Below are 57,671 nucleotides of genomic sequence, written 5' to 3'. Positions count from 1 at the left end.
CAAGTGGCGTGCCCTCGTGGTCATCGACGACGTCCGTCTCGCCGAACCGAGCGCCGTCGACGCCGTCACCACCACCTTCGGCTGAGCCGAACCGAACAGGAGCCCCGCATGACGCTCGAGACCCCTCCCTCCACGCCGCACGCGCTCGACGCTCTGTACGCCGACCGCGCCATCGCCGTCGTCCGCGTGCCCGTCATCCCCGACCCGGTCGAACTCTGCCGGGCGCTCGCCGCGGGCGGGATCCGCAGTGTGGAGTTCACCTTCACCACGCCGGGCGTCGAAGCGCTCATCCGCGCCGCGGCCGACGCGATCGGCGACCACGGGGCCGTGATCGGCGCGGGGACGGTCGTGGACCGCGACACCGCGCAGCGCGCCGTCGACAGCGGTGCGCAGTTCCTGGTCACGCCCGGTCTGAGCGAGGAGGTGGCCGAGGTCGCCACCAGCGCCGGCATCCCGTTCCTGCTCGGTGCGATGACGCCGAGCGAGGTCATGCGCGCCGCGTCGCTCGGTTCCCACGCGGTGAAGATCTTCCCGGCCGCCGCCATGGGGCCCGGCTTCCTCAAGGACCTCAAGGGCCCGTTCCCGGGTCTCCGGCTCGTGCCCTCGGGCGGACTGCACGCCGGCAACGCCCGGGAGTACATCCAGGCCGGCGCAGCCGCCGTGACCGCGGGGTCGAGTGTGGTCGGTGCGGCCGACGTCGCCGCGGCCGACTGGGCCGGGGTCACCGAGCGTGCGACCGCCTTCACCTCGGCGGCCCTCCTGCCGTGACGTCGCGACCGGCGGACGATGCGCGCACGGTGGTCATCCGCGGCGCTCGCATCGTCGACGGCACCGGCGGACCGAGCGTGCACGGGTCGCTGCTCATCGGCCGGGGCCGCATCATCGCGATCGGAGCGTCCGCCGAGGCGGACGCGCCCGCCGACGCCCTGATCGTCGACGCCGAGGGTCTCGTCGCCTCACCTGGCTTCATCGACATGCACGCCCACTCCGACCTCGCCGTCCTCCGCGACCACGAGCACCTCGCCAAGGTCTCGCAGGGCGTCACCACGGAGGTCCTCGGACAGGACGGGCTCTCCTACGCCCCGACGGACGACCGCACCATGGCCATCGTCCGGCAGCAGATCGCCGGCTGGAACGGGCAACCCGGCGACGTCGACTTCGCGTGGCGGACCGTCGGCGAGTACCTCGACCGGGTCGACCGCGGAGCCGCGCTGAACGTCGCCTACCTCGTGCCGCAGGGCTCCATCCGGATGCTCGTGGTCGGTACCGAGAACCGCCGGGCGACCGCTGACGAGATCGCTCGCATGCAGGAGCTCGTCGCGGCGGGTCTGCGGGAGGGGGCCGTCGGCATGTCCTCCGGGCTCACCTACGTGCCCGGCATGTTCGCCGACACCGAGGAGCTCGTCGCGCTGTGCCGCACCGTCGCGGAGCACGGCGGCTTCTACGCACCGCACCAGCGCTCGTACGGCAAGGGCGCACTCGAGGCGTACGCGGAGATGATCGACGTCAGCCGCCGGTCCGGGTGCGCGCTGCACCTCACGCACGCGACGATGAACTTCGGCGTCAACGCCGGCCGGGCCGCCGAACTCGTGGCGCTCATCGACGCCGCCATCGCCGACGGCGTCGACATCACGCTCGACACCTATCCCTACCTCCCCGGTTCGACGACCCTGTCGGCATTGCTGCCGAGCTGGGCGGCGGTCGGCGGGCCGGACGCGACGATCGAGCGCCTGGGCGACGACGACGTCCGTGCGCGGATCCGATACGAGCTCGAGGTGCTCGGCACCGACGGCTGTCACGGTGTCGTCACCGACTGGGCCACCGTCGAGATCTCCGGCGTCGCGAACCCCGAGCTCGCCGGCTTCGTCGGCCGGACCGTCGCCGACATCGCCGCCGAGGATGCGGGACGCGCGTGGTCGGGCGACCCGACGGCCCTGTTCTTCGCGCTGCTGGAAGCCGACCGGCTCGCGACCGGCATCCTCCAGCACGTCGGCGACGAGGCCAACGTGCGCACGATGATGGTGCACCCGGCCCACACGGGCGGGAGCGACGGGATCCTCATCGGCGCGAAGCCACACCCACGCGCCTGGGGCACGTTCCCGCGCTACCTCGGCCACTACGTCCGCGAAGAAGGGGTGCTCGGGCTGGAGGACGCCGTCGCGCACCTCACCTCGCGACCGGCCGCGCGACTCGGACTCAGCGACCGCGGCGTGCTCCGCGTCGGAGCCGTCGCCGACCTCGTCCTCTTCGACCCCGCGACCATCGCCGACCGCGCGACCTTCGCCGAGCCCCGGCAGCAGGCCGCGGGCATCCCGTGGGTCTTCGTGAACGGTGCCGCCGTCATCGCCGACGGTCGACGCACCGACGCCGTCCCCGGTCGTTCGCTCCGCCGCCGCCCGGCCTGATCGCTTCCCCTTCCTCACCGCCGACACAGAAGGTCCTCCCATGTCCATCACCGCCCTCGCGCGCAGCGTCGCCGCCGCCGCACCAGCCCCGAGCGATCCCATCGGGTGGCTGCAGCAGACCACCCCCGGCCTGCTCATCCTCTGCGCCGTCGCCATCGCGGTGCTGCTGTTCCTCATCATCCGGGTGAAGCTCGAACCGTTCATCTCGCTCTTCATCGTCGGCATCGGCCTGGCGCTCGCGACGGGGACGAGCATCTACCAGATCGTCGGCGTGGCCGTGCCGGACCCCTTCGACGACGAGCAGATCAAGCCGGGAGCGTCGCTCCTCGAGACCGGCTTCGGCGGGATCCTCGGGCACATCACGATCATCATCGGTCTCGGCACCGTGCTCGGCGCGATCCTGGAGCGCTCCGGTGGTGCTGACGTGCTCATCCGGAAACTGCTCGGCCGCTTCGGAGAGCGCGGCGCTCCGATTGCGATGGGACTGACCGGGCTCATCTTCGGCATCCCCGTGTTCTTCGACGTCGGCATCTTCGTCCTCGCGCCCCTCGTCTACATCACCGCGCGTCGCGGCGGGAAGTCGCTCGTGCTCTACGCGCTCCCGATGCTCGCCGGCCTCTCGATGACGCACGCATTCCTGCCGCCGCACCCGGGCCCGACGGCGCTCGCCGGCACCTTCGAGGTCGGGCTCGGCTGGCTCATCCTGATGGGCTTCCTCTGCGGCATCCCCGCCTTCATCGCGTCGGGCATCGCCTGGCCGCTCTGGATCGGGAAGCGCGTCATGGTCTCGGTTCCTGAGGAGTACGTGCTGGAGCCCGAGGACGACGCTCCCGAGCGCAAGGACGTCTCGCTCTGGAGCGTCGGTCTCATCATCATCACGCCGATCCTGCTGATCCTCGCCGCCACCTTCGGTGCCCTCGCCCTGCCGAACGGCCCGGTCCTCGAAGCGTTGACGCTCATCGGCAACCCGGCGGTCGCGCTCACGATCGCCGTCTGCCTCGCGTACTACGTGCTGGGGGTGCGGCGCGGCATGACGCTCGCCGAGCTGGGCGAGCTTTCCGGTCAGTCGCTCCGGCCGATCGGCATGATCCTGCTCGTCGTCGGTGCGGGTGCGTTCTTCGGCGCGGTCATCTCAGCGACGGGTGTGGGTGCGGCACTGGCCGAGGTGCTCGGTTCGCTCGGCCTGCCGATCATCGTGTCGGCGTACCTCATCAGCTCCGGCCTCCGCATCGCGCAGGGCTCGGCGACCGCGGCGATCGTCATCACGGCGGGGATCCTCCAGCCGGTCGTGCTTGCGGGTGACTACTCGCAGCCGCAGCTGGCGCTCATCGGCATCGCGATCGCGGCGGGTTCGATCACGCTCTCGCACGTCAACGACGGTGGGTTCTGGATCATCGCGAAGTACTTCAACATGTCGGTGAAGCAGACGCTCGCGACCTGGACCGTGCTCGAGACGATCCTCTCGGTCGTCGGCTTCGGGATGGTCGCCCTCATCTGGCTGTTCGTCTAGTCCGAGTCGTGACCGTCGGTCCAGTGCCTTTCTCAGGAGTGTCCGGGCGTGTCTGTGCCTGGTGAAGCCGGCGCGCCGGAGGACTCCTGAGAAAGGTCACTGAGCGGTAGGTGGTGCCTTTCTCAGGAGTGTCCGGGCGTGTCGGTGCTTGGCGAAGCCGACGCGCCGGAGGACTCCTGAGAAAGGGACCCAGTCGACGTCAGAAGAGGCGGGAGTCGCTGTCGTCGAGGCCGCGCATCGCGTCATAGTCGAGGACGACGCAGCGGATCCCGCGGTCCTGGGCGAGGGTGCGCGCCTGCGGCTTGATCTCCTGAGCGGCGAACACGCCCTGCACGGGGGCGAGGAGCGGGTCGCGGTTCATGAGTTCGAGGTAGCGGGTGAGCTGCTCGACGCCGTCGATGTCGCCGCGGCGCTTCAGCTCGACCGCGACGGACGCCCCGGTGGCGTCGGTGGCAAGGATGTCGACCGGGCCGATCGCGGTCATGTACTCGCGGCGGATGAGTCGGTAGCCGTCGCCGAGGAGCTCGATCTGCTCGGCGAGGAGCTTCTGCAGGTGCGCCTCGACCCCGTCCTTCTGGAGGCCCGGGTCGACGCCGAGCTCGTGCGCGCTGTCGTGGTGGACCTCGTGGATCGACACGATGAGGGCGTCGCCGGTCTTCTTGTGCGTGACCTTCCACAGCTCGGTGATCCCGGCCGCGGCCTGCGTCTCGTCGGGCTCGACCGTCGTGAGCACGCAGGGCGGGCTCATCCAGTTCAGCGGCTTGTAGGAGCCGCCGTCGGAGTGGACGAGCAGGCTGCCGTCGTTCTTCACCATGAGCAGCCGCTTGGCGAGCGGCAAGTGAGCCGACAACCGTCCGGCATAGTCGACCGAGCACTCCGCAATCACCAAACGCACGACGACGAGCCTACCCTCCGGACGTGGGCGCCCGACGCAGCCGGCGTCCGACGGCTGCGCACATCTCCTGCTGCCGTCAGCACGACTCCGCTCACAACTCCTGCTGGTGCCTCTTCCGGCGAGTCATGAGCCCGGAGTTCTCGGGTCGTCGGATCGCGGGAGATGCGAGGAGCAGGAGTTGCGAACCGGGCGCGGGCGACGGGCAGACCGTCGGCAGGAGCTGTGCACCCTCGCCAGGTGGGGCGAACGAACTGCGCTCAGCGCTTGCGGCGGCTGCTCTCGCGGGCGGCCGGCGACGCCAGGCCGGCGAACACGATGAGTACGAGCACGACGAACAGGGCGTTCAGCAGGCCGATGGCGTCGCCGAGGATGCCGATGAGCGGCGGACCGACGAGGAACGCGCAGTAGCCGATCATCGCGACGGCACTCACCCGTGCCGCAGCGCGCTTGGAGTCATCGGCCGCGGCGGACATGCCCACCGGGAACCCGAGCGAGGCCCCGAGGCCCCACAGCACGGTTCCGAGGACCATGAGGCCGGTGACCGGCGTGAGGATGAACAGGACGAGTCCGGCGATCGCCGCGGCGGCCGACACCTGCAGCACCGGCACCCGGCCGAAGCGGTCGATGAGCGGCCCGCCGACGATGCGACCGACGGTCATCGCGGTGACGAACACGCCGTAGACGAGCGCGCCGGTCGTGTTGCTCTGCTCATGGCCGTCGACCACGGCGAGTGCGAGCCAGTCGTTGGCGCTGCCCTCGGCGAACGCCATGCCGAGCATGATGACGCCGATGAGGATGAGGCGGCCGTCCGCCCAGACCGAGAGGCTCTCGCGGAGACGGTCCTGCCACGGCGCCTTCGGTGCGTCGTCGAGTTCGTCGGCGACGACCTGCTCGGCGGGGACGAAGCGCACGGCGACGACGGCGACGATCGCGATGACGACCGCCATGACGAGCGCGTGCCAGAAGACCTCGAGGCCGGCTGCGGACGCGAGTGCGCCGAGCCCTGCTCCGGCGACCGTGCCGAAGCTGAAGCACGCGTGCATCAGCGGCATCACCGTCTTGCCGAGCTCCTGCTCGGCCGCGGCGCCCTCGACGTTCATCATGACGTCGAGCGCTCCGTTCCCGAAGCCGAAGATGATGAGCCCGACGAGGACGATGCCCTCGAGTGGCACGAGGCTCGCGCCGACCCCGATGAGGAGCAAGCCGGTCGCGACGAGCCCGAGCGTGAGCTGCATGCCGTGTCGCGGGCCGAGACGCGCGAGGAGGTGCTGGGAGGCGACGAGGCCGAGGATCGATCCGATCGACATGCCGAGGATGAGCAGCCCGACGGCGCCGGTGGTCAGCTCGAGGTTGTCGCGGATGGCAGGGATGCGCGCCACCCACGTCGCGATGCTGAGGCCGCTCAGGGCGAAGATCACGAAGATCGCGTTGCGCCAGGCGAGGAGCTCGCGGCGTGGGCGCAGGGCGACGGGTGCGGTCGGCGGGTTGGTCGGCTCTGACACAGGGTCCTCGGGATCGGTGCTGGTGCGCCTGGGCGCTCGGTGGAGCGGGGTGGTGAGGCCCGTGCATCTGGGTGGATCTGACGAGAATCGAATCGATTCGATTCCGTCGACTAAGCTAGCAGATCGTGGACCAGGAATCACGCCCCTCGCGACCGACGCTCGCCGATGTCGCCGAGCGCGCGGGGGTGTCGCCGTCGACCGCCTCGCTCGCGTTCAGCGGCGCCGGACCCGTCTCCGAAGCGACCAAGCAGCGGGTGCTGCAGGCTGCGGCCGACCTCGACTACGCCGGCCCCGACCCGCGGGCCCGCTCCCTCCGCCAGGGACGCAGTGGCATCGTCGGAGCCGTCGTCGCCGGCCGCATAGGGCACTCCTTCCGCGACCCGGTGATGGTCCAGACCCTCGACGGACTCGCCGACGAACTCGGCGCGGTCGGCGCGGGACTGCTGCTCCTGAACGATGCGCAGGAGGGCACGCTGCAGTTGAGCAACGCACCGATGGACGGCGTCGTCCTCATCGGCTGCAGCCCGAACCTCGACAGCTCGGTCGCGATCCTCAGCCGACGGGGGATGCCGATCGTGTCGATCGAAGGACTCGCAGCCCTCGGCGTCCCCGACATCGCCGTCGACAACCGCGGTGGCGTGCGTGAGGAGGCGCGACACCTCGCCGACCGCGGCCACGAGCGGGTCGCCGTCGTCACCCTCAACCTCGACTCGACCGAACGCCGCGGCCCGCTCACGCCCGAGTGGGAGCGATCCGCCACGACGGTCCCGGCGATCGAACGCTTGCAGGGCCTCCGCGACGTCTTCCCCGACGCGCAGGGGTTCGTCACCACGGGGTCATCGCTCGAGGAGGGGCGGGTCGCCGGACACGCCATCCTCGACGTTCCGGCGGATGAGCGCCCGACGGCGATCGCCGCACAGAGCGACCTCCTGGCCGCCGGCGTCATCCGCGCAGCCGAGGAGCTCGGCATCTCCGTTCCCGCGGAGCTCAGCGTCGTCGGGTTCGACGGCATCCGCGTCGAAGGGCTCGACTACGACCTCACGACGGTCTGGCAGCCCTCCCGGGAGAAGGGGTCTGCCGCCGGCCGGGCGATCGTCGCCATGCTCGACGGCCGCGATCCGGAGTGCGAGCAGTTCGCGGTCCGGTTCCACCCTGGCGCGACCACGGCACCGGCGCGCCGGGCCCGGTGATGCGACCGACCACCCTCTCGTCCATCGCCGACCTGGGGGAGCTGGCCGAGGCGCTCACGGGGTTGCGCGCGGCGGCCGGTGCGCCGTCGTTCGCCGAGCTGGCCCGGCGGGTCGGTGCCCTCCGGCTCAGACGAGGTTCCCGCGACGCCCCCGGCAAGGTGACGGTCTACGACTGCTTCCGCACCGACCGGCATCGGGTCGACGCCGAGCTCATCCACGACCTCGTCCTCGCCCTCGGAGCCTCAGTGTCAGCGGCCGCCGAGTGGCGCACCACTGCTACGCGCCTGAACGGTGCGACGCTCGGGGGCCCGGTGTCCGCCTCCGTCCTGCCGGCAGCCGAGGGATCGACGTCCACCGGTGTGGAGCCCGCTGCCGCACCCGTCGTCGTCCTCACCGGGCTCCCCGGGGTCGGCAAGGCCGAGGTCGCGAGGCGGCTCGCCGAGGTCGAACGCCGCCGTACCCCCGGTGCGGTGGTGCTCCTCGTCCGGTTGCACGGATTCGAAGACGGGCAGCGTCCGGCGGAAGCGGACGAGGTGCTGCGTGAACTGGTGCGCGCCGTCGGAGGTCGGTCCGATCGTCGCCTCGACACCGCAGCGCTGCGCGAGACCCTCCGAACGGCGGCGCGCGACCGCCGGATCGTCGTCCTGCTCGAGGACGCGTTCTCCGCAGCGCAGCTCGCTCCACTCCTGATCGCCGACCACGCCCGGGGTCCCGCCGGGTGCGGTCTCCAGCTGATCGTGACCTCGCGAGCCCGGCTCGACGGCCTCGAGGCACTGGCGGCTGCGGAGGGACTCGCGGTGGACCGTCGGACCGTCCTGCCGCTCGAGACCGAGGAGACGGTCCGGCGGCTCTCGGCCGCGACCGCCTCGCGGCGTCCGACGTCCTCCTCGGCCGACGACGCGGCGGTCCGCCGGCTCGCGAAGGCGATCAGCGGGATCCGCCTCGACCTCGACCTCGTGCTGCGCTTCATCGAAGACCACCCGGACTGGTCGCTCGCCGATGTGGCCGAGCGCTTCGGCGACCGCCCGCGGCGCGACCACGCGGTGCCGCTCCTGGAACCCTCGGTCGCCGCCGTCGGACCGGCCGCCGCAGCCCTGTTCCGGCGGCTCGGCCTGCTCCGCGGCCCAGTACGGCTGGACGTCGTCGGGACACTGCTGGACGACGCCGGCGCGGATGCGCCGACCTCGGTGAGCCTGCTCCGTCGCCTGGCGGACATGCACCTGGCCACCGTCTCGGAGCGGACCGTCGAACTGCACCCGCTCGTCCACACCGCGGCCCACCGGCTCGCGGTCGAGCAGGAGCGCCCGTCGGTCCTCGTGGTGCTGGCCGAGCGTGTGTTGGACCGGTTCCGCGAGTTGGTCGGCTCCGTCCGCGTAGACGCGTCCCTCGCCGACGGGCTGGTGGCCGCCGCAGCGCTCGCGGTCGACCAGCGGGCGGGCGACGCACTCGCCGCGCTCGTCTTCGACGTGGTGGAGCCGGTGGGTGATGCCGGCTACTGGAGCCATGCGGCCGAACTCCTCCAGCTCGCCGCGCCGTTCGTGCCGCGGGACCGACGAGGCACGACCGCGGAGCTCCTCGCCCGCGCCTTCGAGAAGCTCGGTCGGTACGACGACGCCCTCGACCACCTGCATCGGGCGAGTCGTCTCCTCACCGAGGAGCAGCCGGGTCGCACGATGAACGTGATCGCCAATGTGGAACGCCAACTGGGACGGATGGCGGAAGCCGAGCAGTCGTATCTCCGCGCCGCTCGGATCGCGGCCGCGGCCGGCAATCCGATCACGCGAGGGCGCGCGCTCGGCAATCTCGGCAATCTGGCGCGCATCACGAGCCGGTATCGCCGGTCGGAGCGGTTGTTCGATCTGGCCGAGGCGGTGAGCACTCGAGCCGGGGACGACGTCAATCGGACGATCGTCGAGTCGAACCGTGTGCTCCTGCTCCAGGCGCAGGGCAGGTTCGACGAGGCGCTCCGGCGCTGCGCGACCCTGCTCGAGCACGGCGGTGCCGGCGTCAACCGCGGATACCTCCTCACCCAGCGCGCCATGATCCTGCTGGACCTCGACCGTGTGGCCGAGGCGGAGGCGGCCCTGCTCGCGGCAGGGGCGGACGACGGCGGTCCGACGACGTTCGACGAGGACGCCGAGATCGCCATCCAGCTCGCCCAGGTCGCTCGTCGACGCGGAGACCTTGTCGAGGCCGCGCGTCTGGCGGACACCGCCCTGGCCTCGGCCGAGCGTGTCGGCTACCCACTCCTCCGCTCCGACGCTTGCAGCACCCTCGGCGAGATCGCCGCCGATGCCGACGACGCCGGGACCGCCGAGCGCTGGGCGCGATGCTCGCTCGAGCTCGCCGAACTGCTCGGTGACCGGGTCGAGCAGGCGCGGGCGTTCGAGACGATGGGGAGGGTGGCGGTGATCCGCGGCGACCGGGCGGCGGCCGACGCCGCGTTCACCGCCGCCGCCGACCTCCTCAGCGCGGTCGGCCACTGGCGAGCCACGGCCGTCCAGACGATGCGCGCGGCTTCCCTCCGACCCTGACGGCGGAATCCAGTGGACACGCGGCAATCGGCGGTCCTCGGCGCCCGGACGTTCGGGCTCGTTCGGGTGACTGGTCCGCGGTCGCCTCGATCCGCCACGATCATGCCGGAGCGAGCCGTGCGGCGAGCCCGAGACAGACCGACATCCGGCCGGACGACGCAGCTCGTCGGCCCATGCCAGCAGAAGGACGAACACCCCATGACGCGACACCGACCATCGACGAACCGGCTCAGACGACTTGCCGCTGGAGGCGGGCTGTTCGTGCTCGCCGCCACCCTCGCAGGGTGCTCCGGAGGTGACGTCTCGGTCGGAGACACGGCGACGGTCACCCTGCCGGCGAAGACCGCGGGGAACGGTGATCAGGACTTCGCCGTCACGGTCGCCTCGGTCGACGAGGCTCCGGCCGAGGTGGCCGATCAGATCGAGGGTGACGACGACGTCTACTTCGCGTCCATCGAGTTCGCCTACACGGGCGATGCTGCCGCCGAGGTGCTCGCCGTGCCGTGGAACAACGTCTTCGCACGGCTGTCGGACGGGAGCCTCCTCGAGGCCTCGTTCATCGGGCTCACCGAGTGCAGCGGCACACCGGAGGATCCGGTCGCCGCCGCCGACGACCTGGTCGCCGGTGAGACGGTCACCGTCTGCGTGCCACTGTCGTCGACCGACGGTCTGGAGGTGACCGGCGTCTACGTCGGCACCTCCGACGGTGGCTCGGGCGGGACGGTGTGGAAGCGATGACCGGCGTGCACGAGCCCGGGCGGGAACCTGTGCGCGAACCGGATCGATCCGGCCAGGAGGAGACGCCATCCCAGTGGTCCGTGGAGGAGTGGGGGAGTTCGCCGTTCGGGTGGTTCGCCGGCGCGGGGATCGGCGTGCTCGTCGCCGTGCTCTGCTTCACTCCGATCTGGGACGAGGTCGCCGGGCGGAGCACTGGACGACGAGCCGGTTTCGGTGCGCTGCTCGGTACGATCGGGCCGTTCGGCGTCGCCGCGATCGCGCTGGCCGTCGCCGTCGTGTTCGTGGTCGTCGGTGTCCGGAAGCGACGCGCCGGCGATCGCGGCTGATCGCCAGAGCCGGAGTCCGGCCGACGATACGGACGGCATGCCCCGTAGGGTGGAGGCGACGCTCGAAGGAGACCCATGACCGACCAGCCCATCGCCACCGCCGCACTCGTCCAGCAGGAGGCGGCCGCGCTCGCCGTGTCCCTCGCCCCGGTCTACCAGGACCTGCACGCGAATCCGGAGCTCTCCTTCGCGGAGCACCGGACGGCCGCCCTGGTCGCGGATCGCATCACCGGCCTCGGGTACGGGGTCGCGACGGGGATCGGCGGCACCGGTGTCGTCGGTGTCCTGGAGAACGGCGAGGGACCGACGGTCCTGCTGCGGGCCGACATGGACGGCCTGCCCGTCCTGGAGGAGACGGGCCTCGACTACGCGAGCGTCGCGCGCGGGGTCGACCCGGAGGGCAATGACGTCCCGGTCATGCACGCCTGCGGCCACGACGTCCACGTCACCTGTCTGCTGGGTGCCGCCGAACTGCTCGCCGCACGGCGCGACACCTGGTCCGGGACGCTCGTCGTCCTGTTCCAGCCGGCCGAGGAGGCCGGCGGCGGTGCGCAGGCGATGATCGACGACGACCTCTACGCACGCGTCCCGAAGCCCGACATCGTGTTCGGCCAGCACGTCGGTCCGCTGCCTGCCGGTGTCGTCGGCACGCACGCCGGTCCGTCGTTCGCCGCGACCGACGCCTACCGCGTCACCTTCCACGGCCGCGGCGGGCACGGATCCCGCCCGCAGTCGACGATCGACCCGATCGTGATGGCGGCGTCGGCGGTCGTCCGCCTCCAGAGCATCGTGTCCCGCGAGGTCGCCGGAACTGACACCGCGGTGCTCACCGTCGGCACGATGCACGCCGGCACCAAGAACAACATCATCCCCGACACCGCGCAGATCGGCGTCAACATCCGCAGCTACGAACCGCACGTGCGCGACCGCGTCGTCGGCTCCATGGAGCGCATCATCCGCGCCGAGGCCGCCGCGTCGGGCGCCGAGCGGGAACCGGTGATCGAACACACCGAGACCTTCCCGGTGCTCGTGAACGATCCCGCGGCGACCGGTGCGGTGACGGCGGTGTTCGCCGACGCGTTCGGTGCCAATCGCATCGTCGACCCCGGTCTCGTCACGGGGAGTGAGGACGTCGGCATGCTCGCGACGGCTGCCGACGCTCCCATCGTCTACTGGATCCTCGGTGGCGCCGATCCACAGGCGTTCGCGGCGGCCTACGCCTCGGGCCGCATGGAGCAGGACCTCCCCGGCAACCACTCCTCGAAGTTCGCTCCGCTCATCCACCCCACCCTCGACACCGGCATCGCAGCGCTCTCGCTCGCGGCACTGTCGCGTCTGGCCGGAACGGCGGCCACCGCATGATCGTCGTGACGACGGACACCGTCGCCGGACACCGCATCGACGCCGTCCTCGGCGAGGTCGTCGGGCTCACCGTGCGAGCTCGCGACTGGGGCTCCTCGATGTCGATCGGCTTCTCGGCGCTCGGCGGCGGCGAGGTCCCGGGGATGACCCAACTGCTGTTCGAGTCCCGCCAGGAGGTCATGCGACGCCTGGTGGCCGACGCGGAACAGCGCGGCGCGAACGCGGTCCTCGCGATGCGTCTCGAGACCACCGACATCGGCGGTGCGTGGACGCAGCTGACCGCCTACGGCACCGCGGCGTACCTCGTCCCGATCCCCGCCGGGGAGCCCGGAGCGACCGGCCAGTCCGCCTACGCGGCGGAACAGCCGGACGCCCCGAAACCACGCGGCGACGTCTGACGGTGGGGTGGAACACGGGGCGCGCCCCCTCGTTCCGACCTGCGCAGACCTGACCCGCCCGATCACCGCGCCGACGCAGACGGAGGAGACCCGTGACCGCTTGGATCGACGAACTCATCACCGAGGTGACCACGGCTGTGCGGGAGCGCAGCGACGAACGGGTGGCCGAGATGTTCGAGCGCTGCTTCGCCGACACCCTGCACAGCACGATGACGCCCATGCCGGACGGCACCGTGTTCATGCTCACCGGCGACATCCCCGCGATGTGGTTGCGCGACTCGAGCGCCCAGCTCGCGCCCTATCTCCATTTCGCGACCGACCACCCCGAGCTGGCCGAGCTGCTCGTCGCCGTCAACCGTCGGCAGCTGGACGCGATCGCACTCGACCCCTATGCGAACGCGTTCAATGCCGAGCCGAACGGCCACGGGCACCACGACGACCGCACCGATGCATCGCCCTGGGTGTGGGAGCGCAAGTACGAGATCGACTCGCTCTGCTACCCACTCCAGCTCGCACACGACATCTGGCTGGCGACGGGGCGCCGCGACCACCTGGATGCGCGGTACCGCTCCGCCGTCGTCGCGGCGATGGAGGTCTGGCGGGTCGAGCAGCACCACGAGGAGCACTCGCCGTACCGGTTCCAGCGGTTCGATGCCCCGCTCTCCGACACCCTCGTCCGCGACGGACTCGGGCCGGAGACGGCGTGGACCGGGCTCTCCTGGTCGGGGTTCCGGCCGAGCGACGACGCAGGGCGGTACGGCTACAACGTTCCCGGCAACCTCTTCGCCGCGGTGACGCTCGCCGGGGTCGAATCGATCGCTCGCGAGGTGCTCGACGACGAGGTACTCGCAGCGGAGGCGCGGACGCTTCGAATCGAGCTCGAGACCGCGATCGACGCCCACGGTGTCGTGACGACCGACCAGTACGGCGACGTCTACGCCTACGAGGTCGACGGGTTCGGCAACGCGCTCCTGATGGACGACGCCAACGTGCCGAGCCTGCTCTCGCTGCCGTTCCTCGGCTGGTGCGCGCCCGACGACGCCCGGTACCTCGCCACCAGACGGTTCCTGCTCAGCGAGGACGACCCGAGCTACTTCGTCGGGTCCGCCGCCCGTGGGATCGGGAGCCCGCACACACCCCACGACCACATCTGGCCGATCGCCCTGTCCATCGAGGGCCTCACCTCGCAGGACGAGCAGGATCGCGCCCGCCTGCTCGACACGTTGCTGCGGACCGACGCCGGCACGGGGGTCATGCACGAGTCGTTCCACAAGGACGACCCCGACACCTTCACCCGGCCGTGGTTCTCCTGGGCGAACGCGATGTTCTGCGAGTTCGTCCTCGACGTGGTGGGTCTGCGCACGCACGTGCGGCGTCCCGTGCCCCGAGGGAACTGAGCAGACCCGCCGCCTCGTGCGCCGGCTCAGAGCAGGCGCAGCTCCTGAGCACGGGTGACGGCCCTGGTCCGGTCGGCCACCTCGAGCTTCTCGAAGACGTGCAGCAGGTGCGTCTTCACCGTCGACTCCGAGATGAAGAGTGCCGCCGCGATCGCCCGGTTGCTGTTGCCGGCGGCGACGAGCGCGAGGACCTCGAGCTCGCGGGCGCTGAGCTGTGGGCGGGTTGGCGTCCCGCCCTGCATGCGGCCCACGAGTGTTGCCGCGATCGTCGGCGCGAGCACCGTCTGACCGGCGACCACCGAACGGATGCCGGCCAGGATCTCCTGCTCGGGCGCCGCCTTCAACAGGTAGCCGCCGGCTCCGGCCTCGATCGCGCCGAGGATGTCGTCGTCGGTCTCGTAGGTCGTCAGCACGAGCACCCGGACGCCTGGCACGCACTGCACGATTCGCGCTGTCGCCTCCGCACCGCCGAGGACCGGCATGCGCAGGTCCATGAGCACGAGGTCCGGCCGGTGCTCCTCGGTCGCCGCGACCGCCGCAGCGCCGTCCGCCACCTCGGCGACGACCTCGAGGTCGTCCGCGCGCCCGAGCAGCGCGACGATGCCCGACCGCACGATGGGGTGGTCGTCCGCGACGACGATCCTGATCCGTGTCATCGTCCCTCCTCCACGGTTCCTGAGCCTGTCGAGGGGCTGCCGGCCGACACGCCGTCCGTGGTCCCTGAGCTTGTCGAAGGGCCCGCCTCGATCGTCACCGGCACTCGCACCCGCACGGTCGTCCCCGCTCCGGCGGCACTCGCGAGTTCCACCGTCCCGCCGAGCAGCGTCACCCGGTCGTGCATGCCGTGCAGCCCGAAGCCCGCGCCCGGACTGGTCCCGAGCAGCGCGCCGTCCGGGTCCGCGATCCCGACCCCGTCGTCGGAGATCCGCAGTTCGGCCCAGCCGTCGTCGACGGTGAGCGCCAGCTCGACGCGGTCGGCGGCGGCGTGTTTCCGGATGTTCGCGAGACCCTCCTGCGCACTCCGGAGCAGCACGACCTCGGGCGCCCGTTGGAACCGTTCGGACGGAGCGTCGATGTCGACGGCCACACCTGTCTCGCGGGCGAACCGCTCGCCCAAGCGGCGGAGGCTGTCACCGAGCGTCGTGTCGGCGGCCGGCATCGCCGCCGTCGTGGCCACGAGGGATCTCGCCTCGCGGAGGGCGTCGCGTGCCGTGCTCTCGATGAGGTCGATGCTGTCGAGGGCGGCGATCGGTCGACCGTCCAGCGGGGAGGCGTCCGGCGTGCCCGCGACGGTCTCGCCGACCTCGGAACGGGCGCGTTGCGCGAGCAGCACCACACTCGTGAGGCTCTGCGCGATGGTGTCGTGGATGTCGCGAGCCATGCGTTCGCGTTCGGCGGCAGCCCCGGCCTCCCGGCTCGCCCGTTCCGATTCGGCCTGAGCGGTCTGCAGACTCACGAGGAGTCGTGCCTTCTCATCGCCGAGCTCGGCGATCCGGGTGATCCACAGACCGAGGGACAACGCGAAGACGAGCGAGACGCTCTGGATCGCGAGCCCCTGCAGGATCACGTCGGGGGTGGCGCCTTGTCCGACGATGAAGCCGACGGCGAGGGTCGCGGCGCTCGCGATGTTGAGGACGATCGCGTTCCGCGTCTTCGGCGTCAACACCCACAGCAGCGGGAACACGAGGCACTGGAGGGTCAGGACGTTCGGTGAGAACGCGGTACCCACGGCGGTGAGGGCGATGAGGGTGATCGCGAACCAAAGCCCACCCTGCGGACGCTCGAGGGTGCGTCGCCCGGCCGTGTAGTAGACGAGGCAGAGCGCCGCCAGCACGATCCAGACGCCGACGACCCGTTCCGGTGCCCCGGCCGCGCTGACGCTCACGAGCGCACCGACGATCACGCACCCCGCGCCGAACGCGACATCCCACCACCGTCGTCCGTCCATGTCCCAACCCTCCCATCCCTGCCCGCGAACTGTCACTTCCTGCCAGTTCCGGTGGCGTACACCCACCGGAACTGACAGTTCGCGGGCTAGGAGCGGCGGACCCAGCGGAAGGTGAGGCGGGTGAGGACGAGGCCGACGACCGCCCAGACGACGAGGACGAGCGCGACCATCGGGAGGTCCCAGCCCCCGGACGGCTCCTGCGAGGCGAACCCCTCCGGCAGGAAGACGGAACGCATGCCCTGCGCGATCCACTTGAGCGGGAAGACACTCGCGACGCTCTGCAGCCATTCGGGGAGCATCGTGAACGAGAGGTAGACGCCGGAGATGAACTGCAGCACGAGCACGATCGGGATGATGACGGCCGTCGCGCTCTTGCCCGTGCGGGGGAGCGCCGACAGGGCGATACCGAGGACCGCCGACGTGGCGATGCCGAGCAGGTAGATCCAGGCGAAGGTGAGCCACCGCTCGGGCTCGGTCGGCAGGGTGACGTCGAACAGGAACCGCGCGACGAGGAGCAGCAGCGCGATCTGGAGCACCGAGGTGACGAGGACCTGCCCCATCTTCCCGAGGAAGTAGGAGATCACCGGGAGCGGGCTGCCGCCGAGGCGCTTGAGCGTGCCGTCGCTCTTCTCCGTCGCGATGTCGGTCGCGAGGTTCTGGACGCCCGAGAGGAGGATGCCCGCGGCGATCATGCCGGGGAGGTAGAAGGCGGCCTGGCTGACCCCGCCGGTGCCGTCGGGTGCCTCGCCCACGTTCCCCATCGCGCTGAACGCGGTCGAGAAGATCGCGAGCATCACGACGGGGAAGAGGAAGGTGAAGAACACCTGGTCGCCGGAGCGGAAGTAGATGCGGGTCTCGTAGCCGATCCGGCTCGCTCCGAGTCGGAGGGTGCGTCCGCGGGGGAGTGTCGGGACGAGCGTGTTGGTGGTGCGGTCGATGGTGGTCATGCGCCGACTCCTGTCGTGGTGACCTGCGTGGCCGGTGACGGTGCTTCGGATGGGGTGGCTGGCGCCGCAGCGGCGTCGGCCGCGTGGACGAGCCCGAGGTAGATGTCCTCGAGGCTCGGGCGGATGACCTCCAGGTCGCGCGGCTCTCCGCCGAGTGTCGCCGCGAGATCGGCGACCCGTGCAGCCGGTGCCTCGGTCCGTTCCTCGTGGAGGCCGTGCTCGTCGCGCCAGCGCACCACGGGGATCCGGGCCTCGGCGCCGCCGATCTCGTCGACCGCGCCGATCTCCACGAGTCGACCCGCCGCGATGACGGCGACGCGGTCGGCGAGCTGGGCGGCTTCGTCGAGGTAGTGGGTGGTGAGGAGGATGGTCGTGCCGTCGCGTTTGAGCGAGCGGATGAGTTCCCAGAACTGCCGACGTGCCTCAGGGTCGAACCCGGTCGTCGGCTCGTCGAGGAAGAGGAGGGCCGGGCGGCCGACCACCCCGAGCGCGACGTCCACCCGCCGACGCTGGCCGCCCGAGAGCTTGCCGATGCGCGTGCCCGCCTTGCTCGTGAGCCCGACCGCCTCGATGACCTCGTCCACATCCCGCGGGTCCGCGTAGTACCGGGCGAACTGTGTGAGCTGCTCCCGGACCGTGACGTTGGCGGCCTCGGCACTCGACTGGAGGACGATGCCGAGGCGGGCCTTCCAGTCGAGACCGCCCTTCGCCGGGTCGACACCGAGGACGCTCGCCTCGCCGCCCGTCCGGTGCCGGTAGCCCTCGAGGATCTCGATCGTGGTGCTCTTCCCGGCACCGTTCGGGCCGAGCAGGGCGAAGGTCTCACCCGGGTGGATGTCGAAGGAGACCCCGTCGACGGCGGTGAAATCGCCGTACTGCTTGCGCAGCCCGCGGACCTCGATGATCGGTCGTGTGCTCATGGTGTCCATGCTCGTCCGCTGCGACGCGCACCGGTAGCGGTGGAGGGGCTGATCCTCGTATCCACCGATCGGTTGATGCGCGAGCCGCCCGACGCCCCGTCGCTCCGGCTCGGTCTGCCGACACGCACGAACGCCCACCCGCCCGACGAGGGCGGATGGGCGCTGGCGTGACGCTGCGGCAGCCTAGCCGAGTGCCGCGGTGGAGACGACGACGACGAGGTCCTCGACGTTCTCGAACCCGGCGGTCTCCTGGGTGAGCTGGGTGAACGGGATGCCGATGATCGTCAGCCCGTCGAGCGATCCGGTGAACGTACCGGCGGCTTCGGTCACGCTCGCGCCACCGGCCGTCGCGTTCGCGGCCGCTGCGGTGAGGGAGGCGGCGCCGCCGGAGAGGACGGCGTAGCTGCCCGAGGCGGCACCCGCTTCGTAGCTGAGGATGCACACCGTCGGCAGGTCGCCGAGGACCGCGGCCGGAGCGAAGGTGGCCTTCGCAGCGGCGACAGCGGCTGCCGGGACCGCGACGCCGCTGGCTGCGCTGAGCGTGTTGACCTGCTCTTCGGTGCACTTCGTCGCGCCCGATGACGGCTCTTCCTGGGCAGCGTCCTCCGTGGCCTCGGGCGCGGTCGTGGCGCTCGTCGAGGGGTCGGAGTCGGCCGGTGCGTCGCCGCTACTGCAGGCGGCGAGCCCGAAGAGCCCGATGACGGCGACGGCGGCCACCGCGGAGACGCGGAGACGGTGGTGAGCGGAGCGAAGTGACATGGTGGTTCCCCCTGGAATCGTGAGCGTTGACGGATGCTCAGGTCCAGGATGGTGGACCGAGGCGGCAGCCTCAATGGGGACAACTCCCCAGTTGTCGGTCAGGCCCCGGTGCGCATCCACGCCGTCGTGCGGGCTCGAAGCCCGAGGGTGGTCGCACGCGCACCGAGGTAGCCGACGAAGAAGGTGAGCGCCAACCAGGTGAGCCCGGTCTGCCCGCCGGGTGCCCAGGCGAGGACCGCGAGCGCGAACGGCAGGAAGACGAGCGTGTTGAGCAGCCCGGTGATCGCGAGGTACCTCGCGTCGCCGGCGCCGATGAGGACGCCGTCGAGGACGAAGACGACACCGCCGAGCGGGGTGGTGACGGCGAGCACGATGATCGCGGGCACGATGAGCGCCGCGAGGTCGGGGTCGCTCGTGAAGAGCAGGCCGATGACCGGGCTCGCGAGGGCGATGACCAGGCCGAGCACGATCCCCGAGCCGACGCCCCACTGGAGGCAGCGGACGAGGACGGCACGCACCCCTGCGACGTCGCCGGCCCCGAGCCCCTTGCCGACGAGCGCCTGCGCGGCGATCGCGAGGGCGTCGAGCGCGAAGGCGAGGGTGGCGAAGAGGGTCATGACGAGCTGGAACCCGGCGAGTTCGTCGGTGCCGAGGTCGGTCGCGACGAACACGGCGATGAGCATCGCGGCGCGGAGGCTGACGGTGCGGAGGAACAACCATCCGCCGGAACGGGCCGCGCCACCGAGGCCGGCGCGGTGCGGGCGGAGACTCGCTCCCGTCCGACGCACGTGGCGCAGGACGACGACGAGGTAGGCGACGACCATGCCCCACTGCGCGATGACGGTGCCGATGGCGGATCCCGCGATGCCGAGTCCGAGGCCGTAGATGAAGAGGAAGTTGAGGCCGATGTTCGCGGCGAACCCGGCGCCGGCGACCACGAGGGGCGTGGTGGTGTCCTGCAGGCCGCGGAGGAGCCCGGTCGCACCGAAGACGAGCAGCATGGCGGGGATGCCGAGCATCGAGATGCCGAGGTAGGTGTCGGCCTGCTGGGCGACGGCGTCCGTCGCGCCGAACAGCCCGACGAGCGTGGGGGAGAGGAACCATCCGGCCGCACCGATCACGACACCGAGCCCGAGCGACAACCAGAGCCCGTCCACCCCGAGCGACACCGCGCCGCGTTCGTCGCCGTGTCCGAGGCGCCGGGCGACCGCGGGCGTCGTCGCGTAGGCGAGGAACACCATGAGACCGATGACCGTCTGCAGGACCGCGCTCGCGACCCCGAGGCCGGCGAGCGGCACGACGCCGAGGTGGCCGATCATCGCGGAGTCGGCGAGCAGGAACAGCGGCTCCGCCATCAGCGCCCCGAGCGCCGGGACCGCGAGCCGGAGGATGTCGCGGTCGACAGGCCGCAGCCGTCGCCTGTCCTGTCCCGTGGTCACCCGCCGAGCCTAGCCGCGGGTGGTGACACGCCGCGTCGCCGTCCGAGACGGGAGTCGACGGCCTACCGCGCGAGCAGCGACCCGCTCAAGCCGGGGAGGTCGCGGAGACGGATGCCCGTGAGGAAGCCGGCCGCGGCGGCGTAGGCGACCCGTGGTTGGTCGGCGTCCTCGCGGCAGGCGAGGAACAGCGGCACGGCGGTGGCGCCCAGGCGCTCGGCGACGTCGGCGATCTCCGCGAAGCCGATGAGCGGGTCGACCCGGTGGGCGATGCCGGCCATCGTGCGCACGGCGACGCCGTCGGGCTCGGTGCCGTCCTGTGCCAGCCCGGAAGCAGCGAACGAGACCAAGGACGCACCTTCGGACGAGAATCGTCGGCAGGCGTCGGTCAGGGCCCGCTCGACGGCTCGGCTGGTCTGTTCCCCCGACGCTGTACCCGCACCCGCCGTCCTTCCGGCGTCGTCCTTCGGCAGTGCGCGCCGGACCGCGTCGAGCGCCCACCCGTGCACGGTGCCGCCGGCCCCGGGGATCGGCAACCAGGACACCGCCGCGAGCACGGCACCTGCGGCGTCCGTCACGACGGAGACCCGGACCGCGGCGGTCGGCTCCCGGTCGTCGCCATCGGGGGCGTCGATGCTCGAACCCACCGTGAGACCGAGCTCGGGCACGTGCCGGTCGGACACCCACACCGACGACAGCGCGCGGATCTGGCTGCGGAGCTCCCACGGCAGTTCGCGAGCGGGCACCAGGATCGAGGTCGTCGGATCCGCGCCGGCGGCTCCCGTCGCATCGTCCGGACCAACGGGTTCTGATGCATCCGCCCCGCTGAGGTCGAGCACGAGGTCTCGGCCGAGTGGCGACACCCGCCACCCCTCGGGCACGATGCGCTCGTCGCGGGTGGCGAAGACCGCCGGTGTGAGCCCCTCCTGCTCGGCCGCCGTCGCGAACGCCGACACCGCGGCGACTGCACCGCCGGGGTCGCCGATCGGCTCGCCGAGGGCAAGCGCGACGCCGGCATGCTGCTGGTAGGCGACCGCGTGTCCACCGTCGGCCGTGACGAACACCCGGTTCTCGCGCCGGAGTGCCGAGGCCGCCAGCGGTCCGCCGCCGTGTTCGCGCAGCAGCTGGGCCGCCCTGGCGCGTGCTCGCCGCGCACCGGGTCCGATCGCCCCGGGCAGGCGTCGCCTGGTCTGGTTCGCCGCGACCCGGAACGCGTGGCGCGACAGCACGAGGACCACCGCCTGTCCCGCCCACAGGACGCTCGCGGAGATCCAGATGGTCGACGCCACGACCGGCACCTGGGCCAGCCAGGCGAGGGCGATGAGGGCGAGCGTGACCAGGAGGTTGCCGACGGTGAGCACCATCGCCGCCCACCAGGCCCAGCGATGACCACGGCGGAGCCAGTTCGCGATCACCAGGATCGCGATGGTGTCGACCCCGACGTCGAGGATCGAGCCCTGCGTCAGGGTGGTCGAACCGAGCGGCCCGTCGAGCGGCACGAGGGTGACGAGCAGCTGCACCGCACCGATCACGAGCAGCCCGGAGACGGCGAACAGCCGCCAGTCGCGCATGGTGGGTCGCGGGGTCGACCGGTGCTCGCCGAGGAGGAGGCGGGCCACGATCACGAAGACGACCGTCGTGATGAAGTGCTCGAGGTCGTCGATCTTCCCGACGTAGAGGAGCGCGATCGACACCCACGACAGGAGCAGCAGCCGCCAGCGCAGCCGGTAGGGGGAACGCATGAACGCGGTCGCGGTCGCGACGCAGCCGAGGATGCCGCAGCTCGGACCGACGTCGAGCGTCGTCACGAGGGACTGCGCCCACGGCCAGTCGAGCCGAGCCAGCGCCAGAGCCGCGCCGAGGGCCCCGAGGACACCGACGAGATGGCCGGTCACGAAGATCGCCGACGCCCGCAGCGTGCCGAATCGGACCTCGACCCACCCGCCGAACACGGCCGCGCCGACGATCGCGATGAGATAGGCGAGCGGGTCGGCGGTGATGAACATGCCCGTCAGGACCGTCCACCAGCGCCCGGCTTCAAGGCTCGGCACCCCGTAGGCGAATGCCGGATACCAGGCGGCCTGGTCGATCGGGCGCCACAGGCCGCCGGTCACGACGCCGAGGGCGACGAAGACGGTGACGAAGGCGGTGGTCGCGGGGGTCGTCCGCAGGGCCCAGCGCAGCGGCGTCAGGACGACGGCGATCGCGGCGCGCAGATCGGTGCGGACGGGGGCCGAGCTGGCGGCCCGGGTGGTCGGCGTGTCCATTCGGGCGTCGGCGTCGGTCGTGGCCGGGACCGACCCGGATGGCGACAGCAGTTCGTCGAGCTCAGCCTCGGTCATCGACACGGGCGCGCGATCGGCGGCCGGCTGGGCAGCCCGACGACGGATCCGGAACACGACGACCACCGCGATCACGACGGCCGCGGCACCGGCCAACGCGAGCGCCGCCCAGGAGAAGCGGTGCAGGAACTCGGTCGCGGCACTCCCCAGGACGGTGACGACCGTCACCACGAGCGAGGCCCAGGCGATGCCGCCCGCCGCGTTGGCGACGAGGAAGTGCGGGTACGTCATGCGGAACATGCCCGCGAGCGGTCCGGAGAAGATGCGGAGGACGGCGATGAACCGTCCGACGAACACCGCCCACGGCCCCCACCGCCGCATGAGGTGCACCGCGGCGCCCAGTCGCTTCGGCCCCACGTGCTTCGGGAATCTGCGGTTCAGCACCGACAGGAGCCGCCGGCCGTACCGCTTGCCGATCCAGTACCCGATCGAGTCGCCGAGGATCGCACCACCGGCGGCCGCAGCGGCGACGAACACCGGGTTCAGGCCGCTCGACGCGGCGAGGAGGGTCGCCCCGATGAGCACGGTCTCTCCCGGCAACGGCACGCCGAGGCTTTCGACCGCGACGACCAGGAAGACGACGAGGAGCAGGACGCCGGGCGGGAAGTCGGCCAACCAGTCCACGCGGGCTCCTTCCGGCCGGGTGGGTCAACGGTAGTCCCTCGTTCCCCGAAACGCTCGCGACGCTCCTCCACAGGACTCGGTCCAGAGCGGCACGCCCGCTCTGAGAGAACACCCGAGCCGTGGTCAGGTGCCGTCGCTAGGCTGATCCGCATGACTGACGCGCAGCTCGCCTCCGGCATCGACCGCTCCGAACTCGACCCGGCCGTGCGGCCGCAGGACGACCTCTTCCGCCACGTGAACGGCAAGTGGATGGACCGCACCGAGATCCCCGATGACAAAGCTCGCTGGGGATCGTTCCACCAGCTGGCGGAAGACGCCGAGAACGCCGTCCGCGACATCATCGAGGAGTCGCAGACGAACCCCGACGGCGAGGAGGGCGTGAAGATCGGCGCCCTGTACGCCAGCTTCATGGACGTCGACCGGGCCAACGCCCTCGGAGCGACCCCGCTCGCCGACCAGCTCGCCCGCGTCGCAGCGGTCGACTCCATCGAGTCCTTCCTCCGCCTGTCCGGCGAGTTCGAGGCGGAGGGGGTCGGCGGCTTCCTGCAGCTCTTCGTCGACAACGACCCGGGCAACCCCGAGCGCTACCTCGTCTTCGCCGAACAGGGCGGCATCACGCTGCCCGATGAGTCCTACTTCCGTGAAGACACCTTCGCCGAGATCCGCGAGGCCTACCGCGCACACCTCCAGACGATGTTCGAGCTCGCAGGCATCGACGACGCTGCCGCACGTGCCGACCGCGTGTTCGCCCTCGAGACGGCGATCGCGTCCAAGCACTGGGACAACGTCGCCACTCGCGACAGCGAGAAGACGTACAACCTCTACTCGTGGGACGAAGCTGCGGCGCTCGCCGCGGGCGCCGACCTCGACGGCCCGAACCTCGCCGTCTGGCGCGACGCGATCGGCGCCGCCGACGACGTGTTCGCCGAGATCGTCGTCCGCGAGCCGAGCTTCCTCGAGGGCCTCGGTGAGCTCCTCGTCGCCGAGCAGCTCGAGTCCTGGAAGGACTGGCTGGCCTGGAAAGTCGTCCACGGTGCCGCTCCGTACCTCTCCGAGGAGTTCGGTCGCGCCAACTTCGACTTCTACGGCAAGACCCTCACCGGCACGCCGCAGCAGCGCGAGCGCTGGAAGCGCGGCGTCTCGCTCGTCGAGGGCATGCTCGGCGAGGCCGTCGGCCGCATCTACGTCGACCGGCACTTCGGCGCCACGTCGAAGGACGAGATGGACGTCCTCGTCGGCTTCCTCGTCGAGGCGTACCGCGACAGCATCGAGAACCTCGAGTGGATGAGCCCCGAGACCCGCACGCGCGCGCTGGAGAAGCTCGACAAGTTCACGCCGAAGATCGGTTTCCCCGTGAAGTGGCGCGACTACTCGGCGCTGGAGCTCGAGGCCGACGACCTGCTCGGCAACGTCCGTCGTGCGAGCCGGTTCGAGATGGACCGAGAACTGGGCAAGATCGGCAAGCCGCTCGACCGCGACGAGTGGTTCATGACGCCGCAGACGATCAACGCCTACTACAACCCCGGCTTCAACGAGATCGTGTTCCCCGCCGCCATCCTCCAGTACCCGTTCTTCGACGCCGGTCGCGACGCCGCCGCGAACTACGGGGCGATCGGCGCGGTCATCGGTCACGAGATCGGGCACGGCTTCGACGACCAGGGGTCGAAGTTCGACGGCGACGGCCGACTCACCGACTGGTGGACCGAGGCCGACCGCGCGGCGTTCGAGGAGCGCACCGCGTCGCTCATCGAGCAGTACAACGCGCTGGCTCCCGCCCAGGTGCCCGACCACCACGTGAACGGCGCCCTGACGATCGGCGAGAACATCGGCGACCTCGGCGGGCTCGGCATCGCCTGGAAGGCGTACCTGCTGTCGCTCGAGGGCGCGGAGCCGCCGGTCATCGACGGCCTCACCGGCGCGGAGCGGTTCTTCCTCTCCTGGGCGCAGGCCTGGCAGCAGAAGGGACGCGACGCGGAGGTCATCCGTCTGCTGTCGATCGACCCGCACTCGCCGAACGAGTTCCGATGCAACCAGATCGTCCGGAACATCGACGCCTTCTACGAGGCGTTCGGCGTCACCGAATCCGACGCAGCATGGCTCGCCCCCGAGGAGCGCGTCACCATCTGGTAGCCGACCTGCCGGTCCCTGTCCCCTCACCACCCGGTCCCTGAGCTTGTCGAAGGGCAGGGCTTGTCGAAGGGCAGGAACCGCTTGTCGAAGGGTCGGCTCCGCCTGTCGCCCCCTGCCGATGACCCCAGTAGTGGGACATGCGGAAGACCGACAGACGCTGCGAGACTCACTCTGGAGTCGACGAATCGTCATCCCGATGCACTCGTGAAGCTCATGGCGCGAGACCCGAACAGCGCCTGAGCGGACCTGGTCCGATCCGTCCGGTTCACAGCAGCGTCGCCGTCGATATCGCCACAGCCCCAGCCGTCCCCCGGCCTGGGCGAGGCGGTACCGGCGGCGACGTGCTCCACTCCCCGCGAACCCGTAGAATCGCAGGCGTGTCTAAAGTCTTGAGCAGCCTCCCCGTCGGCGAGCGCGTCGGCATCGCCTTCTCCGGAGGTCTCGACACCTCCGTCGCCGTCGCCTGGATGCGCGAGAAGGGTGCCATCCCGTGCACCTACACCGCCGACATCGGCCAGGCGGACGAGCCCAACATCGGCGCCGTCCCCGACCGCGCCAAGGAGTACGGCGCCGAGATCGCGCGCCTCGTCGACGCGAAGTCGGCGCTCGTCGAGGAGGGCCTCGTCGCCCTTCAGTGCGGTGCGTTCCACATCCGCAACGCCGGTAAGACCTACTTCAACACGACGCCGCTCGGTCGCGCCGTGACGGGCACCATGCTCGTCCGCGCGATGAAGGAGGACGGCGTCGACATCTGGGGCGACGGCTCCACCTACAAGGGCAACGACATCGAGCGGTTCTACCGCTACGGCCTGCTCGCCAACCCGCGCCTGCGCATCTACAAGCCGTGGCTCGACGTCGACTTCGTGAACGAGCTCGGTGGCCGCAAGGAGATGAGCGAGTGGCTCGTCGCCCGCGACTTCCCGTACCGCGACTCCACCGAGAAGGCGTACAGCACCGACGCCAACATCTGGGGCGCAACCCACGAGGCGAAGCGCCTCGAGGAGCTCAGCTCCGGCATGGAACTCGTTGAGCCGATCATGGGCGTGCCGTTCTGGCGTGAAGACGTCGCGATCGCCTCCGAGGTCGTCACCGTCACCTTCGAGGCCGGTCGCCCGGTCGCGCTCAACGGCGTCGAGTACGCCGACGCGGTCGCGCTGGTCCTCGAGGCCAACGCCATCGGTGGTCGTCACGGCCTCGGCATGAGCGACCAGATCGAGAACCGCATCATCGAGGCGAAGAGCCGCGGCATCTACGAGGCCCCCGGCATGGCGCTCCTCCACATCGCCTACGAGCGTCTGCTCAACGCGATCCACAACGAGGACACGGTCGCCAACTACCACAACGAGGGTCGCCGACTCGGCCGCCTCATGTACGAGGGCCGCTGGCTCGACCCGCAGTCGCTCATGCTGCGCGAGTCCATCCAGCGCTGGGTCGGCTCCGCCGTCTCCGGCGAGGTCTCCATCCGTCTGCGCCGCGGCGACGACTACACGATCCTCGACACCTCGGGCCCGGGCCTCAGCTACCACCCCGACAAGCTCTCGATGGAGCGCGTCGGTGACGCAGCGTTCGGTCCCGACGACCGCATCGGCCAGCTCACCATGCGCAACCTCGACATCGCGGACTCGCGCTCGCGGCTCGAGCAGTACGCAGCGGCCGGCATCGTCGGCGGCGCGACCGCGGACCTCGTCGGCAAGCTCGAGCAGGGTGAGGCGCAGGAGATCCTCGGCGGCGAACTCCTCGACCCGACCGCAGACGCCCTCGAGCGCGCGACCGACCTCGCTTCCGAGGGCGCCGCGTTCGACTCCGGCACCGACTAGTCGCACCACGTAACGCCGAACGCCCGCCGCACTCCAGGAGTGCGGCGGGCGTTCTGTCGTGGTCCCTCCCGTTCCGTTCTCAGGAGTGCTGCGGTGCGTCGAGCGGGAGCGCTTGCGACGCGCCGGCCGACTCCTGAGTTGGGGACGGCAGGGGTTCACAACTCAGGACCGGTGCGGCGCGTCCCGCCGGACACGCCGGGCGGCCGATGTGACCCGCCGGGCCGTCCTGAGTTGTGAACCGGCCGGGCCTACGCGGGGACGGGTGACTCCGCGTACCGCCCGGGTGTTGCGTTGTCCCTCACTCAGGACTGCTGCGGCGTGTCGGGTGCGACACGCCGGCCGGGCGGCGCGACACGCTGAGACGCTCCTGAGTTAGGGACGGCGGCGGAGGACGAGGACGCTGTCGTCGAGCTCGGCTGGCTCGCCGTCGGGCCCGATCGCGGCGCGCGCGACGAGTCCTGCGGTGACGACCTCCCACTCGGTCGCCTCCAGCTCCAGCGAGGCGTGGACCTCGTCGGGCGTCGGGAAGTGCGCGTGCGCGATGTGCTCGGTCGCCCAGGGCGGCGGACCGGCGTGGCCGACGACGAGGAGCGTGCCGCCGGGAGCGACCGCGGACGCCGCGCGGCGCAGGACCGCCTCGCGCGGGAACTCGACGGGGGAGTGCAGGAAGGTCGCGGTGACGAGGTCGAACGACGCCGACGGTTCCCACTCGACCAGGTCGGCCTGCACCCAGGTGATGCGATCGGCGACCCCCGCCTCGCTCGCGGTCGATGCTCCGAGGGCGAGCGCGCTCGGGGAGATGTCGACGGCGGTCACGGACCACCCCTGCCGGGCGAGCCACACGGCGTCGGCGCCCTCACCGCTGCCGAGTTCGAGCGCGGTGCCGGGCGCCAGCCCGCCCACCTCGCGCTCGAGGGCGGCGTTCGGCTTGCCGCTCCACACCTGGCCGCGGCTGCTGTAGCGGTGCTCCCAGAAGGCGGCGGGATCGGTGATGGCGGGCTCGTGCTCGGAGGTCATGGCATCAGCCTGCCGTGACACCGGCTGCAAACGACCGTTTCTTGCCGGAACGGCAACGGGAGTTGTCACAAGTGTGGCCTTCGACACTTCGACAGGCTCAGTGACCGGGTCACGGATGGGCTGATCCGGTCACTGAGCCTGTCGAAGTGCCCACGCGGCAGCCCTCGACATGCCGGCAGGTCAGGCACGGGTTCGGAACGGGTCCGGTCGCCGCTTTTCGACAGGCTCAGAGACCGGGTTGCGGCTCAGGGACAGGGGCGCTGCTCAGGAGCCGGGTCGCGGCTCAGGGGGCCGGGCGCATCGACGCCGGGCCGGACGCATCGACGCGGGCCCGACGCGGCGCAACTCGGGCATAGCCGAGGTGCGCCGCGTCCGGGGTCAGGCGCGGAAGTTGAGCGCCAGGTCGATCAGGAGGCGCGTGCCGTACCCGGTCGCACCCTTCGACCGCCAGGACTCGTCCGACTCCACGAGCATGGTGCCGGCGATGTCGAGGTGCGCCCACGGGATGTCGCCGACGAACTCCGCGAGGAACAGCGCGGCGAGCGTCGAACCGGCGAACCGGCCGCCGATGTTGGCGAGGTCCGCGACGTCCGAGTCGAGCTGCTTGCGGTAGCTGCGTTCGAGCGGCAGCTGCCACAGCTGCTCGTCGGTGGCCTTCGACGACGCGAGCGTCTGGTCGACGATGCCCTGGTCGGTGCCGTGCACCGCAGCCGTCTTCGTGCCGAGCGCCATGATCGCGGCACCGGTCAGCGTCGCGATGTCGACGATCGCGTCGGGCTCCTCCTCGACGGCGAGGCTCAGGCCGTCGGCGAGGACGAGGCGACCCTCGGCGTCGGTGTTCTTGATCTCCACGGTGGTGCCGTTGCGGAACGTCAGCACGTCGCCGAGCATCGTGGCCGAGCCCGAGGGCATGTTGTCCGTGCACATGAGGAACGCCGTGACGCTGCTCGTGCAGCGCAACTCCTCCAGCGCCGTCATGGCGGACAGGATCGCTCCGGCGCCCGCCATGTCCATCTTCATCGCCGCGTGGGACGGGTCGGACGGCTTGAGCGAGATGCCGCCCGAGTCGTACATGATGCCCTTGCCGACGAGCGCGAGGTGTCCTGCGGCTTCGATCGGCGAGCCGTCGTCGTCCTTCGGGGTGTACCGGAGCTTGATCATGCGCGGTTCCTCGACGCTGCCGGCGTTGACGCCGAGCAGGCCGCCGAGACCGAGCTCGATGAGCGCGTCCTTGTCGAAGACCTCGACGTCGAGCCCGTTGGCGGCGCCCAACGTCTCGGCCACCTCGGCGAGATCGGTCGCCGTGAGGTGTCCGGGAGGCGTGTTCGCGAGATCGCGCGCAAGGTTCGCCGAACGGGCGAGGACCTCGCCACGGTGTGCGCCGGTCGCGGTCTCCGGGAGGTCTTCAGCACCGGCGACGAGGTGGAGCGCGACGAGCGGGGTGCGCTTCGTCTCGCGCTTCAGCTCGGTGTAGCGGTACCGGGCGAGGAGCGCGCCCTCGACGACGAGCTGGCCGGCGGAGGCCGGGTCGAGGTCGAACGATCGCGCCACGTCGAGGCCGATGCTCGCGAAGGAGGATGCCGCCCGGGCGAAGGCCGCAGCGATGTCGCGGAGGGCTGCCGGGGTGCGCTTCTCAGGCGCACCGACGCCGACCGCGATGTACGTCGGGGCGTCCTGGCTGGGGATGATGAGCGTCTGGCCGATCTCGCCGGTGAAGCCGGCGCGGGTCAGTGCCGCGCGGTCGAGTCCGAGCGCGGCGGGGATGTCGTCGGCGGCGCCGTCGGCTGCGGGGGCGACGGCCAGGCCGATCGCTTCGACGCCCTCGGGGAGTTCGATCGCGATGCTCAGCTCGACCGCCTCGGCGTCGAGTGAGGGGGTGCGGGAGAAGGTCGGCGGGATCAGCTTGGTGGGGCGGGATGGCATGCAGCGTCCTTCGTCTCGGAGTCGGGCTGGATCCATCGTATGGGCCTCACCTGGCCGCTGACGCGAGGGGTCTGGCAGGATGCCGGGATGGGTGCATGGGGAACGGCGATCTTCTCGAACGACACGGCGTCGGACATCCGCACCGAGTACCGCGAGTACGTGCAGGACCGGGTGCCGGACGATGAGGCGACGCGACGGACCATCGCGTCGTTCGCCCACCTGGTGGAGCGCGAGGACGGCGAGCTGTGGATCCCGCTCGCGGCCGCGCAGAGCGAGGTCGGCCGACTCGATCCCGACGTGCGGACGCGGGCGCTCGCGGCGATCGATCGCGGTGCCGACCTCGAGTTGTGGGCCGAAGCGGGCCCGGGGGAGGTCGCCAGGCGGACCGCGGCCCTCGACCGCCTCCGCGAGAAGCTCCTCGGCCCGCAGCCTGCACCGAAGCGCCTCCGTCGATCGTGGCGCCACGTGGAGGACGACCTGACGCCGGGTGACGTCCTCGCGTTCACGGCTCCCAACGGACTGACCGCCCTGTTCCGGGTCGCAGGCATCCATCGGTCCCGATACGGCGACTCGCCCGAGCTCGACGTGCTCGACTGGGTGGGCGAGCAGATCCCCGGGCCGGAGACCCTGGCGACGCTGCGAGCGAAGCGCGAGCCGGCGTCGTTCAGCCTGCCGGAGCGTCCGGTCGTCTGGCAGCCGCACCGCTTCCGGAGGACGGACCCCGTGTGGCACGAGGTCGGTTTCGTCCGTGTCGCACGCGTCGAGGGGTGGCCGAACCGGCCGGGCCAGACGCCGGGCCACTCCGGCCTCTGGCGGGTGCTCAACCTGGTCGTGACCCGCGACCTCCTCGACGGCACCTGGTGAGGTGAGGCGGATCGCGTGCACCTCGCCACCGCGTGTGTGGGAAGCACACCGTTTGTGCCATGCGCGACGATTCCTTTCGGTGCACCATCTATACCCATTTTGGGTATACTCAGTGCAGTGAAGACGCATCGAGATGAAGTGGCTGGCGCAGCAGCTCTCGCGCGACGTCCTCTGAGGGTGGCGCGTCCGGCGGATCTCGCTGACGTCTATCGCAATCCCTCGAAGGAGCTGTCGCGGCTCGAGCAGTCCGGCAAGGTGGTTCGGCTTGCGTATGGGTTCTACATCGCGGTGCCCGATGACCGCATCGGCACGGACTGGAGGCCCACGCTCGAGAGTGCCGGTCTGGCGATCGCCACGGCCATGCAGGGCGATCGAGTGCCGGTCCTCATGGGCCTCGGCGCTGCTCGCTTTCATCGAGCCATCCCTCGCGCGGTCGCGGTGACCACGATCGCGATGCCGTCGAAGCGAAATCCCATCCGGTTGTCCGCTGGTGGCGAGGTCGTGTTCGTCGCGCGCGACGTGGACCGATTGGAGGCTCGCCTCGAACGGTTGGATCTCGGGAGCGGGCTCGTCACGACGGTGGAGCAGACCGCGTTCGACCTCCTCATGCGGCCTGGGCTTGGAGGCATGCCCGCAGAAGCTGCAGAGGCGGTGACCAACCTCGCCCCTCGAGTCGATGCGGGTGAACTCCAACGGATCGCGTCACGCCACGGGCGGATGAACGATGCCGTGCGAGCGCTCATCTCGAGGCGGGAGGAGGCCGAGGACGGCAGCTGAACGGACTCCGACCCCCGGCGTCCTCAGTGCAGCCGAGCGCAGGCGAATCGAGGACCAGTTCGGCGTCGAGACCGCGCAGGTGGTCCGAGACCATCTGATCTCCCATGTGCTGGCAGCGCTTTCGGAGACCGTCGCCGACGAAGTGATCTTCTTCGGGGGCACGGCTCTCGCGCGGACCCATCTCCCGTTCCTCCGGCTGAGTGAAGACATCGACCTCATCGCCGTCGGGTCGCGGGCGCAGGTCGGCCGCCGAATCGAACAAGCGGTCCGAGGCTCACTGCAGCGGACCTTCGGTGAGGTGCAGTTCCTTCCAGGATTCGACGCGACTCGCGGTTCCGAACCGGTCGTCCTCAGCGTCGATGCCAGCAGCATCCAGGTGCAGCTCCTCGACCAGGTCGGCTACCCGAAGTGGCCGACGGAACGCCTCGAACTGGTGCAGCGGTACAGTGACGCGCCGCCCGCGTGGCTCACGGTGCCGACCCGTTCGGCGTTCGTGGCGGCGAAGGTCTCCGCCTGGGCCGATCGCAGGGCGCCGCGTGATCTGTACGACCTGTGGGCGCTCCAAGCGCACGGCGCGTTCGACGTCGAGGCGGCACGCCTGTTCGCAACCATCGGGCCGGGTGGGCGACCCAACGCACGGACCTTTGACACGGCACCGGACGGCGTCGAGTGGCAGCGCGCGCTGGCTCACCAGGGCCGTATCGACGTGGACCCGGAAACTGCGCTCACGACCGTCCGAGACGCTTGGTCGCGTCTGAGCTGACCGTACGGCAGCCTCGACCGGCATGTGAGGTGAGGCGGATCGTCGCTCGCGGGGTGCGCGGGCGACGATCCGCCTCACCTCAGCGGGAGGCGACGAGCGCGCCCCGGACGTCGTCGCGCGGCTCGGCCCCGATCGCCTGCGTGTGCGCCTGGGCGAGCACGTCCGCGATGACCACGCGCTCGCCGGACTCGGCGGACCGCACGGCGGCCTCCACCATCGCGAGGCTCAGCACGTTGGCGTGCACCTCACCCGACGGGACACGCCCCGTGCGCAGGGCATCGACGAATTCGACGAGCGAGCCCGCGATCTCCTCCGGTACGTCCGGCTCGAGCTCAGCGGTCTCGACCGCCGACGGAGATCCGCCCTGCGGCGCGAGCTGCCGCTGCGGAGCGGAGTCGCCGTCCCAGACGGCCGTGCCGTGCTCGCCGTTCACCCGCCAGCTGCCGTTCCACGAGGTCTCCACGCCGTCCGCACACCAGCTGCCGCTGTAGGTGTACCGGACGCCTCCGGCAAACTCGAAGACCGCGGTCGCGGCGGCGTCGGCGGAGAACCAGCTCCACCCCGGGTTGTACTCCTCGCAGTACACGGCGATCGGGTCGCTGCCGAGGACGTAGCGGGCGGCGTCGAAGGCATGGATCGCCATGTCGACGAGCAGCACGTGCGCCATCTCCTCGCGGAAGCCGCCGAAGTGCGGTGCCTTGAAGAACTCGGTCGTCGCGGATCCGAGCCGACCGAGCGTGGCGACCTGCTCCCGGAAGGCGGCGATCGATGCGTAGTAGCGACGCGACTGGCTCGTCATGAGCAATTGCCCGCTGGCCTCGGCCGTCGCCGCCAACGAGAGGGCCTGCGCCACCGTCGGTGCGATCGGCTTCTCGCAGAGCACCGGCAACCCGGCGAAGAGCGCCTCGGTGTTCACCGGGTGGTGCGCGGCGGGCACGGTGACGTTGACGACCGCGTCCGCCCCCGTCGCCTCGGCGACGACCGACACGCTGGTGCCGACGACGACACCCTCGGGCCCCGCCCGGAGCCCGGCCTCGGTCACCGCCGACTCGGCGAGGGCCGTGTCGAGGTCGACGACGCCGACGAGTTCCGTGTCCGGGTTCGCGAGGATCGTCCGCAACCAGGCCCGTCCCATCCCGCCCGCACCGACGAGCACGAGCCGGACCGGCCTGGTGGCGTCCGCGAGCGTCGCGAAGCCACCGTCGACAGGAGCACTCATCGCGCGAGCGCCCCTTCGTACCCGCGGCCGTTGTAGAAGTCCTCGGTCTCGTACCGAAGGAGGACCGGCACCGCGCGTTCCGGACGCAGCGTCTGCGCCCAACGGACGCCGTTCGCGAGGACGCGACGGACGTGCTCGTGGTGGTAGACCGGGTAGTCCTGGTCGCCGGGGGAGAAGAAGAAGATCTTGCCGAAGCCGCGCTTGTAGGTCATGCCGGAACGGAAGACCTCGCCACCGGTGAAGGTCGAGAGGAAGACGAGCTCGTCGGGCGCGGGGACGTCGAAGAACTCGCCGTACATCTCCTGCGCCGGGATGATGAACGGGTGCGGGATCCCCTGGGCGATCGGGTGGGTGGGGTCGACGGTCCAGACGATCTCGCGGTCCTCCTCCGACCGCCACCGGAGCGTGCACGAGGTCCCCATGAGCTTGCCGAAGATCTTCGACCAGTGGCCGGAGTGCAGCACGAGCAGGCCCATACCGGCGAGCACGTGCTGGTGCACGCGCTCGACGACCTCGTCGGCGACCTCACCGTGAGCCGCGTGGCCCCACCAGACGAGCACGTCGGTCGCGGCGAGCACCTCCTCGGTGAGCCCGTGCTCCGGTTCGTCGAGCGTGGTCGTGGTCACCACGGCGTCAGAGCCGAGGTGCTCCTCGATGCCCTCCTTGATGGTCGTGTGCATGCCGTCCGGGTAGATGGCGCGGACCTTCTCCTCGATCTGCTCGTGGCGGTTCTCGCCCCAGACGAGGACGCGGATGGGGGTGCTGCTGTCGGACATGGTGGTGCTCCTTCGAGGATGCGTTGCGTGGTCGGAGAGGGTGTCGGAGTGGTCGTCGGTCATTTCACGGCACCGCCCGTCGCACCCGCGGCGATGAACCGCTGGGCGATGACGAGCAGCAGGATCGCGGGCAGGGACGACAGGACGGCGGTCGCCATCACCGCGCTCCAGTTCGAGACCTGCGAGCCGAGGTACTGGTAGATGCCGAGCGTCACTGGCCGGACGTCCTCCGTCGTCGTCAGCGTCAGGGCGAACAGGAAGTCGCTCCAGGAGAAGAGGAAGGCGAACAGGCCGGCGGTGATGAGCACGTTGCGGCTCACCGGGAGGACGATCGAGACGAAGGCCCGCACGTGCCCCGCGCCGTCGACCCGCGCCGCCTCCACGATCGACGGCGGGATGGTCTGCATCGACGCCCGCAGGATGAGGATCGCGAACGGGATGGCGTGCGAGGCGTCGGCGAGGATCAGCCCGGGGATCGAGTTGAGCAGGCCGAGGTCGTTGTACGCCGAGTAGAGGGCGTTCGCGATCACGATGCCCGGGATCATCTGGGCGATCAGGATCACGAGGAGCGCGATGCTGATCCAGCGGAACCGGAACTGTGCGAGGGCGTAGGCCGCTGGGGCCGCGATCGCGAGCGACAGGACGACGGTACCGAGCGAGATGATGAGGCTCGTGACGAGGTGTCCGCCCTGGTCGGCGATCGCCTTCTCATACCCCGCGAAGCTCGGGTTGATCGGGAAGAAGTCGCCCGTGAGCGTGTTGCCCGACGGCTGCAGCGACGCGTTCACCATCCAGTAGACGGGGAAGAGCATGATCGCGAGGATGAGGATGCCGACGACGGTGTAGCCGAGGTGGCGTCGGTCGCCGCGGTGTCGACGCGGGCCGACCGGGGCGAAGCGGCGCGTCTGCCGGCCGCCGGTCACGATGCTGGTCGTGGTCATGAGGGTCCGTGTCCTTACTCGTCGACCGCGCGTCGGTTCACGCGCAGGTAGACGATGGCGAAGAGGAGCGAGATGACGATGAGGATGTTGCTGAAGGCCGCACCGACACCGAACTCGAAGTTGACGAACGACTCCTGGTACGACCGCACCGCGAGGGTCTGGGTAGCGTTCGCCGGCCCGCCGTTCGTGAGGCCGAGGATGATGTCGAGCACCTTGATCGTGTAGACGACGCCGAGCACGAGTACGACGCTGACGACGGGCCTGAGGTTCGGCCAGGTGATGTGACGGAACGCCTTCCAGCCGGTCGCGCCGTCGAGCGCTCCCGCCTCGTAGAGCTCGTCGGGGATGTCCTGGAGGCCGCCGTAGAGGATCGTGACGTTGAACGGGATGCCGATCCAGATGTTGACGAGGACGACCGCGAACAGGGCGACCGACGGGCTCGTCAGCCAGGGGACGCCCGACAGGCCGATGGATCCGAGGGCGGCGTTCAGGACGCCGCTGTCCTGGTCGAGGATCGACCGCCAGGTGGCGCTCGACACGATCAGGGGGAGCAGCCAGGGGAGCAGCAGCATCGCGCGGAGGAACGAGCTCAGGGGGAAGCGTCGCTTGAAGAACACGGCGAGCGCGAGCCCGATCACGAACTGCCCGGCGATCGACCCGATCGTGAACAGCGCCGTGTTGAGCAGCGCCGGTGTGAACAGCTGGGAACTGAACACGGTCACGTAGTTCGCGAACCCGACCCACGGCGCCTCGCCCGTGAAGAACGTCTTCGTCGTGTACTCCTGGAAGCTCATCGTGACGTTCTTGACGACCGGATAGCCGAAGAAGAGCACGATGTAGAGCGCTGCGGGGAGGACGAAGCCGAGCTTGATCAGGTCTTCCCGACGGAAGCGTCGGGACCGGCGGCCGGCCCCGGCGGGGGTGCGCTTGGTCGGCGCGCCCCCGTCGGTGCCGCTGGACCGCTGTCCGGTCTTCCGGTCCTGGAGCGATGCTCCGGCGATGCGACTGCTCATCGGGATCAGCCCGCGGCCGCCTGCTTGAACGCCTCTTCAGGCGTCGCCTGCCCGGTCAGGGCGAGCTGGATGGCGGTGTAGATCTCGGTCGCGGCCTCCGGCCACTCCTCGCCGAGCTCGCCGGTGCGCGAGCGGGCGTTGGCGACCTGCTCCGTGAACGCGGCCATCTCGGGGACCTTCGCGACGTACTGCTCGGCCAGGGCCGTCTTCGTCGGGACGGTGAAGCGGGCCTCCGCGAGGGCGAGCTGGTTCTCGTCACTCGAGATGCACTCGACGAACTTCGCCGCCTTCGCCTGCTTGTCCTTGTCGCCGGTCACGGGGACGGTCCAGACCTCGCCACCGAGCGGGGCGACAGGTGTCTGGCCGGCCTTGTTGACCGGAACCTGCACGCTGCCGTACTTGAGGTTGGTGTCGGCGCTGAGGGCCGGAATCTGCCACGGACCGTTGATCATCATCGCGGCCTTACCGGCCATGAACTGGTCGTTCACGTCGGCCTGCGACCAGTTGATGACGCTCTTCGACGCCGAACCCGAGTCCACGAGGTCGACCTGCAGCTGGAGGGCCTCGGCGACGGCGGGCGTCGTGAGGTCGGCCTCGTCGCCGCCGTTGGTCCACATGAACGGCAGGAACTGCCAGCTGCCCTCGTAGGTGGCGATGGAGCTGAAGGCCAGCCCGTAGGTGTCGCCCTCGGTCAGTGCAGCGGCGGCCGTCTTGAGCTCGTCCCACGTGGTCGGCGGGGTGATGCCCTTCGCCGCGAGGAGGTCCTCGTTGTAGAAGAGGCCGAGGGTGTTGACCGTCGGCGCCAGGCCGTAGACCTCGCCCTCGTAGCTCGCCGCGTCGAGGATGCCCTTCGCGAAGCCCGAGGTGTCGACGCCGTAGTCGCTGAGTGGCGAGAGGCCACCCGTCGCGGCGATCTCCTGGACGTCCGGGTTGTCGAGCATGAGGACGTCGGGCAGCGTTTTGGACGACGACTGCTGGAGCACCTTCTGGATGAGGTCCTTACCGGGGACGGTCTCGCGCTTGATCTTCACGCCGACGTCGTCCGCGCACCGGTCGAGGGCGTCGCCCACGAGGGTCTTGTCGGGTTCGTTGTTGTAGTAGTCGAGGATCGTGAGGGTGCCGGCGTCGCCTCCGGCCGCCGCGCCACCGCCACCGCTGCACGCGGTGAGGGCGAACGGGGTGATCGCGAGGATCGCGAGCGATCCGAGCACATGCGGCCGACGGATGATGCGTGGCCGGGTGTCGCGGGTGGTCGTGGATCTCATGTCATGGCTCCTTTGCCTGGTGAGTGGTGTTCGTGGTGCGGTGGTGATCGTGGTGCGGTGGGTGGTTCGGTCAGTGGTCGAGTGGGATCCAGGCGGCGCCTGCGCCGGCGCTCGCCGAGACCGCGGTGAGCACGCGCTGCACCAGGAGGCCGTCGGCGAAGCCAGGTTCGGGCGCCCGGCCGGCGGCGAGGTCACGGGCGAGGTCGGCGACCTCGTGGACGAAGGTGTGCTCGTAGCCGAGACCGTGTCCGGCCGGCCACCAGGCGTCCGCATACGGGTGGCCGGGTTCGGTGACGAGGATGCGCCGGAAGCCCGCCTCCTCGGCGGGGAGGGTGTGGTCGTGGAACTGCAGCTCGTTCATGCGCTCGAAGTCGAAGACGAGCGATCCGTCGGAACCGTCGACCTCGAGCCGCATCGCGTTCTTGCGACCGGTGGCGAAGCGGGTGGCCTCGAACGTCGCCAGGGCGCCGCCGTCGGTACGCGCGATGAACACGACCGCGTCGTCGACGGTCACCCGCCCGGTGAGGGGTTCCGCCGCGTCGCCATCCTCAGGATCGTCGCCCGCGGTGGCGCTGAGGCCGCTCGACGAGGTGGGGAGCGGCCGCTCGGTGACGAAGGTCGAGGTCAGGGCGCTCACGCCGGTCAGCTCCTGCCCGGTGACGAACCGTGCGAGATCGATGATGTGGGCGCCGAGGTCACCGAGCGCACCGGAGCCGGCCTGGTCGGCGTCGAGCCGCCAGACGAGCGGGAACGTCGGATCCGCGATCCAGTCCTGCAGGTATTGGGCCCGGATGTGACGGATCGTCCCGAGGCGACCGTCGGCGACGAGCCGTCGTGCATAGGCGAGTGCGGGGGTGCGCCGATAGCTGAAGCCGACCATCGCGTGAACGCCGCGCGCCGCAGCTCGCTCGGCCGCGGCGTTCATCCGCTCGGCCTCCTCGAGCGTGTTCGCGAGCGGCTTCTCGCACAGGACGTGGATACCGGCGTCGAGTGCGGCGATCGCGATCTCGGCGTGGAGGTGGCCAGGGGTGCAGACGTCGATCACGTCGATGTCGCCGCGGGTGAGGAGCGCTCGCCAGTCCGTCTCGACGTCGGCGATCCCGAACCGGTCGGCGAACGCGCGGGCGGCGTCGGCATCGCGACCGCTGACGGCGACGAGGTCGACCCCGCGGCCGAGGTCGAAGAAGCGGGGAGCGGTGGTCCAGGCCTGCGCGTGGATCGTGCCCATGAAGCTGTACCCGACGATCGCGACGCGCAGTGGCTGCTCGGACCGGCGGTCCTCCGTGGTCGGTACAGGCATCAGCACGGCTCCTTCGCCGGTCGAGGTCGGATCGCGCAGACCAGAAAGTTAACCGGTTTACTGCGCGCTTCGGGAACCAGCATGCACCGCGTCGCCGGAGTCGTCAAGGAGCAATTTAACCGGTTTACCGAATCGTGATCCGTGAGAGACTGACCGGACAGCACCGCACCTGAACGGGGATCCATGGCAACGATGCGTGACGTCGCGCGACTCGCAGGGGTCTCGGTCGCCACGGTGTCGTTCGTCGTCAACGATTCGAAGCCCGTATCCCCGGCCACCCGACTGCGGGTGGAGTCGGCGATGGTCGAGCTGGACTTCCGCCGGAACGCGGTGGCCCGCGCGCTCGCGAGCCGGCGGACCCGCATCATTGCACTGCTGTTCCCGGTCCTCCAGCATCGACTGTCCGACAACGCGGCCCGCTTCTTCACCGGTGCTGCGGAGGCTGCCGCTGAGCTCGGGTACACCGTCGTCCTCTGGCCGGAGCCGAGCGACCCAGACGCGCTTCGCGAGTTCACCTCCGACGGCCTCATCGACGGCGTCATCCTCATGGAGGTGCGGCTCGACGACCATCGGGTCGACCGTCTGCTCGCGGCCGGGACGCCACTGACGCTCATCGGTCGGACGCGCGACCCCTCCGGTCTCGATTATGTCGACGTCGACTTCGAGGGGATGGTCGAGTTGTCCATCGACCGCTTGCAGGCCCTCGGTCATCGGGAGTTCGCCCTGCTCGAGGAGGTCGAGCGGGCCGATCTCGACGGTTACGGCCCGGTGATCCGCGTGCAGGAGACCTTCCACGCCGTGTGCGCGGCCCGTGGACTCCGCGCTCGGACGCTCCAGTGCACTCCCGATCCGGCCGGTGGTCGCGAGATCGCGGCGGCCCTCCAGGAGGAGGCGCCCGAGGTCACCGCCGTCCTCGTACTCAACGATCGGGCGGCCCTCGGTTTCGTGAGCGAGCTCGGCAGGCGCGGCGTCTCGGTCCCCGACGACCTGTCCGTCGTCCTCGTCGCCTCCACACGAGAGGTGTCGGAAGCGGCCGACCCGGCACTCGCCGTCACGTTGCTGCCCGCCGCCCAACTCGGCCGAATGGGCGTCGAGACCCTCGTCGGCCGTCTCGACGGCACCCTCGGTGAACTGCGTCACGAACTCGTCATGGGCGCCTTCCTCGAGGGCGCGTCCCTCGCGCCGCCGCCCGATTGAGTCATCTCGTCGCGTGCATGGCCCGCGAGCGACCGGTCACTGCACCTCAGGGTGCCGGGAGGACTCCGCCGCTCGGTTCGCGATCGCCCGGTGCCGTGCCTGCCCGATCAGCGATTGGGTGTAAGCGACGCGGTTCATGGTGTCGTGCCGGGCGAAGTCGGTCGAGATCGGGACCTGCTCGGTGTAGGTGTACGGGCCGGCCTGGACGTTCACGGAGACGAACCCCGAGACGCGCCTCTCCTTCGCGAACAGGAACAGCAGGCTGAGGAAGAAGAACCAGATCAACACGATGACCAGCACGATGGCCCACGCCGGGGTGTGGGTGGTCGTCGAGGTCTGATCGCTCGACGTCACGTTGACGTCCGCGAGTGGCCACGTGCCGGCGGGGGTCATGATCACGTCCTCAGTGACCCTGATGTTGCCGATCTGGACGAGGAGGGGCTGTGGCATCGGCAGGAGCTGGGTGGTCATGGGCATCGACCATAACCAATCGGTTCAGATCGCCGCCGAAGTTCTCCACAGCCCACGATGGAGTGGAAGCCGGGTCCCCGTCCCAGTCCCCGTCACGGTCGTTGGAGGCCGATCCGCGGGTAGAGTGCGCGGAGCGTCTGGTTCAGCCCGCCCGTGAGCGAGCTGGCGCCGTGGTCGCCGCCCGGTATCGCGAAGGTCTGGACCTTCCAGCCGGCGGCCGTCGCGGTGGCTGCGGCGCGCCGCATCATGTCGGTGTAGACCGCGTCCGCCGTCCCCGCGGAGAAGAACGCCTCCGTGTCGGCGTACGTCGTCTTCGCCATGATGGTCGCCGGTTTGATCGCGTCGTACGCGTTCTGGTCGCCGTCGAACATCGTGCGCAGACTGTCCGCCGGGAGGCCGGCTCCGGGATACTCCTCACCCGAGACACTGACGACGTTGCCGAAGGTCTGCGGGTACTTGGCTCCGTAGTAGATCGCACAGCTGCCGCCGGCCGAGTACCCGGCCACCGTCCAATCCTTCGGCGACTGGAGGATGTGCAGGTTCGCCTTCGCCCAGGGGAGGACGTCCTGCGTGACGTACGTCTCCACCTTCCCGTACCGCCCGTCGATGCACAGCGGATCCACGGAAGGGTCGCCGAGCTGGTCCACGACGAGCGCGATGGGGGCGAGCCCCTGGTGGTCGGCGGCGATCGCGTCGAGCGCCTCGCCGATCCACTTCGCGTCGGGGTCACCCGGTTGTCCCATCATCATGAGGACGAACGGGAGCGCCGGGGGATCCTTCACGAGCGCGGCGGGTGGGTAGTAGACCTGCGCCGGGCGGGCGTTGAACCCGGAGTTCGTGTTCGGGATCCGGTCGCCCGTGGGAAGCGGGCCGAACCTGCCTGTCTTCGGCAGATCGGCCGGCGGCTTCCACGTCTCGTACAGCGGACGGGCCGGATCGCCGGTGGGCGTGCTCGTCGGCGTCACGAGGGTGATCGGCTTGCGGTTCTGGACGTGGAACATCGACCCGAGGGTGGTCTGGACGCCGTACGCGCCGTTGACGCCCAGCGCCGCGGTCGCGCCGAAGACGAGGATGCACGCGACGGCGATGACGCGCCGCTGCCACGAGACGCGCCAGCAGATCGTGAGGACGGCGAGCGCGATGCCGGCGAAGACGCCGATCAACCAGGGCTCCGCGGAGCGGATCAACGGCCCGCCGAAGAGGTTGAGCACGTCGAAGACCAGCCACACCGTCCCCAGGGCGAGGAGCGCGCCGGCCAGGAGGGCGATGGCGGCGCTCAGGTACCACAGCAACCCGGACCGACGGATGACGAGGTACAGCAGGCCGGCGATGCTGAGCCCGTCGAGCACCCAGACGAGTGGACCGTCGATGACGTCGAGGTTCCACAGCCAGTCCATCGATGCTCCATCCTGCGTACCGCGATGGTTGTCAGGCTAAGCGGCCGCCCCGAGCGGGACAAGGGCCGTTGGGCGTCCTCACGGGCTCGCCCATAGGATTGAGGGGTTCCGGGAGCGGGCGCCAGCCAGGCGTCAGCACCGGAAGGTACCGCCGCGTGGCAAGCGGCACGGAGGATCCACACCCATGGCAGAGCAGTCCCATCTCGAGTCCGTCATCACCCTGGCCCAGCACCGCGGCTTCGTCTTCCCGTCGGGAGACATCTACGGCGGTACGCGGTCTGCGTGGGATTACGGGCCCCTGGGTGTCGAGCTCAAGGAGAACATCAAGCGCCAGTGGTGGAACGCGTTCGTCCGTGGCCGCGGCGACATGGTCGGTCTCGACTCCGCCGTCATCCTGCCCACCCCGGTCTGGGAGGCGTCCGGTCACGTCAAGGTCTTCAGCGACCCGCTCACCGAATCGCTCATCACCCACAAGCGGTACCGTGCCGACCACCTGTTCGAGGCGTACGAGGCCGAGCACGGCCACCCGCCGGAGAACGGCCTCGCCGACATCCCCGACCCCGAGCACCCCTCGAAGATCGGCCAGTGGACCGAGATCCGCCAGATGTCCGGCCTCCTGAAGACCTTCCTCGGCGTCGTCGACGACGAGTCTGGTCTCCACTACCTGCGTCCCGAGACCGCGCAGGGCATCTTCACGAACTTCGCGAACGTGCTGCAGACGGCCCGCAAGAAGCCGCCGTTCGGCATCGGCCAGATCGGCAAGGCGTTCCGCAACGAGATCACGCCCGGTAACTTCATCTTCCGCACCCGCGAGTTCGAGCAGATGGAGATCGAGTTCTTCGTCGAGCCCGGCACGGACGACGAGTGGCAGCAGACCTGGATGGACCTCTGCTGGGCCTGGTTCATCGACCTCGGCATGACGCCCGACAACATCCGTTGGTTCGAGCACCCGCAGGAGAAGCTGGCGCACTACTCGAAGCGCACCGTCGACATCGAGTACAAGTTCGGCTTCGCCGGCAGCGAGTGGGGCGAGCTCATGGGCGTCGCGAACCGCACCGACTACGACCTCAAGGTGCACGCCGAGCAGTCCGGCAAGGACCTCAGCTACTTCGATCAGGCCAAGAACGAGCGGTACATGCCGTACGTCATCGAGCCGTCGTTCGGTCTGACCCGTGCGCTCATGGCCTTCCTCGTCGACGCGTACGAGGAGCAGGAGCTGCCGCCGAACGCCAAGGGCAAGATCGAGAAGCGCACCGTGCTGCACCTCGACCCGCGTCTCGCGCCCGTCAAGGTCGCCGTGCTGCCGCTGTCCCGCAACGAGGCGCTGTCGCCGCTCGCCCGCCAGATCGGCGACGAGCTGCGCGGCTCGTGGAACATCGACTTCGACGACTCGGGTGCGATCGGCCGCCGCTACCGTCGTCAGGACGAGATCGGCACCCCGTACTGCGTGACCGTCGACTTCGACTCGCTCGAGGACAACGCCGTGACGGTCCGCGACCGCGACAGCATGCAGCAGGAGCGTGTCGCCATCGACGAGCTGTACGCCTACCTCGCCACCCGACTCAAGGGCGCGTAGGCCTCCGCTGCTTCACACAAACGCCCGCTCGCCCGTTCTTGGGCGAGCGGGCGTTTCTTCGCCCAAGAATGGGCGAACGGATGCGGATCGCTCGGGCTAGGCGTTGCCGAGTGAGGTGTCGAGGAACGCGAGCGTCTTCACCCAGGCGTCGGCGGCCGCGTCCTCGCGGTACGTGATCGTGTTGGTGTCGTTGAAGAAGGCGTGACCGGCGTCGGGGTAGACGGTCGCGGTGAACTCGACACGCGCGTCCTCCATCGTCGTGGTCAGCTCGGGCAGGCTCTGCATGAGGCCCTCGTCCTGGTCGCCGTAGAACGCGAGGACGGGGCAGGCGATGCTCGTCACGGCCTCGGGCTCCGGCGGGTAGCCGTAGAACGGGACAGCGGCGCGGATGCGGCGGTCGGCCGCGGCGAGCGCGAAGCTGTAGCCACCACCGAAGCAGAAGCCGACGACGGCGACGCGGCCGTCGATCCCCTCCTCGTCGAACAGGGCGTCGACGGCCTTCCCCAGGTACCCGAGCGCCTCCTCGGCGTACTCGGGCGACTTCGAGGCCGAGAGCTTCTCGCGCAGCTTCGGCTGTGCCGCGGTCCTCGTCGCCTCGTCGCTGTTGAAGACGAGGCTCTCCAGCTCCGCACCGATCTCGGGCGTGACGCCGGCGCCACTCAGGATGTCGGGTGCGATGACGAGGTACCCCTCCGCGGCGAACAGGTCGGCGACGTCGGTGATGTGTGGGACGAGGCCCCAGATCTCGTGGATGAGCACGAGCCCGCCGCGGAGCTCGACGCCCTTCGGCGGGTCGGCGCGGTAGGCGGTGAGGCCCTTGGTCAGCGTGATGGTCGTCATATCGCCAGTGTTCCAGCCGACCCTCCGCACCGGCTGGGGGTTGCGCTGCCCCGCGAGTTATCCACAGATCCTGAACGAGCATCCGAACTGATGTTTCAGATGACTACAGTCGAGCTGTGGCGTGCCCACGGGCCGGCTCTCCTCACCGCGAGGTGGCCCCTGGACCTCGACCCACTCCGTTCGGAGTCGTCGACATGCCGACCTGCCCCCTCGTTCCATCCGCGATCAACACCCTCGGAGGTTCTCTCGTCGTGCCCGTTCGACCACTCGCCATTGTCGGCCTGTCCGCCCGCTTCGGTGGCGCGGCAGACGCCCACCAGTACTGGCGCAACATCCTGGCGGCCCGACGCAGCGGGTCCGCCGTCCCCCGCTCGAGATGGGATCACGCCTCCTTCTTCGCGCCGCACGACCCCCGAGCGGTGCATCACGCCTACTCCGACCAGGGGTCCTTCATCGACGGCGTCGAGCAGTTCGCCGCTCGGCACTTCCGCATCCCACCCAGTCGCGCGCACGCGATGGACCCGCAACATCGCCTGCTCCTCGAGGCAGCGCGAGCCGCATGGATCGACGCCGGGTTCGAACGTCGTCGCATCGACCGGTCGTCCATCGGCGTCTTCGTCGGGATGGCTGCGAACGATTACCGCGAACTCTCCTCGCTCCGCATCCGGGCGCAACTCCTCGGCGACGACTCGGTCCACGCGGAACACGCCGGCCCCGACCTCGCGGCGGCGATGGGCGCGCGCGTCGCCGGTGTGCGCCCATTCCACGCGTTCTCGATGCCGGGATGCCTGCCGAACATGGGGCCGGCGCTGGTGAGCAGCACGCTCGACCTCGGCGGCCCGAGCTTCGCGGTCGACGCCGCGTGCTCCAGCAGCCTCGTCGCGCTCCACCAGGCGATCGCCGCCATCCGGTCCGGGCAGTGCTCGGCGGCGCTCGTCGGCGGTGTCAACCTGAGTCTCGTCCCGGATGCGATGGTCGCCTTCTCCCGGATCGGTGCGCTGTCACGGAGCGGCGTGTGCCGACCGTTCGACGGCGATGCCGACGGATTCCTCCTCGGAGAGGGCGTCGGCATGATCGTCGTCAAACCGCTCGAGGCCGCCATCGACGACCACGACGACGTCTACGCGGTCATCCGCGGCTCCGGGGTGTCCAACGACGGCCGGGCCGAAGGGCCGATGACGCCGACGACCGACGGACAGCTGGCAGCGCTCCGCCGGGCCTACGAGGACGCCGCTGCCGACCCCGCCGACCTGGGCGTCGTCGAGGCGCACGGCACGGCCACCCCGGTGGGTGACCGCACCGAGCTGGAATCGCTGGCGGCGTTGCGGCGTCTCGGGGCGTCACCGCACCGCGCCACCACAATCACGGCGGTCAAGGCGCTCGTCGGACACACGATGGCGGCGGCCGGGATCGCCAGCATCGTCAAAGCGGCACTCATGGCGAGGCATCGGGTCGTCCCCGGGCAGCCCCAGCTCCGTTCGACGGCCCACGCCGACGCCCTCCGCGACGGCCGCCTGGAGCTCGCCTCCCGCACCGCCGAACCGGGCGACGACGGTCTGGGGCTGATCGGCGTCAGCTCGTTCGGGTTCGGCGGCACCAATGCGCACGTGGTGCTCGAATCCCCGCCGACGCGAGCGGGTCGAGCTCGCCGACGCGGTGCCGGCGAGCCGGCAACCCGACCGGCCCCGCATCTCCTGGTGTTCTCGGCTGACGACCCCGCGCTGCTCGGCGAACACCTCCGAGCGGTCCTCGCTGTCCTCGAGGCCGCCGACGCACCGTCCATCGCCGGCCTCGCACGGACCCTGAGCTCCCGGTCGCTCGCGAGCACCCGTCTGGCGATCGTGTGCCGCACCGCCGCCGAGCTGATCTCCGGGCTGTCGGCCGCCTTGGAGCAGCTCGCTAGCGGAGCCACCGGGGCGATCTCCGCGGACGTCTGCACCGGGGTCCGTGTCGACGAGGCCGCCCGGCGGATCGCCTTCGTCTTCCCCGGGCAGGGCAGCCAGACACCGCGGATGCAGTCGGACCTCCTCGATCGGTTCCCCGCCTTCCGCACAGCGGCCGAGACCTTGAACGAGCAGGTGCTCGACGAGACCGGGGTCGATGTGCTCGCGGCGCTCGTCGCGGCCGACGCCGACACCCCCTCCGGAATCGACCGTCTCACGTCCACCGAGGTCTGCCAACCCGCGCTCGCGGTGACGGCGATCGCCACCGTGGCGCTGTTGCGCGAGATCGGCGTGGAGCCCGACCTCGTCATCGGGCACAGCGTCGGCGAGCTTCCCGCCATGGCGACGGCGGGCGCGCTCGATGCGCCCGACGCCGTGCGGCTCGCCGCGGTCCGCGGACACCACATGCGGTCGGCTGCGACGCGACCCGGCGACGGCATGACGGCCCTCGGCTGCGACGCCGAGCAGGCCGCAGCGCTCCTCAGCGGCATCGACGACGCGTGGATCGCGGCCGCCAACGATCCCCGGCAGACGGTGGTGAGTGGAACCGGCGAGGCCCTGCGCGCCGTCGCGGAACGGTGCGTCGAGCACGGGGTGTCGACACACCCGCTGCGCGTCGCCACCGGGTTCCACTCGCCCCTGCTCGAGCCGATCCGGCCGGCCCTCGTGGCGGACCTGTCGCGATTCCGACCTCGCGCGCCGCAGGTGCAGCTCGTCTCCACCGTGACGGGCCGCACGGTCGAGACGAGCGAGGAGCTGGGTCGTCAGCTCGAGGAGAACGTCTTCTCCATGGTGCGGTTCCGCGAGGCGATCGAGTCGGCGTCCGCATCCGAGATCGGCGTCTACGTCCAGATCGGTGGGGGTTCGGCGCTGCTCGGGTCCATCCGACGATCCTTGAGCGATGCGCCGGACGTGCACGTCATCCCGAGCAGCGCGTCGGCGCCGGACGACGCGTCGACCTTCCTCCGACTGCTCGGTCGGCTGACGGTGCTGGGCGCCGACCTCGACCTGGCATCGCTCGTCCCACCAGACACCGCGGGTGTGGCGCTGCCGATCGCGCCGCTGCCGACCGAGCCGTACTGGGTCGTCCGACCGGACGCCACCGCCCCGACGACCACACCCCGAGAACTCACATCCGAGCCGCACCGACCACCCTCCCCCGTCGAACAGGATCCCCGCTCCATGCACCACAACCCTCACGACCTGCCGTCCTCCCCCATCGCCGGACGACCGTCGGCAGGACCGCCGATCCAGCCGCGAGCCGCCGACGCCCAGGCCGACCACCTGCCCGGACTGCTCGCCCTCATGAACCGCCAGCTGAGCCTCATCGAGGGTTCCGGGCGGGCCGGACATGCGCCCGCGTCGACGGATCCGTTCCGTTGGTCAACGGAACCCGGCTCGCCGCAGGCGGAGGTGGTCGCACGGATGGGCCTCGCAGCCTCCCGGTCGCATCGTGCGGAATCCGACGCGGTCATCCTCGGCATGGTGTCGCGCATCAGCGGGTTCCCGCTGGACCTGATCCGGCCCGACATGCACCTCGTCGAGCAGCTCGGATTCGATTCGCTGATGATGCGTGAGCTGATCACCCAGCTGCACACGGAGTGGCCATCGCTGCCGACCCCCGCCCAGCTCGGCGAGCGCTTCGCCGGGCGGCCCACGGTGGAGCAGGTGCTGGACGGCGTCGGCTCCCTGCTGCACCCGTTCGCCGAGGAGCCGCAGCACCGGCTTCCGCGGGTCGAGACGGAACCGGTGGCTGCCGCTTCCCCGGCGCCGGCCGACCGCCCGACCCCATGGACCGAGGCCGACGCCCGCATCGAGTGCTTCCCGGAGGCGGTCGCCATGCGGGAACGCCGGCAGCAGACGGACCGCAACCCCTACTTCCTGCTCCATGAGGGGATCATTGACGCGACGACGACGATCGGCGACGCCCAGCTCGTGAGCTTCTCGAGCTACAACTACCTCGGTGTCACCGGCCACCCCGTGGTCGCCGAGACGATCGCCGACGCCGTGGCCCGATACGGCAGCTCGGTGTCCGCCAGTCGGTTCCTGTCCGGTGAGCGCCCGATCCATGCCGAGCTCGAGCAGGAGCTCGCCGACCTCCTCCAGGTGGAGTCGGCGCTCACCCTGGTGAGCGGCCACGCGACGAACGTGAGCGTCATCGGGCACCTGGTGGAACCGGGCGACCTCATCGTCCACGACAGCCTCGCGCACGACAGCATCATCCAGGGGGCGAAACTCTCCGGAGCCACCCGGCGGTCCTTCCCCCACAACGACCTGAACGCGCTCGACGACCTCCTCGGCGCGATCCGCGGCGGGTTCCGCCGAGTCCTCATCGTCGTGGAGGGCGTCTACAGCATGGACGGCGACCTCGTACCGCTCCCGCAGCTCATCGAGCTGAAGAAGCGGCACGGCGCACTGGTGCTCGTCGACGAAGCGCACAGCATCGGAACGGTCGGCGCGAACGGGGGCGGGGTCGGCGAACACTTCGGCGTCGACCGCTCGGACATCGACCTCTGGTGCGGCACGATGTCGAAGTCGCTCGCCGGATGCGGCGGCTACGTCGGTGGCACCGCCGCCGCGATCGACTACCTCAAGTACTCCGTGCCCGGTTTCGTGTACAGCGTCGGCATCACCCCGGCGAACGCGGCCGCGTCGCTCGCCGCCCTCCGGCTCATGCGCGACGAGCCCGAGCGCCTCAGCCGCCTGCGGAAGAACGCCGACCTTTTCCGCGAGACGGCCCGGGCCGCCGGCATCGACATCGGCGACAGCGCCGACTCGCCCGTCGTGCCGTGCATCGTCGGCAGCTCGGAACGGGCACTCGCCCTGGCGACGGCGCTCTTCGACCACGGCTTCAGCGTCAACCCGATCCTGTACCCGGCCGTGCCGGACGACCAGGCGCGGCTCCGCTTCTTCATCACCGCGGAGCACACCGCCGAGCAGATCCAGCGGGTCGTGGACATCACGGCATCCGAACTCAACCGCATCACCCACGACATCGAGGTATCCGCATGACGAACCACTCCAGAACGACACCCAGACGACGGGCGGTGATCACGCTCCTGATCGGCCTGGTGTTCGCGATCGTGGCGGGCATCGCGGGGGCCGACGTCCTCGACAACCTCAAGACGGGCGGGTTCGACGACCCGCAGTCCGACTCCGTGGCCGCAGCGGACGTGCTCGCCGACCGGTTCCCCGGCAGCGACCCGAAACTCGTCCTCGTCGTGGACGTCTCCGACGGACTCGACAGCGCCGCCGGCAGGGAGGCGCTCGACGACATCGTCGGCGCTGTGGACGAGGTGGACGGCGCCAGCGTCACCGGCTCCTACGCCGACTCGGAGCAGCTGCGGAGCGACACCGACCGCGGCGTCGTGCTCGTGGCGCTCGCCGGAGACGAGGACACCGTGCAGCGCGCGACCACCGCGCTCCGCGGGACGATCACCGAGGAGGTGACGCCGGCCACGGTCCGGTTCGGCGGCATCGCGGGGATCAACGACGACCTGAACGCGCAGGTCAAGACGGACATCATCGTCGCGGAGACGATCGCCATCCCGATCACCCTCGTGCTGCTGTTCTTCGCGTTCCGCGGAGTGGTGGCCGCGCTGCTGCCCGTCGGCGTCGCGGGCGTCACGATCCTCGGTTCCCTCGGCCTGCTGAACGTGGTCGCGCAGCTCACCTCGGTCTCCCTGTTCGCGGTCAACCTCGTCACCGCATTGGGCCTCGGACTCGCCATCGACTACTGCCTGCTGTTCCTGACCCGCTATCGGGACGAACGCTCGGGCGGATCCACCGACGAGGAGGCGTTGCGGATCGCTCGGCGGACGACCGGCCGGACCATCGTGTTCAGCGGCGTCGTCGTCGCCGCGGCGCTCGCCACGCTGATGCTGTTCGACCAGTACTTCCTGCGCTCGTTCGCCATCGCGGGACTCGTCATCGTGGCCTGCTCCGTGGTGGGCGCGGTCGTCCTGCTGCCCGCCGCCCTCACCCTCCTGGGTCGCCGGATCGACTGGGGCCGTCTGCGCTCCCGCCGCCCGGCCGGGGCCGAGGGCCGGTTCTGGTACCGGGTGGGCGACCACGCGTATCGCCGTCCGTGGTTGGCGGTGCCCGTGATCGCGCTCCTCATCGCCATGGCCGCGCCGTTCGCGCACGCGGAGTTCGGGGTACCCGATGAACGAGTGCTCCCCGCCGACGCCGAGAGTCGTGTCGTGGCGGACATCATGCGGTCCGACTTCGACGTCGCCGAGGCGGACGCCGTCTCTGTCGTCACCGAGGACTGGGCCGGGACGGACCGAGAGCTCGACGAGTACGCCACCGAACTCTCCTCGATCACGGGCGTCGAGGCCGTCACGACGTCCCTCGGCAGCTTCGTCGACGGACGCCTCGTCGTCCCGGCCGATGCGCGGACGGAGCAGCACTTCCGCGACGGCTCGGCGCTCTGGCTGCAGGTCGCGACCGACGTCGTCCCGTACTCGCCCGAGGGCTCGGAGCTCGTCCGCGACGTCCGCGCGGTGGACCCGGGAGCCGGCTCGACCGTCCTGGTCGGTGGCCTCGCGGCGCAGATGATCGACATCGGAGACTCCATCGCGGCGCGTCTGCCGTTCGCCGCCGCGGCCATCGCGCTCATGACGCTGATCATCCTCTTCCTGTTCACGGGGAGCGTGCTGCTCCCGATCAAGGCATTGGTGCTGAACGTGGTCGGTCTGGTCGGCATCCTGGGCGTCATCGTGTTCCTCTTCCAGGACGGCAACCTGTCGGACGTGCTCGGCTTCACCCCGTCGCCCATCGCCATCTCGATCCCGATCCTGCTGTTCTGCATCGCCTTCGGGCTCTCGATGGACTACGAGGTGTTCCTCCTCGCGCGGATCCAGGAACGGTTTCGTGCCACGGGCGACCTCGCGGAGGCGGTGCGGAGCGGACTCGGCGCGAGCGGCCCGATCATCACGGCCGCGGCGGCGATCCTCGCGGTGTCGTTCTTCGCCATGGCGACCTCCGGGGTGTCGATCATCAAGATGCTCGGCATCGGTACCGGTATCGCGATCCTCATCGACGCCATCCTGATCCGCGGCGTGCTCGTCCCGGTCTTCATGCGCGTCGCCGGACGATACAACTGGTGGGCGCCGCGGTGGCTCGCGGCGATCCACCGCCGCATCGGGATCACGGAGGGCTGAATGGACGCGCGGTTCAGCGGCCTGTCGGCCGATCACGACCTCTCGGCCGATCACGACCTCTCGGCGCTCGTGTCCGAGGCGGCTCGCGCGGCGAACGCCCACAACACGCAGCCGTGGGGCGTGGACCGTCAGGGCGACGAACTCGTCCTCCGCCGGGATCGCACTCGCACCCTCGGCGCGAGCGATCCGCGAGGACGCGACACGATGCTGTCGTTCGGGGCGTTCGTCGAGTCGCTCCTCATCTGCGCGGCGTCGGCCGGTGTCGGACTGGGCTTCGAGGCCTCGACCGGCGCTGACGCGGAGACCGAGGAGGTCGGCCGGTTCTCGCGCCACCCGGAGGGCTACCAGACGCGGTTCTCCTCGGCGGACGTCCGTGGGCGACGTGTCTGGCGAGGGCGATGGCGGGACGGCGCTCCCGGACCCGACCTCCTCCAGGAAGCCGCGGTTGAGACGGAGCGCATGGGCTTCCGGCTCGTCTCCATGCCGACACGGGCCGCGCGCCCGATCCTCGTGCGAGCCAACCGGTGGTTCTTCGGCGAGCAGGCGATCGTCGCTGAGCTCGATCAGTGGACCAGGCTTTCACCAAGACATCCGCGGTACGACGAGGACGGCCTCAACGACGCGATGCTCGTGCTGTCGAAGGTCGAACGAGCCGGCCTGCGGACGCTGATCAGCCCGCGGGTGTTCCGCTCCCTTCGCGGGGTCGGCCTGCCCGGGCTGTTGGCACGGATGTCGGCCACCGCGACCCAGGGCTCCGGCACCGTGCTGGGCGTGGTCGGGCCCACCGGGGCACCACAGGAACTCGCTGCTGGGCGACTGCTCACCCGGCTCTGGCTCGGCTTCCAGGGTCACGGCCTGTACGTGCATCCCCAGAGCGCGCCGCTCGACTGTCCGGAGACCCGGGCCATGCTCGACGAACGCTGGCAGGTCGCCCCGGACGAGCAGCTCGTCGCCTGGTTCCGGGTCGGCATCCCCGCCTCCGACCCCGCGGCGCGCGTGGCGTCCCCGCGTCGGTCGGGTGGCTGAATCCGCAGCCGCGGTGGTCGACGCGCTCCGGATGCAGGTGCCGCCGGGCGTCGTCGTCGCGGCAACCGCCGGCATCGCATCCGGCCCGTTCCGGGCCCGTCCGACTCAGGCTGGTCGCAGCACCGAATCTCACTCGGCGCGCGACTGCGCCGGGGCGGCACTCGCGATGCTCGGCCAGCGCTCCACGGACATCCCGACGGGGGAGGGTGGGCAACCGGTCTGGCCGGCCGGCTTCGTCGGGAGTCTCTCGCACTGCCCCGGTTTCACGATCGCAGCCGTCGGTCACGTCGGTGTCGTGAGCGCCATCGGGATCGACGTCGAGGTGCACCGGCCCGTCCGTCCAGCCGTCGCGGCGACGATCGTCTGCGGGGATGAGGCGTCCATGCTCACGCGACTCGCCTCGAGCCATCCGGCCGTCGCGTGGAGCGCCGTGTTGTGGAGCGTCAAGGAGAGCGTCTTCAAGACGTGGTACCCGCTCACCGGCCGATGGGTCGACTACACGGCGTGTGAGGTGGTGATCCACCCGGATCGGGGCTCGTTCGATGCGCGGGTCGTCCCGCCGGCCGGCCCGACCGCACGTTCGACCGCGCCGCGCACCTTCGCCGGCCGATGGTCGGTGGTGGGCACCCACCTCTGCAGCGTCGTCATCGTCCCGGCCTCGCGGCGACAGGACGGGTGATCGGCTGATCCGGTCGACGCGGGTACCGTTGAGGACGATGTCGTAGACCGCAGGAGGAGGGGCCATGTCGGACGAGGAACGGACGACGACGGACTGGCGTGCACTGGCCGCCGCCCTCGCGAACGACGACGCCCGGACGGTGTACGCGCAACTCGTCCTCGGGCAGGAGCCCGACCTCGGCGCCACCCAGCGTGCTGTGCGACGGGCCGAGCAGAGCGTCCAGACGTTGTCCCGGGTGGGCCTGCTGGACGACGGCGGGCGCGTCTCGGGCGGGGTGTTCCGGGACCTCCTCGCGGCAGCCGCACCGCCGAAGCGCGAAGGGGTCGACCGCTTCCTGGTCGACGGTCGGATCGTGCAGTACCCGTCGAATCCCGACGAACGGCAGGCGCTGTTGCAGCGCGTCGCGGCATCAGTGCTCGAGCCTGGTGAGGTGGTCGACGAAGCCGAGATCAACGAGCGGTTGTCCGCGTTCCACGACGACGTCGCGGTGCTCCGGCGGTACCTCGTCGACGCGCAGCTCGTCGAGCGCACGCGCTCGGGGACCGAATACGCGCTCGTCACCTGAGTCGGCCGCCCTTCGACAGGCTCAGGGACCGGTGCGCGCGACGGCGGCCCTCTTCCGGTCACTGAGCTTGTCGAAGTGCGCACGAGGGGCTTGCGGGGCCCTTCGACAGGCTCAGGGACCGGGTTGGGGGGCTCGGGGACCAGGCGGGAGGCTTAGGGACCGACGGGAGGCTTAGAGACCGGGCGGCAGGCCCGCGGCCGGCGTCAGGCGCGGATGTCCTTCGTGAGCTCCTCCACGAGGGCGGCCCGCTGCTCGCGGGTGGACGGCCGACCCTCGGCGTCGGGACGCTCCTGCCACGGGAACGGTCCCGAAGCGCGGCGGTACTCGACCCCGAGGGCGTCGAGGCGGGCGAGGTGCTGCTGCAGCCGCGCCTCGAAGCCCGCGAGGTCGCGCTCGCGGCCGACCCAGGCGACCTCGGCGAGGGCGCACAGCCGCGGGTATGCCTGGTAGTCGATGACGCGGGCGGAGTCCATGTGCTCGGTCCAGATGTTCGCCTGCACCCCGATGATGTGCTCGGCCTGCGCCTCCGTCAGCTCAGCCGGCACCGGCTCGAAGGTGTACACCTCCGCGACGGTCAGCGGTGGCCCGACCGGGATCGGCTCACCCGGCAGCTCCGACTCGCGGTAATCGAGGTAGACGCGGTCGTCCGGGCAGGCGATGACGTCGTACCCCTGGCGTGCGGCGGCGACCGCACCGAACTCGCCGCGCCATGAAGCGACGGTCGCGTCCTTCGGCAATCCGCCGCCCTCGAGGATCTCGTCCCAGCCGTACAGGCGTCGGCCGGCGGCGGACAGGTGCGCCTCGAGCTGGCGGATGAACCACGCCTGCAGCGCTTCGACGGAGTCGAGCCCGCGCTCGGCCATGAGGGCTCGCGTTCGAGCGCTCGCTGCCCAGCGGGTCTTCTTCGCCTCGTCGCCACCGACGCCGATGAAGGTCGATGGGAAGAGCTCCATGACCTCGTCGAACACGGTGCGGAAGAACGCGACCGTCTCCTCGCCCATGTCGAGGATCGCCTCGTTGATGCCCCACCTCGTCCACACCGACGGCTCGTCCGCGTCCTGCGCCACATCCGGCACGCCCAGCTCCGGGTACGCGGCGATGATCGCTCGCGCATGACCGGGCAGGTCGATCTCGGGGACGACCGTGATGGACCGCTCAGCGGCGTAGGCGACGATCTCGCGCAGGTCGTCCTTCGTGTAGAAGCCGCCGTGCGGGCGGCCGTCGCCGGGCGCGTGCCGCGCTGCGCCGTGCTGGCTCTCGGTCCGCCACCCGCCGACCTCGGTCAGCTTCGGGAAGGCGTCGATCTGGATGCGCCAGCCCTGGTCGTCGGTGAGGTGGAAGTGGAGGACGTTGAGCTTGTGGCGCGCGGCGAGGTCGATGAACCGCAGCACGTCGGACGTGGTGAGGAAGTGCCGTGCCACGTCGAGCATGACGCCGCGCCACCCGAAGCGCGGGGCGTCGTCGATGGTCGTCGCCGGGACGGTCCAGTCGACGCCGGGGACGAGCGCACGGCGGTTGACCGCCGGGGGGAGGAGCTGGGTCAGGGTCACCGCACCGGAGAACGCGCCGGAGGCGTCGGCGGCGACGATGCGCACACCGTCCGCGTCCACCACGAGCCGGTAGCCGCCGGCCGCGACGGTGTCGTCGTGGATGAACGCGATGCTGTCGGTCCGCAGGTCGATCCGTGCGTCGAGGTCGAACCCGGTCGACGTCTGCAGCACCCCGCGCAACCAGCGGGTCGCGGCCGTGAAGCGGCGGTCACCGCCGAGCCCGGTCGTCTCGCTCAGCGTGAAGGCGCCGTCGTGCTGCTGGATGGACACGGGCAGTGGAAGCATCGGTGGTTCTCTCCTCGAGTGCTGATGGGCCGTTCTCAGGACATCTGCGGCGCGGCTGGCCGGGAACCCGGTGACACGCCGGAGGACTCCTGAGAACGGTCCCGGATGGTGGAGGTCAGGACGGGCGGTCGACGAGGGTGGTCAAGCGGTCGGCGATCAGCGTATCCGAGACGACGGTGAGCGGCGACTGTCCGGCCTCGGCGGCGAGCTCGGCGATGCTGCGGCCGACGAGCTCGCGGAGGTCGGGGTGCGACACCTGTGCGATCCGGACGGCGGACCAGTCGACGCGCTCGTGGACCGGCGGCTCGGCGAAGGCGCGTTCGAGTTCATCGACGACGGCGTCGTCACGGAGACGGTCGATGACGGCGTCGCCACCACCGCCGGTCACCCAGGTGGGCAGCAGGGCGGTGAGGGCGGTTCCGCGGAGGACGCCGCCCGGGAGGATGGTGCCGGTGCCGTGATCCATGGGCCGCTCTCCAGTCGTCGGGCGATTGCGCATGTTGCAACGGGGGTTGCGTCAATGCCCGACAACTGTAAAGGGTCCGAACAAACGTGTCAACGGTGTGGGGGCGGGGTCGCGGGGGAGGGTTGCTCGGCACTTCGACAGGCTCAGTGACCGGGGAGGGTGGCGCAGTGACCGGTGGCGGATGGGCCCAGTCAGCGGGGAGGGTTGCTCGGCACTTCGACAGGCTCAGTGACCGGGGGAGGGTGGGCCCAGTGACCGGTGGCCGGTGGGCCAGCGGTCGGGGGAGGGTTGCTCGGCACTTCGACAGGCTCAGTGACCGGGAAGGGTGGGCCCGGTGACCGGACAAGCCGGGCCCGGCGGCCGGGGGCGGCTACTCCACCAGGCGGAGGCGGACCGCCATGAACTGGCGACCGGGCAGGTCGACCCGGACGGTACCGGTGTGGGTGCCGGGGAGGGTCTCGACCGTCATGTTCCAGGTGTCGAGCACGTCCACGTGGAACTCGCCCTCGGGGAGGAAGACGTTGCGGAACCGCGGCCGGTTGAAGCCGAAGTAGCCGATGACGTAGCGGCCGGCGACCCCGCCCCACGGCACGTCCCAGTCGCCGGGCAGCGGGTCGAGGACGCCCGTCGGGGACTCCGCCGTGATGCGTTCCAGGAACGCGATGCGGTCGGGACTCGAACCGATGAGCGGCCCGCCCTTCGACCAGAACAGCTCCTCCCGGTCGTTGAGGTAGGTCTCGCCGTGGCCGACGTAGCCGCCGCGGATCGCACCCTCCCAGAACCGTCGCACCATCTCCTCGCCGGTGATGTTGCCCCAGCCCTGGTCGATGTCGCCCTCGTAGGCGCACTCGTCGATGACGATCGGCTTGCCCCACTGCTCGCGCCAGGCGTCGGTGTTCTCCGCGGTCCGGTAGACGTCGACGCGCTGCACGCTGCAGTGCGTGATCCAGGGCTTCGTGTAGTCGTAGAACCCCTGGCAGTTGTGGATGGAGTTGAGGTGGCCGTGCGGGTCCTCCGCGCCGACGACCGCCGCGAGTCGCTCCCAGTCGTCGTTCGTCTTCGCCCAGAGCAGGTCGTACTCGTTCGCCATCGACCACCACACGTTCGCGAACGCGGCGAGCCGACGGACGGCGTAGCGGAGGTACCGTTCGTCGACGGCCGGACCGAGGTCAGCGAAGCCCCAGCGGTCGTAGGCGTGGAAGAGGATCAGGTCCGCTTCGATGCCGAGCGCGCCGAGCTGGGTGATGCGCCGCTCGAGGTTCGCCCAGTACGCCGGGTCGAAGCGCTCGTGGTCGAACCCGTCGGCGAGCGAGCCGACGAAGGGGAACGTCTCCGGCTCGTTCGCGTTGTAGAGGTACGACTTCGGGAACACGCACATGCGGATCTTCGTGAACGGCGCGGCTTCGAGGGCGCGGAGCGTCTCCTCCTGCAGCTCCTCGGGCTGGTGCGTCCAGGCGTAGGCGGTCGTGCCGA

46 protein-coding genes (2 of these 46 only partly in view) are annotated in these 57,671 nt (G+C 70.5%); 23 read left to right on the top strand and 23 right to left on the bottom strand.

What is annotated here, in order from left to right; genetic code table 11:
- The 4 genes in view from ACZZZB_RS09630 to ACZZZB_RS09615 are tightly spaced (at most 40 nt apart) and all read left to right on the top strand, a layout consistent with a single transcriptional unit that may run on beyond the window.
- On the top strand, positions 1–85 hold the end of the coding sequence (locus ACZZZB_RS09630; protein ID WP_463529550.1) for a type III PLP-dependent enzyme domain-containing protein. Its footprint begins 1,220 nt before the window's first position; only the last 85 of its 1,305 coding nucleotides appear in the window; the start codon falls outside the window, past its left edge; it ends in the stop codon at positions 83–85.
- A gap of 23 nt (positions 86–108) precedes the next feature.
- A complete protein-coding gene (locus ACZZZB_RS09625; protein WP_463529549.1) occupies positions 109–768 on the top strand; it encodes a bifunctional 4-hydroxy-2-oxoglutarate aldolase/2-dehydro-3-deoxy-phosphogluconate aldolase in 660 nt (219 codons plus the stop codon).
- Positions 765–2,405, top strand: a complete 1,641-nt coding sequence (locus ACZZZB_RS09620; protein WP_463529548.1) for an N-acyl-D-amino-acid deacylase family protein — start codon at positions 765–767, stop codon at positions 2,403–2,405. Before ACZZZB_RS09625 ends, ACZZZB_RS09620 begins: the two co-directional genes overlap by 4 nt.
- Before the next feature lie 40 nt (positions 2,406–2,445).
- Complete coding sequence (locus tag ACZZZB_RS09615) at positions 2,446–3,915, top strand: GntP family permease (RefSeq protein WP_191940026.1); 1,470 nt, start codon at positions 2,446–2,448, stop codon at positions 3,913–3,915.
- 199 nt (positions 3,916–4,114) lie between these two features.
- Here the strand turns inward: ACZZZB_RS09615 and nucS are convergent, their stop codons facing one another.
- Together nucS and ACZZZB_RS09605 are read right to left on the bottom strand one after the other, a co-directional pair.
- Entirely contained in the window at positions 4,115–4,810 is a 696-nt protein-coding gene (gene nucS / locus ACZZZB_RS09610; RefSeq protein WP_064294112.1) for an endonuclease NucS, read from the bottom strand.
- A gap of 257 nt (positions 4,811–5,067) precedes the next feature.
- Positions 5,068–6,312 (bottom strand): MFS transporter, encoded by a 1,245-nt coding sequence (locus ACZZZB_RS09605; protein ID WP_463529547.1) that lies wholly within the window; start codon positions 6,310–6,312, stop codon positions 5,068–5,070.
- Between the two features lie 125 nt (positions 6,313–6,437).
- Between ACZZZB_RS09605 and ACZZZB_RS09600 the strand changes: the two genes are divergently transcribed.
- From ACZZZB_RS09600 to ACZZZB_RS09570, 7 genes are all read left to right on the top strand, one after another.
- Positions 6,438–7,502 carry a LacI family DNA-binding transcriptional regulator gene (locus tag ACZZZB_RS09600; RefSeq protein ID WP_240043988.1) on the top strand — a complete coding sequence of 355 codons (1,065 nt, stop codon included), beginning with the start codon at positions 6,438–6,440 and terminating at the stop codon, positions 7,500–7,502.
- Complete coding sequence (locus ACZZZB_RS09595; protein WP_463529546.1) at positions 7,502–10,036, top strand: AAA family ATPase; 2,535 nt, start codon at positions 7,502–7,504, stop codon at positions 10,034–10,036. Before ACZZZB_RS09600 ends, ACZZZB_RS09595 begins: the two co-directional genes overlap by 1 nt.
- A 198-nt stretch (positions 10,037–10,234) precedes the next feature.
- Positions 10,235–10,774, top strand: a complete 540-nt coding sequence (locus ACZZZB_RS09590) for a hypothetical protein (RefSeq protein ID WP_192018946.1) — start codon at positions 10,235–10,237, stop codon at positions 10,772–10,774.
- A complete protein-coding gene (locus ACZZZB_RS09585) occupies positions 10,771–11,100 on the top strand; it encodes a hypothetical protein (protein ID WP_463529545.1) in 330 nt (109 codons plus the stop codon). Before ACZZZB_RS09590 ends, ACZZZB_RS09585 begins: the two co-directional genes overlap by 4 nt.
- Before the next feature lie 75 nt (positions 11,101–11,175).
- Positions 11,176–12,462 (top strand): amidohydrolase, encoded by a 1,287-nt coding sequence (locus ACZZZB_RS09580; RefSeq protein ID WP_137242808.1) that lies wholly within the window; start codon positions 11,176–11,178, stop codon positions 12,460–12,462.
- Positions 12,459–12,860: a YbjQ family protein gene (locus ACZZZB_RS09575; protein ID WP_079704464.1), complete on the top strand. Its 402-nt coding sequence runs from the start codon at positions 12,459–12,461 to the stop codon at positions 12,858–12,860. The genes ACZZZB_RS09580 and ACZZZB_RS09575 overlap by 4 nt, the downstream gene beginning before the upstream one ends.
- A gap of 92 nt (positions 12,861–12,952) precedes the next feature.
- Positions 12,953–14,257 carry a glycoside hydrolase family 125 protein gene (locus tag ACZZZB_RS09570; RefSeq protein ID WP_463529544.1) on the top strand — a complete coding sequence of 435 codons (1,305 nt, stop codon included), beginning with the start codon at positions 12,953–12,955 and terminating at the stop codon, positions 14,255–14,257.
- 26 nt (positions 14,258–14,283) lie between these two features.
- Here the strand turns inward: ACZZZB_RS09570 and ACZZZB_RS09565 are convergent, their stop codons facing one another.
- The 7 genes from ACZZZB_RS09565 to ACZZZB_RS09535 all read right to left on the bottom strand — a co-directional run bounded on the left by ACZZZB_RS09565 (position 14,284) and on the right by ACZZZB_RS09535 (position 23,233).
- A complete protein-coding gene (locus tag ACZZZB_RS09565; protein ID WP_463529543.1) occupies positions 14,284–14,913 on the bottom strand; it encodes a response regulator in 630 nt (209 codons plus the stop codon).
- On the bottom strand, positions 14,910–16,205 hold the full coding sequence (locus tag ACZZZB_RS09560) for a sensor histidine kinase (protein ID WP_463529542.1): 1,296 nt from the start codon (positions 16,203–16,205) through the stop codon (positions 14,910–14,912). The genes ACZZZB_RS09565 and ACZZZB_RS09560 overlap by 4 nt, the downstream gene beginning before the upstream one ends.
- 86 nt (positions 16,206–16,291) lie before the next feature.
- Entirely contained in the window at positions 16,292–17,152 is an 861-nt protein-coding gene (locus tag ACZZZB_RS09555) for an ABC transporter permease (RefSeq protein ID WP_202938608.1), read from the bottom strand.
- Entirely contained in the window at positions 17,149–18,072 is a 924-nt protein-coding gene (locus ACZZZB_RS09550) for an ABC transporter ATP-binding protein (protein WP_202938607.1), read from the bottom strand. The genes ACZZZB_RS09555 and ACZZZB_RS09550 overlap by 4 nt, the downstream gene beginning before the upstream one ends.
- Before the next feature lie 183 nt (positions 18,073–18,255).
- The gene (locus tag ACZZZB_RS09545; protein WP_191940033.1) at positions 18,256–18,831 is read right to left on the bottom strand and encodes a hypothetical protein; all 576 of its coding nucleotides are present in this window, start codon (positions 18,829–18,831) and stop codon (positions 18,256–18,258) included.
- 98 nt (positions 18,832–18,929) lie between these two features.
- On the bottom strand, positions 18,930–20,270 hold the full coding sequence (locus ACZZZB_RS09540; RefSeq protein ID WP_463529541.1) for an MATE family efflux transporter: 1,341 nt from the start codon (positions 20,268–20,270) through the stop codon (positions 18,930–18,932).
- 62 nt (positions 20,271–20,332) lie between these two features.
- On the bottom strand, positions 20,333–23,233 hold the full coding sequence (locus ACZZZB_RS09535) for a VTT domain-containing protein (RefSeq protein WP_463529540.1): 2,901 nt from the start codon (positions 23,231–23,233) through the stop codon (positions 20,333–20,335).
- A gap of 150 nt (positions 23,234–23,383) precedes the next feature.
- Here ACZZZB_RS09535 and ACZZZB_RS09530 point away from each other — a divergent pair, with 150 nt between their 5' ends.
- Positions 23,384–25,363 carry a M13 family metallopeptidase gene (locus ACZZZB_RS09530; RefSeq protein ID WP_229940185.1) on the top strand — a complete coding sequence of 660 codons (1,980 nt, stop codon included), beginning with the start codon at positions 23,384–23,386 and terminating at the stop codon, positions 25,361–25,363.
- Between the two features lie 377 nt (positions 25,364–25,740).
- Entirely contained in the window at positions 25,741–27,180 is a 1,440-nt protein-coding gene (gene argG / locus ACZZZB_RS09525) for an argininosuccinate synthase (RefSeq protein ID WP_079704472.1), read from the top strand.
- A gap of 372 nt (positions 27,181–27,552) precedes the next feature.
- On the opposite strand, the gene ACZZZB_RS09520 is transcribed toward argG, so the two are convergent.
- Both ACZZZB_RS09520 and ACZZZB_RS09515 read right to left on the bottom strand, forming a co-directional pair.
- On the bottom strand, positions 27,553–28,197 hold the full coding sequence (locus tag ACZZZB_RS09520; RefSeq protein WP_463529539.1) for an SAM-dependent methyltransferase: 645 nt from the start codon (positions 28,195–28,197) through the stop codon (positions 27,553–27,555).
- Positions 28,198–28,575: 378 nt separating this feature from the next.
- Positions 28,576–30,120: a leucyl aminopeptidase gene (locus ACZZZB_RS09515; RefSeq protein ID WP_202938600.1), complete on the bottom strand. Its 1,545-nt coding sequence runs from the start codon at positions 30,118–30,120 to the stop codon at positions 28,576–28,578.
- 87 nt (positions 30,121–30,207) lie between these two features.
- Between ACZZZB_RS09515 and ACZZZB_RS09510 the strand changes: the two genes are divergently transcribed.
- From ACZZZB_RS09510 to ACZZZB_RS09500, 3 genes are all read left to right on the top strand, one after another.
- Positions 30,208–30,984 (top strand): hypothetical protein, encoded by a 777-nt coding sequence (locus ACZZZB_RS09510; protein WP_463529538.1) that lies wholly within the window; start codon positions 30,208–30,210, stop codon positions 30,982–30,984.
- Positions 30,985–30,999: 15 nt separating this feature from the next.
- Positions 31,000–31,761, top strand: coding sequence for a type IV toxin-antitoxin system AbiEi family antitoxin domain-containing protein (locus ACZZZB_RS09505; protein WP_192018957.1), 762 nt, complete (start codon positions 31,000–31,002; stop codon positions 31,759–31,761).
- Positions 31,762–31,840: 79 nt separating this feature from the next.
- A complete protein-coding gene (locus ACZZZB_RS09500) occupies positions 31,841–32,524 on the top strand; it encodes a nucleotidyl transferase AbiEii/AbiGii toxin family protein (RefSeq protein ID WP_463529537.1) in 684 nt (227 codons plus the stop codon).
- A gap of 79 nt (positions 32,525–32,603) precedes the next feature.
- Here ACZZZB_RS09500 and ACZZZB_RS09495 read toward each other — a convergent pair whose 3' ends face one another.
- The 6 genes from ACZZZB_RS09495 to ACZZZB_RS09470 all read right to left on the bottom strand — a co-directional run bounded on the left by ACZZZB_RS09495 (position 32,604) and on the right by ACZZZB_RS09470 (position 39,038).
- A complete protein-coding gene (locus tag ACZZZB_RS09495; RefSeq protein WP_463529536.1) occupies positions 32,604–33,743 on the bottom strand; it encodes a Gfo/Idh/MocA family protein in 1,140 nt (379 codons plus the stop codon).
- Complete coding sequence (locus tag ACZZZB_RS09490) at positions 33,740–34,519, bottom strand: ThuA domain-containing protein (RefSeq protein WP_426738573.1); 780 nt, start codon at positions 34,517–34,519, stop codon at positions 33,740–33,742. The genes ACZZZB_RS09495 and ACZZZB_RS09490 overlap by 4 nt, the downstream gene beginning before the upstream one ends.
- A gap of 59 nt (positions 34,520–34,578) precedes the next feature.
- Positions 34,579–35,460 (bottom strand): carbohydrate ABC transporter permease, encoded by an 882-nt coding sequence (locus tag ACZZZB_RS09485; RefSeq protein ID WP_463529535.1) that lies wholly within the window; start codon positions 35,458–35,460, stop codon positions 34,579–34,581.
- A gap of 14 nt (positions 35,461–35,474) precedes the next feature.
- Positions 35,475–36,473, bottom strand: coding sequence for a carbohydrate ABC transporter permease (locus tag ACZZZB_RS09480; protein WP_463529534.1), 999 nt, complete (start codon positions 36,471–36,473; stop codon positions 35,475–35,477).
- Positions 36,474–36,478: 5 nt separating this feature from the next.
- Entirely contained in the window at positions 36,479–37,738 is a 1,260-nt protein-coding gene (locus ACZZZB_RS09475; RefSeq protein WP_430892727.1) for a sugar ABC transporter substrate-binding protein, read from the bottom strand.
- A 70-nt stretch (positions 37,739–37,808) separates the two neighbouring features.
- Complete coding sequence (locus ACZZZB_RS09470; protein ID WP_463529533.1) at positions 37,809–39,038, bottom strand: Gfo/Idh/MocA family protein; 1,230 nt, start codon at positions 39,036–39,038, stop codon at positions 37,809–37,811.
- A gap of 183 nt (positions 39,039–39,221) precedes the next feature.
- Between ACZZZB_RS09470 and ACZZZB_RS09465 the strand changes: the two genes are divergently transcribed.
- Entirely contained in the window at positions 39,222–40,235 is a 1,014-nt protein-coding gene (locus ACZZZB_RS09465; RefSeq protein ID WP_249404621.1) for a LacI family DNA-binding transcriptional regulator, read from the top strand.
- Positions 40,236–40,271: 36 nt separating this feature from the next.
- Here ACZZZB_RS09465 and ACZZZB_RS09460 read toward each other — a convergent pair whose 3' ends face one another.
- Both ACZZZB_RS09460 and ACZZZB_RS09455 read right to left on the bottom strand, forming a co-directional pair.
- The gene (locus ACZZZB_RS09460) at positions 40,272–40,706 is read right to left on the bottom strand and encodes a hypothetical protein (protein WP_463529532.1); all 435 of its coding nucleotides are present in this window, start codon (positions 40,704–40,706) and stop codon (positions 40,272–40,274) included.
- A gap of 92 nt (positions 40,707–40,798) precedes the next feature.
- Complete coding sequence (locus tag ACZZZB_RS09455; RefSeq protein WP_463529531.1) at positions 40,799–42,103, bottom strand: alpha/beta hydrolase; 1,305 nt, start codon at positions 42,101–42,103, stop codon at positions 40,799–40,801.
- Positions 42,104–42,287: 184 nt separating this feature from the next.
- Between ACZZZB_RS09455 and ACZZZB_RS09450 the strand changes: the two genes are divergently transcribed.
- A complete protein-coding gene (locus ACZZZB_RS09450) occupies positions 42,288–43,679 on the top strand; it encodes a glycine--tRNA ligase (RefSeq protein WP_137242790.1) in 1,392 nt (463 codons plus the stop codon).
- 96 nt (positions 43,680–43,775) lie between these two features.
- Here ACZZZB_RS09450 and ACZZZB_RS09445 read toward each other — a convergent pair whose 3' ends face one another.
- Positions 43,776–44,519, bottom strand: coding sequence for a dienelactone hydrolase family protein (locus ACZZZB_RS09445; RefSeq protein WP_463529530.1), 744 nt, complete (start codon positions 44,517–44,519; stop codon positions 43,776–43,778).
- Between the two features lie 251 nt (positions 44,520–44,770).
- On the opposite strand from ACZZZB_RS09445, the gene ACZZZB_RS09440 reads away from it, so the two are divergent.
- From ACZZZB_RS09440 to ACZZZB_RS09420, 5 genes are all read left to right on the top strand, one after another.
- A complete protein-coding gene (locus ACZZZB_RS09440; RefSeq protein WP_463529529.1) occupies positions 44,771–49,474 on the top strand; it encodes a type I polyketide synthase in 4,704 nt (1,567 codons plus the stop codon).
- 35 nt (positions 49,475–49,509) lie between these two features.
- Positions 49,510–51,627 carry an MMPL family transporter gene (locus ACZZZB_RS09435; RefSeq protein WP_463529528.1) on the top strand — a complete coding sequence of 706 codons (2,118 nt, stop codon included), beginning with the start codon at positions 49,510–49,512 and terminating at the stop codon, positions 51,625–51,627.
- Complete coding sequence (locus ACZZZB_RS09430) at positions 51,628–52,653, top strand: hypothetical protein (protein ID WP_463529527.1); 1,026 nt, start codon at positions 51,628–51,630, stop codon at positions 52,651–52,653.
- A complete protein-coding gene (locus ACZZZB_RS09425) occupies positions 52,646–53,332 on the top strand; it encodes a 4'-phosphopantetheinyl transferase family protein (protein WP_463529526.1) in 687 nt (228 codons plus the stop codon). The genes ACZZZB_RS09430 and ACZZZB_RS09425 overlap by 8 nt, the downstream gene beginning before the upstream one ends.
- Positions 53,333–53,396: 64 nt before the next feature.
- Positions 53,397–53,897 carry a DUF2087 domain-containing protein gene (locus tag ACZZZB_RS09420; protein ID WP_463529525.1) on the top strand — a complete coding sequence of 167 codons (501 nt, stop codon included), beginning with the start codon at positions 53,397–53,399 and terminating at the stop codon, positions 53,895–53,897.
- Between the two features lie 203 nt (positions 53,898–54,100).
- Here ACZZZB_RS09420 and ACZZZB_RS09415 read toward each other — a convergent pair whose 3' ends face one another.
- The 3 genes from ACZZZB_RS09415 to ACZZZB_RS09405 all read right to left on the bottom strand — a co-directional run.
- Positions 54,101–55,732, bottom strand: coding sequence for a beta-N-acetylhexosaminidase (locus tag ACZZZB_RS09415; RefSeq protein WP_463529524.1), 1,632 nt, complete (start codon positions 55,730–55,732; stop codon positions 54,101–54,103).
- 115 nt (positions 55,733–55,847) lie between these two features.
- Positions 55,848–56,198, bottom strand: coding sequence for a hypothetical protein (locus tag ACZZZB_RS09410; RefSeq protein WP_463529523.1), 351 nt, complete (start codon positions 56,196–56,198; stop codon positions 55,848–55,850).
- 370 nt (positions 56,199–56,568) lie between these two features.
- Positions 56,569–57,671, bottom strand: partial view of a DUF5605 domain-containing protein gene (locus tag ACZZZB_RS09405; RefSeq protein WP_463529522.1) — the 3' portion only. 640 nt of this gene lie beyond the right edge of the window; only the last 1,103 of its 1,743 coding nucleotides appear in the window; its start codon lies off the right edge, out of view; it ends in the stop codon at positions 56,569–56,571.

It is taken from the genome of Plantibacter sp. AC185, assembly GCF_979258065.1.
Note: the sequence above shows the minus strand (reverse complement) of the source record. Positions and strands in the feature narration are given on the sequence as shown.

Bases quoted from the DNA above. Each gene is read 5' to 3' on its own strand.
- ACZZZB_RS09625 (WP_463529549.1), top strand. From the start codon at position 109: ATGACGCTCGAGACCCCTCCCTCCACGCCGCACGCGCTCGACGCTCTG.
- ACZZZB_RS09615 (WP_191940026.1), top strand. From the start codon at position 2,446: ATGTCCATCACCGCCCTCGCGCGCAGCGTCGCCGCCGCCGCACCAGCC.
- ACZZZB_RS09595 (WP_463529546.1), top strand. From the start codon at position 7,502: ATGCGACCGACCACCCTCTCGTCCATCGCCGACCTGGGGGAGCTGGCC.
- ACZZZB_RS09590 (WP_192018946.1), top strand. From the start codon at position 10,235: ATGACGCGACACCGACCATCGACGAACCGGCTCAGACGACTTGCCGCT.
- ACZZZB_RS09585 (WP_463529545.1), top strand. From the start codon at position 10,771: ATGACCGGCGTGCACGAGCCCGGGCGGGAACCTGTGCGCGAACCGGAT.
- ACZZZB_RS09580 (WP_137242808.1), top strand. From the start codon at position 11,176: ATGACCGACCAGCCCATCGCCACCGCCGCACTCGTCCAGCAGGAGGCG.
- ACZZZB_RS09575 (WP_079704464.1), top strand. From the start codon at position 12,459: ATGATCGTCGTGACGACGGACACCGTCGCCGGACACCGCATCGACGCC.
- ACZZZB_RS09565 (WP_463529543.1), bottom strand. From the start codon at position 14,913: ATGACACGGATCAGGATCGTCGTCGCGGACGACCACCCCATCGTGCGG.
- ACZZZB_RS09560 (WP_463529542.1), bottom strand. From the start codon at position 16,205: ATGGACGGACGACGGTGGTGGGATGTCGCGTTCGGCGCGGGGTGCGTG.
- ACZZZB_RS09555 (WP_202938608.1), bottom strand. From the start codon at position 17,152: ATGACCACCATCGACCGCACCACCAACACGCTCGTCCCGACACTCCCC.
- ACZZZB_RS09550 (WP_202938607.1), bottom strand. From the start codon at position 18,072: ATGAGCACACGACCGATCATCGAGGTCCGCGGGCTGCGCAAGCAGTAC.
- ACZZZB_RS09545 (WP_191940033.1), bottom strand. From the start codon at position 18,831: ATGTCACTTCGCTCCGCTCACCACCGTCTCCGCGTCTCCGCGGTGGCC.
- ACZZZB_RS09530 (WP_229940185.1), top strand. From the start codon at position 23,384: ATGACTGACGCGCAGCTCGCCTCCGGCATCGACCGCTCCGAACTCGAC.
- ACZZZB_RS09520 (WP_463529539.1), bottom strand. From the start codon at position 28,197: ATGACCTCCGAGCACGAGCCCGCCATCACCGATCCCGCCGCCTTCTGG.
- ACZZZB_RS09515 (WP_202938600.1), bottom strand. From the start codon at position 30,120: ATGCCATCCCGCCCCACCAAGCTGATCCCGCCGACCTTCTCCCGCACC.
- ACZZZB_RS09510 (WP_463529538.1), top strand. From the start codon at position 30,208: ATGGGTGCATGGGGAACGGCGATCTTCTCGAACGACACGGCGTCGGAC.
- ACZZZB_RS09495 (WP_463529536.1), bottom strand. From the start codon at position 33,743: ATGAGTGCTCCTGTCGACGGTGGCTTCGCGACGCTCGCGGACGCCACC.
- ACZZZB_RS09490 (WP_426738573.1), bottom strand. From the start codon at position 34,519: ATGTCCGACAGCAGCACCCCCATCCGCGTCCTCGTCTGGGGCGAGAAC.
- ACZZZB_RS09485 (WP_463529535.1), bottom strand. From the start codon at position 35,460: ATGACCACGACCAGCATCGTGACCGGCGGCCGGCAGACGCGCCGCTTC.
- ACZZZB_RS09480 (WP_463529534.1), bottom strand. From the start codon at position 36,473: ATGAGCAGTCGCATCGCCGGAGCATCGCTCCAGGACCGGAAGACCGGA.
- ACZZZB_RS09475 (WP_430892727.1), bottom strand. From the start codon at position 37,738: ATGAGATCCACGACCACCCGCGACACCCGGCCACGCATCATCCGTCGG.
- ACZZZB_RS09470 (WP_463529533.1), bottom strand. From the start codon at position 39,038: ATGCCTGTACCGACCACGGAGGACCGCCGGTCCGAGCAGCCACTGCGC.
- ACZZZB_RS09465 (WP_249404621.1), top strand. From the start codon at position 39,222: ATGGCAACGATGCGTGACGTCGCGCGACTCGCAGGGGTCTCGGTCGCC.
- ACZZZB_RS09460 (WP_463529532.1), bottom strand. From the start codon at position 40,706: ATGACCACCCAGCTCCTGCCGATGCCACAGCCCCTCCTCGTCCAGATC.
- ACZZZB_RS09455 (WP_463529531.1), bottom strand. From the start codon at position 42,103: ATGGACTGGCTGTGGAACCTCGACGTCATCGACGGTCCACTCGTCTGG.
- ACZZZB_RS09450 (WP_137242790.1), top strand. From the start codon at position 42,288: ATGGCAGAGCAGTCCCATCTCGAGTCCGTCATCACCCTGGCCCAGCAC.
- ACZZZB_RS09445 (WP_463529530.1), bottom strand. From the start codon at position 44,519: ATGACGACCATCACGCTGACCAAGGGCCTCACCGCCTACCGCGCCGAC.
- ACZZZB_RS09430 (WP_463529527.1), top strand. From the start codon at position 51,628: ATGGACGCGCGGTTCAGCGGCCTGTCGGCCGATCACGACCTCTCGGCC.
- ACZZZB_RS09420 (WP_463529525.1), top strand. From the start codon at position 53,397: ATGTCGGACGAGGAACGGACGACGACGGACTGGCGTGCACTGGCCGCC.
- ACZZZB_RS09415 (WP_463529524.1), bottom strand. From the start codon at position 55,732: ATGCTTCCACTGCCCGTGTCCATCCAGCAGCACGACGGCGCCTTCACG.
- ACZZZB_RS09410 (WP_463529523.1), bottom strand. From the start codon at position 56,198: ATGGATCACGGCACCGGCACCATCCTCCCGGGCGGCGTCCTCCGCGGA.